This is a genomic window from Paenibacillus sp. RS8 (assembly GCF_041956825.1).
Taxonomy (GTDB): Bacteria; Bacillota; Bacilli; order Paenibacillales; family Paenibacillaceae; genus Paenibacillus_AQ.
In genome coordinates this window covers 1,319,521-1,377,191 of sequence record NZ_CP168131.1, presented here as the reverse complement: position 1 = coordinate 1,377,191, position 57,671 = coordinate 1,319,521, and the positions used below count along the sequence as shown (strand labels likewise).

Genomic DNA, 57,671 nt, shown 5'->3' with positions numbered 1-57,671 from the left:
CGCGCGGGCAAAATCATTAACCGTTCCTAAAGGGACTACACCTAACTTTGGGTGTTGTTTCTGATTCATAAGACCATTAATGGTCTCGTGAAGCGTGCCATCCCCGCCAATGGAGACGACTAGATCGTAACACTCCTCGCAGGCAGTGATACAATAACGAGTTGCATCTAGTTCTTTTGCCGTCTCCTTGATCGTAACCAAGTAGCCTTGATCAGCTAGAACTCTTTCTGCATATCTGACATATTCGCCAGCTTCTTCTTTACCAGATGAGGGGTTAATAATAATCATTGCTTGCCGCATAGGGATTATCCTCTCTTGTTCAATCTAATAGCCTATTAGATGATTACCCCAAAGTGTTATAGCGGAAATCATAACAACCAAAAAAGAGGTGAGCAAGAACGACCTAAGTCGTCTTACTCACCTCTTTTTTAAACGCTTGCCGTCCCTATAAGGACGGCGAAGGCGTTTATGCTTATTAATAGACCTTGTCACCATTAAAAATGGAATTCTTAACGATAACATAATCGACTTTACGAATGGCTTCCAATTTATTGCCTCCAGCATAAGAAATCGAGGACTGAAGATCTTGCTCCATCTCTCTCAACGTTTCTGCTAAAGCGCCTTTGTGTTCGACAACTATTTTTTTGCCCTCAACATTCTTCTTTTCACCTTTTTGGTATTCAGAAGCGGAGCCAAAGTACTCTTTATACAGCTTTCCATCGATTTCGATGGTATCACCAGGAGATTCTTCATGCCCTGCAAATAGGGAACCGATCATGACCATGGAAGCCCCAAATCTAATGGATTTGGCGATATCACCGTGTGTCCGAATGCCTCCGTCAGCGATAATAGGCTTACTTGCAGCCTTCGCACACAAGCGCAGTGCAGCCAATTGCCAGCCACCTGTTCCAAATCCAGTCTTAATCTTCGTGATACATACTTTACCTGGTCCAATTCCTACTTTAGTAGCGTCTGCCCCAGCATTCTCTAATTCTCTAACGCCTTCTGGTGTTCCCACGTTTCCAGCAATAACGAAACTAGTAGGCAGGTACTGTTTAATGTGCTTGATCATACGAATGACAGCCTCGGAATGACCATGAGCAATATCTATTGTAATGAATTCCGGAACCAACTGTTCGTTAGATAATTGTTCCACGAAATCATACTCTTCCTCTTTAACTCCGACACTTATGGATGCGATTAATCCGCGGGCGTGCATGTCTTTGATGAAAGATGTACGCTTCTCCGGTTCAAAACGATGCATAATGTAAAAGTAGCCATTTTCCGCTAAGAAGCTGGCGATCTTCTCATCTATGATGGTTTGCATATTTGCGGGTACCACAGGTAATTTAAAAGTATGACCGCCCAAGGTTACTGATGTATCACACTCCGAACGGCTATTTACGATACATTTTGCAGGAATTAACTGAATATCTTCATAATCGAATACTTTTTTCATTATATACACCTCTAAATGCGAACATTATAGTATTTTTGTTTGTTGATTGTTCGTCCACTTTGTAATGTACAGCATTCCGAACAAGAAGTCAAAATTCTAGTACATTATGGTGTAAATTGGACTTAATTATACGACAATTTGGTGTACAACTAATGATTCATATAAAAAAGCAGATTATTCATAACGAACCAAAGAAATTTAGATAACGTAAATTTAAGAACTGCTCTAAAATTTAGTCATGGAAGCTCTTACATTATAGAAAAGAAAAGGGAGGTCTCACCGTGAAAAAGTTTAATATCTTACTTCTCACCGCCGTCACTTTACTCTCGATGACACTTGCAGGTTGTGGTGGTGAGAATAACGCTCCAGCAGCCAATCAAGGGGAAAAGAAAGATAAGGTGAAAATTAGAATTGCGTACTGGAACAAAGAGGATAGTGTTAAGACCCTTCTTGATCTGGTAAAAGAAAAGCTACCGAATATTGAGCTTGAATATCAATTTATTGATAACAAGCAGTATCAAAATATTATTGAAACACAGCTAACGGCTGGAGCAGGCCCAGACATTATTTCTACTAATCCTTATACGGCATCAAGATATGCAAAGCTAGGCTACATTAAGGATATCTCTGAACTAGCTGATCGTTATAATGACGGTGGCAAGAATGTCTACTCTGTAGACGGTAAATTATATGCGCTTCCGGGAATCAGTTGGTTCGAAGGCATGTTCTATAATAAAGAGATTTTTGAAAAGCTGAATCTGAAGGTTCCTACAACCTTTGAGGAAGAACTAGCGCTCCATGAGACATTGAAACAGAATGGAATCAAACCTCAGGCGATGGGTGCTAAATCTTGGGAGCCTATGATGAAATCTTCTATGGGCCTAGTAATGAACAACTTCTTGTTTAAGGCTGAGAATAAAGACTTCGATGTACAGTACGGTGAAGGTAAGAAAAAGCTTGATGGGAACTGGAATACAGCCCTTGAGCAATGGACGGAATTAATCAAACGGGGCTATTTAACGGAGGATATGCTCGGCGTGGATTATGACCAAGCCTTGGATGAATTCGCAACTGGAAAAGCTGCTATGTGGCAGTCTGGGCCGTGGGCTGTAGAAGCCATTCAAACGAAAAATCCGAATTTGAAATTTGATATGTTTCCTTTCTATGGATCTGAGCCAGGTGCGGGCTGGTTGATTGGTGGTCCGGGTGTAGGATTTGCTGCAAATAGTAAGTCAGAGCACCAAGAAGAAATCATGCAGGTACTAGATTTAATTTCAACGCCTGAAGGACAACAAGCTTTCTGGAGTGACAACAAGGGTGGCAGCAGCTATTTGAAAGATGTTGAATTCGAAATGCCTGAACAATTCGCCAGTGTAAGCGAAACGTTGAAAGCAGGAAATGTATATGCACCGTGGAACAACTGGGGCGATGCATCTAATGTAATTGAAGATTACGGTAAGAATTTTCAATATGTATTGAGTGGAAAAATGACAATTGCGGAAGCACTGCAAGCCATTGATAAGAAGACCAATGAACTCATTCAAGGTAAAGCACAATAATGAGCTATGATACTTGCGGCAGCCTGATCGCTGCCCGCAAGTGTTTTACAAGAGAGGTTGAATAGTATGAATACGAAAATGAGGTTGCTAAAGAGGGAACTTGATTATCAAATATTGATCCTGCCGGTGCTGATCTTTTACTTACTATTTTGTGTATATCCCTTTTTCTCGACATTTTACTATAGTTTTACCGACTATTCCAATATGAAATTAGATAATTTGAAATTTGTAGGATTCGATAATTTTAAGGGTATTTTTGATAGTGATCTGTTAACGATATCGATCAAGAACTCCATTATCTACGCCATTCTAATGACCGTATTCCAGACTAGTCTCGGCTTAATTCTGGCTGTATTTCTAGATCGTAAACTAAAGACCAAAAATATTTTGCGTTCGATGTTCTTCTTGCCTGCGGTATTTAGCCCGTTAATTATTGGTTATTTATGGAGCTATATTATGTCTACTTCAGATTTCGGTCTGATCAACCGGGCGGTTACTGCGCTGGGATTTGCGAAAATCAATTTCTTAGGCAATCCTGACTTAGCCTTGTATTCGGTGGTCGGAACGCAATTGTGGCAGTGGACCGGGTGGGCGATGGTTATCTTCCTTGCCAATCTGCAATCCATTCCTAAGGATTTATATGAGGCGGCAGAAATCGACGGAGCCAATAGCTGGGGTAAGTTCTGGAGAGTGACTTTGCCGCTTATGCAGCCTTCCGTTAACGTTGTGTCGGTCACTGCCATGATCGGTGGGTTAAAAGTATTCGATATTATCTTTGCTCTAACCGAAGGTGGACCGGGAAATTCGACACAAACAATTATGACAGCTTATATCAAGACGGTATTTACAGAAGGATTTTATGCGAAAGGTGCAGCCTTTGGGGTTGTATTCTTCATTGCCGTGATGATCATTACCATGGTGATGATGAGCTTCTTGAGAAAATGGGGTGAACAAACACGATGAATACGAAATGGCTGCGAAAATGGGGAAATCCCTTATTTGAAGTTTGTATGATTATTGCTGCTTAATTACTTTTATACCAATTTACTATTTGATTGTGACTACATTTAAAACACCAGATCAGGCAACGCTGTTTCCTTTGTCATTACCCTCTACTTTTAACTTCGGCAATTATGCAGAGGCATGGAACACGATGCAATATCCGCGTGTATTTATGAATACGTTGATTGTTACGGTGCTATCTGTGTTAGGCATTGTCTTGTTCTCATCCATGGCGGCGTATGCTCTGGCGAGAAGAAATCATGCGTTTAATCGCTTTTTGTTCTATTTTTTCTTGGCGGGAATGATGGTTCCTTTCCAAATGGGACTTGTGAATCTGTATAAATTGATCAATGCGCTTGGTTTAATGGATCATCTAGCTGCCGTAACGGTTGTAAATATCGGTACGGGCAGCATCATTGCCATATTCTTATTTCATAGCTTCTTCCTTAGCTCGGTTCCGATTGAACTGGAAGAGGCAGCTTTTATAGACGGTTGTTCGGTTTTTAAAACCTTTTGGCTTATCGCATTTCCATTATTGAAGCCGGTTATAGCAACTGTGGTGATTTTAAGTACGTTGAACGTATGGAACGACTTTATGAACCCACTTCTATTCCTACAATCAAGGGAGAATAACGTCATCCTGTTGGAAGTCTTCCGTAATGTCGGACAATTCTCCGTGGACTGGACCAGCCTGTTTCCAATGTTATTGATGGGTGTTGCACCTCTAATGATTTTCTATCTCGTGATGCAAAAATATATTATTAAGGGCGTTGCGGCTGGAGCGCTAAAAGGATAATAGGGGGATTCGTTCTATGATGCTTCAAAGTGTAGATGTAATGAATGTATTAGCTATGATTGAAAGAGTCATCGGGCCAGAAAAGTCCTCCCAAATCCGCCTGGAATCTATAGCGCCACAGAATGATCAGGATGTATTTGAGTTAGCAAGCGACAGTGGTATGGTTGTGATCAAGGGCTCCTCCGGAACAGCTTTGGCATCGGGCTTCCACTGGTATTTAAAACATACTTGTAAGGCACATTTATCGTGGTGCGGAAATCAACTTGAGTTGCCTGAACAATTACCTGGACTATTCGAACCTGTTCGTCTCGCGACTCCTTATAAATATCGGTATTATTTGAACTATTGTACCTTCTCCTACTCCATGCCTTTCTGGGATTGGGAACGTTGGCAACAAGAAATTGATCAGATGGCGATGAACGGTATCAACTTGGCACTTAGCATTATTGGGCAAGAAGAAGTGTGGAGAAGAACGCTGCTTCGGATAGGTTATGAGGAACAAGAGGTTTCTGAATTTGTATGTGGACCGGCTTTCTTTGCGTGGCAATGGATGCAGAATATGACGTCTTGGGGAGGTCCGCTACCCGAATGGTGGTTTGAAGATCGAGCTAAATTAGCGAATGCCATTCATCAGAGGATGTTAAGCTTAGGCATTTCGCCTGTGCTGCCAGGTTATAGTGGTATGGTTCCCCGGGATTTCGGTGATAAATTCCCTAGTTCAAGACCGGTCAATCAAGGCAAATGGTGTAATTTTGATAGACCTTCACTCTTACTGGCAGATGATCCGATGTATGCTACAGTAGCTACTGCTTTCTATGAGGAACAGCAAAAGCTATTCGGAACAGATATTCATTTCTATAGTGTAGATCCCTTCCATGAAGGCGGAAATACCGAGGGAATTGATTTAGCAGCTTATGCAGTTGGTGTTCAGACTGAGATGCTGCGTCATGATCCACAGGCTGTGTGGGTGTTTCAAGCTTGGGAAGGTAATCCGAAAAAAGAAATTTTACAGAACGTGATCCCGGAGCAAGCACTGGTGCTTGATTTGTGGTGTGAGTCCCATCCGACTTGGGAGACGAGTGAAGCCTTTCAAGGGATCCCTTGGGTGTGGTGTATGATTCAGAATTATGGTGGTAAAAACGGGATGTTCGGCAACTTAGATAGAATTGCACATGACCCTATCACCACTTTGCACAATCCACAAGCGGGTCGTATGTGTGGGATCGGAATGGCTATGGAGGGGATTGAGACCAATCCTGTAATGTACGATCTATTGGTGGACACCGTTTGGCGCTCAGAAGCGAATGATGTTGGGGAATGGCTAGAAGGTTATATCGAACGTCGGTACGGTAAAGTTGTTCCAGCAGCACAAGAGGCTTGGAACCTCCTACAAAAGAGTGTATACAACTGTAACACAGTGCAGCAGGGTGGGATGGAGTCCTTCATATGTGCACGTCCGTCCTTGGAGCTTACCAAAGTATCTAACTGGGGTCCGACAAATGTATATTATGAGCTTGAAGATGTGCGTCAAGCCTGCAAATCTCTGTTTGAGTGTTTTGAGGAATACAGCGATGCTGAGACCTATCGATATGACCTTACGGATGTGACTCGGCAAGCCTTGGCCGATTTGTCTCGAGTCTATTATAAACGCTTCACAGATGCTTATCAGACAGGGGATCAGGTCACATTCGAAAAAGAATCAGAGCAATTTCTACAGCTGATTCGTATGCAGGAGCGTTTGCTGCGTACCTATAAACAATTTTTGCTTGGACCGTGGCTTGAAGATGCTAAACGTATGGGAAGAACGGTAGAAGAGAAAGAGCTGTTCGAATTTAATGCGAGAACACTAATCACATTGTGGGGCCCAGAGGAATCATCACAACTACTGCACGAATACTCTCATAGAGAATGGTCTGGTTTAATCGAGAGCTTCTACTTACCTCGTTGGGAGATGTTTATCTCTTCGCTTAGTAAGGCGATGTCTGGTCAGACACCGCCAGAACCTATTGATTGGTATGCTTGGGAGTATAAATGGACGCAGGGTCATGAGCTATTTGCGACAGAGCCACAAGGATCGTTGTATGAAGTGGTGAGCAGCATCATAAATACGATTTCTGAGTTTGGTATAGCAGATTACAATGAATGAGCTTCAAGGAAAACAGTTTTCTAGCCAGAAAGTGGCTAAGGGGACTGTTTTTCCCGCATTCCTTAAGGCTGTAGAGATTTGGCTTCAGAAAACCATTGAATTCAAGAATGAAGTTGATAAAATTAAGCCATGGAGGGAGTCCTATCATGTACAGAATGCTAATAGCAGATGACAATAAGTACGAGAGAGATGGCATGAAATACTTGATCTCTAAATATAAACTTCCTTTAGAAATCAGCGAGGCCAGAAATGGCAAGGAAGCGCTGCAGATTATTGAACAACAGGAGTTCGATCTTTTACTAACAGATATTAAAATGCCCTTTATGGATGGGCTGCAGTTAGTGAAGGCGGCTCGGGAAATATATCCAAATCTGAAAATCATCCTTCTCAGCGGTCATAGCGAGTTCGAATATGCTAGAGCGGCTATTCCCTTGAAAGTGCTGCATTACTTGTTAAAGCCCGTTGAAGCAGAAGCATTACGCAGCGTTCTGTCTGAGGTCGTAGAACAATGTGAGCTAGAGGAATCCCAGAAACGTAACGTAAATTTGAAACCGTATACAGGGGCGGGTGCACCGTCCAAGTCAGAGGCGGATGGAAGCCGTTCAGCAGACAGCGAATATGGTAAGCGAGCTGTGGATGAATTGATCCGTATCATCGAGAGCAAATATAACCAGGATCTAAGCTTGGAATATTTAGCGGCGAGTGTCCATCTGTCGGGCAGCTATCTTAGTCATATTTTTAAGAAAAGAACGGGCACAAGTGTAGTGAAATATATCAATCAGTACCGCATGGAAAAAGCAAAAGAATTTCTAGACCAAAGCAACTATAAAATTAACGATGTATATAAAATGGTGGGTTATTCCGATTTTTCATATTTCGGTGTTTCCTTTAAACAGCATTTCGGACTTACGCCGACGCAATATCGGGAAAAGGTCCGTTCGTTGTGAGAACGATACTGACGTTTTTTCGAGACAGAAAGCTCAAACATAAGCTGCTGGCCTCCTATCTTGTCGTGATCATTATCCCCATCTTAGTATTAGGAGTCTATTCTTACCGGATGGCTGAATCTTATTTGAAGCAGCAGTTGATGTTAGGTATGAAGAATACGGTAGAACAAATTTCGCTTAACTTGGAACAGACCTTTGAGAAACAGAACAATTTTATTGATTTCATGGTATTCAATCCGATTATCAAGAAAATTATGGGCTATGAATTAGGCGATATTATAAGTTATACGAAGGAACTCAATGAAAATATTGAGCCGACACTTTGGTACTATACGAATATTAATATGGAGTTAAAGGAAGTTAACTTCTATTCAGAATATACGGGCAAGCAGATCGGAAACTTTATCTACTCCAGTGATCAGGTTCGAAATTTAGATTGGTATCAATCCGCGAAGATGAGCAATCAGACGGAGTGGAACTATGATGATGACGTTTTATTTGTAACCCATAATATTATGAAAAGTAATAATACAACCTTTGCTGGTGTGCTGTACGTGAGGCTCGATAAGGATCGAATATTCGAAAAATTGGATGAGCTGAATACGAAGAGTGATTATGGCATCATTATTACAGATCGCAATCAACAAGTTGTCTATTCGAGTGCAAGTAGCGGGGTTGAAGAAGAGAATGTCGCAGATCATATTGTAGGTGCCGATTCAGGGCAATTCAATATTAGACATAAGGAATATTCCTTGGTCAAAAGTGATATTGAACGCCCCGGATGGACGCTTTATTATTATACACCTGTAAAAAGCATGATTGTGGATACCAGCAGTATCCTAACCGCAATGGTGTCCATCATAGTGGTATGTATTTTAATCTTATTGCTGATTATATGGATTTTTACAAAAACGCTAGTGCAACCCATCTATAAGCTGAAAAAGAAAATAAGAGTCGTGGAAGAAGGCGACTTCGATATCCTGATCCATTCTAATTCTAAAGATGAGATTGGTGAGCTTACCAACAGCTTTGCCAGCATGGTTCGGAGGATAAAGGAATTGATCGGGCAGGTCTATCAATCCGGTATTATGGAAAAAGAAGCGGAATTGAAGGCACTCCAGGCACAGATTAGTCCTCATTTTCTATACAATACGCTTTCGATTATTAATTGGAGGGCGGTTCAAGTGGAGGCCGAGGACATCAGCGTGGTGGTCAATGCGCTTTCGAAATTTTATAGAACCAGTCTGAACAATGGAAAACAATTGACAAGTATCCGGGATGAAATTCTTAATATTCAAGCCTATATCGACATTCAGTTAGCCATGCATGATGATCAGCTCTTCGATGTCACTTATCATATTGAGGAAGAGTTGTATTCCTATCAGACAATTAACTTTATATTGCAGCCGATTGTTGAGAATGCGATTAAACATGGTATCGATGAAAAAGAAGATGGAAAAGGCATGCTTACCATTGAAGCGTATACGTATAATGACAATATCCGGTTTGTGGTAAGTGACAATGGAAAAGGGATGGATCAGGAGCAAATCCAGCAGTTGTTATACTCTAACGGAACAGGCTACGGCCTGAAGAATGTTCATGAACGAATTAAGCTGTACTATGGAGAAGCTTACGGCATTTCTATCGAAAGTGAACTGAATGTAGGGACAAGGATATGTATAGATATTAATAAAAGGTCATCCCTATAAGGGATGGCCTTTCTTGCTTACATCTGAAAAAGCTTGTAAGCAATATATGCTGCAACGGCCCAAATGATAATCGCAGAAATCTTATTAATGATCCGCATGATTTTTCCACTCGAGTCTATTTGTCCTACAATCTTCCCTGCTACAGCAAGCCCAAAGAACCAAACCCAAGAAACCAGAATGGTCGCAGCAGCAAACATAACTTTATATATGCCCGTGTAATTCAGAGAGCTGTTGCCGATAACCCCAATGGTGTCCAGGATCGCGTGTGGATTTAATAAAGAGACGGACATTGCAAACAAGATCTGTTTTTTTGAAGATAGAGGTGCTGTGTCTGTGGATGAAGAGGTAGGTGTGCTTCTCCAGATGGACCATCCCATATACAAAAGGAATACAAGTCCCACAGCAAATAAAGCGGTCTGTAGAACAGGGATGGCAAACACAAGAACAGAAACGCCTAGTACGGCTAATAAAATAAGAAGGGTGTCACATAAAGCGGCTGTAAGAATAACTGGAATCGCCCTCTTAAATTTTGGCTGTGAGGCGCCTTGGTTAAATACAAAAACATTTTGTGCGCCAAGCGGAAGAATTAATCCAAAGGCTAAGGCGATTCCGTGAAGTAGTGCGGCTAACATAGATGATTCCTCCGATGATGAGTAATGCGTTATAAAATTTGAATTAGCCCTTCAAGGGTCATCATTTGATGATCTCCTACATTTTCGGCTAAATAATATGTACTATCATACAATGCGGGCTTTCATTTAAAAAGATGTTTCATCTGCACAAATTACACCTTTAGCAGAAATGTCATACCACCTCATGACCTTTTGTAACTAGTAAGACTTTAGGAGGTTACACTATAATAAAGGTCTAGTCAGCACAGTATATAGGGGGCAATTCAGTGTTTAATCTGGTTAAGCAGTGGTTCTGGTACGATTGGCTCGTCCTCCTGTTTCGGATTTGTTTTTCTACTTCTTTTATAGTTACGATGTGTTACCTCTCAGAGGATTTTACGATTCCTTTCTGGATCGTGTTTGTTTGGGGTGTGATCTCTTTTTCAGTGCCTTGGTTTTGTTTGCAGCTGCATTATAAGTATTATCTGATGGCGGAGATCCTCCTTTCAGGTGGTCTATGCTTATATTTGGCTGCTCTGTTTCCTGATTCGTATGTAACTTTTCTGCCAATTGCTTTTATGATTGCCAGCAATAGTGCACAGAAGTCCTATCGTTGGTCAGCTCCGATCACGGTGATCTTGATTCCAATAATGTTATCTAGATTGTCACAACAAATGGATGCTATATCGATGATTGTGAACTTTGGCTTGGTGTATACGATTGGCTTCGCTTTTCACTTGCTGGTGGTGAATCATAAGCAGAACGGGATTATTAAGAACCAGAATGCTGTCCTGGAGCAGTATATCTCACAAGTCGAGCGTATGACCCTTCTGGAGGAAAGAGATCGATTATCCAAAGATTTGCATGACACTGTCGGACATTCTTATACTTCCATTCTTATGGGGCTAGAGACTTTACGTACGGAGGTGAATACCTCTGAAGGAGAGCAAAAGATAGATTCCTTATTAAAGCTAACTCGTAATGGCTTAGATGATGTTCGGCGATATTTGCACCATGTGGGCTCCTCTCAGGATTCGTTGACGCTTATGCAGTCCCTGCAGAAATTAGTGGATGATTTCCAGACTCTCTCGAAGGTTCAGATTCGTCTAAGAACGTTTGGAGAGGCATATGCAGTATCCAAGCAAGCCCAGATGACTTTATACAGATGTCTGCAAGAGTCGATAACCAATGCTGTACGTCATGGTCGAGCCAGTGAAATTGTCATTAGTCTACATTACGAAGAGAAATTGATTCGGCTGGATGTGCAGGATAATGGATTAGGCGCAACAGATTTAACAGCAGGATTCGGTCTGAACGCGATGAAGGAACGAGTTTCTAACTTGCAAGGGCAAGTGTATTTTTACTCTAAGCCAGGGGAAGGGACCTTAGTAACCTGTAGTTTGCCGAGACTCGAAGAGATCCGGGAGGAAATGGTTCGTTTATTGCTGGTAGATGATCAGCCTTATATCCGGGATAGTCTGCGAATTATTCTAGAGCAGGAGCCGGATTTTGAGATCATAGGGTTAGCAGAGAATGGTGAGCAGGCAGTAAGCTTCTGCGAGCAGGATCAACCTCATGTGGTGTTGATGGACCTAAATATGCCAAGTATGGACGGTGCGGAAGCAACCAAGCGCATTAAGCAAAAGTGGCCAGGGGTACGAGTGTTGATCCTGACTACTTTTCAAGAAACAGATATGGCAGTCGAAGCCTTGCAAAACGGGGCAGATGGCTACTTATTAAAGTCTACTGAGCCGCAGGAGCTATTTGAAGGTATACGTCTCGTACATCGGGGTGTGAAGATGATAACTCCTGCTATTACGAATGTATTAATTGATCATTATGAGATGCATCCTGCTTCTGAAGCGCAGACTGAACAGAGTAATGAATATGGGCTGACCCCACGTGAGCTTGAGATTTTAGAATGCCTCTCGAAAGGGATGCGTTATAAATCGATTGCGGCCAAATTATATTTGTCTGATGGGACGGTGAGAAATTACGCTTCTACCATCTATGCTAAGCTGGGTGTACGGAACCGCGAAGAAGCTGTAGAGAAAGCCTTTGGCACTACGGAATAACCATAACTGAATCATCTGAAATTAACGAGTGAGCACCTTGTTGTCTATTTTCCTTTCGGGAGTAGGCGATAGGGTGTTTTTTTATATTTCTCGCTTAAACGCTTACTGTCCTTATAAGCACGCCGAAGGCGTTATGTTTGAATGAAATGACTGTCATATGACATTATGGCACTGGTCGATTTTACATTAGTAGCATTAGTGTAGGAACTGTGTAGAGGAACCAATTTTTAATGCAGAGAGGGAGAGAAGACCATGAATCAAATGATCCGTAAACATGTAAGGAATTTCTGTTACTTATTAATTACTTTTGCCACCGGGCTGTTTTACCTTTGTTTTTATATGGTGGGCATTGCTTTTGGGGTCGCGATGTCCTTCACCATAGTAGGAATTCCAATCCTTTATTATGTTTTACGTTCTACGGAGACTTTTTTACAGCATGAGCGAATTCGAACCAAAGTCTATACGGATATTTCCATACGGACGATTCCGGCCCGATCTCAAGAAGAAGGCAGCATGTGGGAGCGGGTTAAAGGGGAGTTGCTGGATGAACATAACTGGAGAGCGATTATAGGACTGATGCTGCAGGGTATTATCGGAATGCTGAGTCTAATATGTGCAGCTCTTTTTTACTTGACTCCTATTATTCTCTTGTTATCACCTGTCTTGTATTCATTCGGCTTCTCTTCTATATCGTTTTTCGGTATAACAAATAGTACGCTGAGCAGCTCACTTTTTTTCATGCTGTTAGGTACATTATTTCTATGGATAGGTGCTTATCTCGGGAACAGTCTGGTAAAGATGATCGGCAGGTATACGCGGCGTTTAGTGAAGGATTTTGCTAGAAGATAAATTTAAACAAGAGAGAAGGAAGAATGATGGCAGCTTCAGTTTCATTAGTAAAATTATTCTCGCAATCCCTTTGGATGATGTGGGAGAACCTATTTGCCGTTATCACCAAGTTCCGCAGTCAATCCGTATGGAGATACGGGATATGTAAATTGGTCGTGTTGAAGTATCACGGAGAAAGTGTGGTCTGCCAAGATGGGCATCGGATACTTCCGGGTGATTGGGTGGGTGAGCTTCATCTGGATAATCGTCAGGTTGTGCAGCTAACGCGTACACTCGGCGCTGATCGGGCTGGAATCCGTACTGCACGCATGCTTCGCGAGGCCATGAAGGAGATTAGTCGTGAACTGGATAGCAATCCAGAGCTAAGCAAAGTACAGGCGCTAACGGGGATTACGCTACTTCACCGAGGGATCATCCATGGAATAGGATTTGATCAGCATCCCATCAAGTCCAAATGGCAGCGGCGATGGTATGGAATTTATCTTAGATTCTTGCTACGCATGCTGCATCCAGAAGGGAGGCAACGCGTAGAGGACAGTACGGAGAAGTTGTCTCCCATGATGCTTGTGCTTAGTAAGCAGTCTTTGAAAGCGCGGTTTGCTCCTCGAAGGAAAGAGGCGGTTTCCTGATGTGGACGCTCATTATTTTAGCTATAGATTTCATTATTCTTTATATGATGGTTCCATTTGTGATTACTCGAATATTAGGCTGGGGTGTTGCATCTAAGGGGGATGCTGCGAAGGGAATTTCTTTTACTTTTGATGACGGACCAGATCCATGCTATACCCCTGAATTATTGGACTTATTACATGAGCATGACGTTAAAGCGACCTTCTTCGTATTAGGCAAAAAGGCTGAGCAATACCCGGATTTAATCAAGCGAATGCACCGGGAAGGACACCAGATCGGCATTCATAATTATACGCATGTGCCCAACTGGATTTACTCCCCATGGACGAATAGACGGAAGCAAGTGGATCGAACAGCTGACATTGTCGAGCGGATTACAGGAGAGCGTCCTATCTTGTATCGCCCACCCTGGGGACTCCTTAATTTAGGTGATCTTGCTTTACTTAGACGTTCTTATCAGATTGTGTTGTGGTCTGTTATGGTGGGGGACTGGAAAGCATCCGTTAGCGCGAAGCAATTAAAGCATGATTTATTGAAAAAGATTAAACCGGGCTCCATCATCACTCTTCACGATAGTGGGGATACGCTAGGGGCAGATAGAGAAGCGCCGCTGAACATGATCACAGGGCTGGAACAGGTCTTAAGTGATGTTCAGCTACAGGGTTTGAACTGTCTGCGTGTGGATGAACTTCTCGATAAAGAGGCTGGGAGTATTGGAAAAGCCCAATCCCGAGCAAATGTCGCGATCAGGTCGACACGTAGCTATTGACGATTTTTTATATAGGAAGAGCTATGGTACCATTTAGGGTAAAGCCGGTAGTTCTTACGAGCCTATATTAAATTGTCGAGCAAAGGATGGGTAGCATGTTAAATACTTCTTACTGGTTAACCAATATAAGACTAGAACAGGGTTATGTAATAGAAGATGAACAAGTGGTTGGTACAAATACGAAGGCTTGTCATATCCGGATTGATGGGGATAAGATTTCAGAAGTTATTGGAGCAGACATCGAGATTCAGAGTCATCTCCCTAAATACGACGGAAAAGGGTTATTGATGCTGCCTTCTTTTGAGGAGGCGCATATCCATTTAGATAAAACATATTTTGCTGGACCATGGAAGGCGGTAAAGCCTGCTGCCGGTGTCTTCGAACGGATTGAGGAAGAGAAGGTATTATTGCCTAAGCTGCTGCCGATGGCGAGACAACAAGCGGAGAGCATCTTGACGCTTATACAGGGGTTCGGTGCCACACATGTGCGTAGTCATTGTAATATTGAGCCCATCAGCGCTCTGAAGCGTTTAGAGGCAACCATGCAAGCCTTAGAGACCTTTTCCGGCAAAATTTCATCAGAAATTGTAGCGTTTCCGCAGCATGGTCTGCTTCGTTCTAACTCTGTTGAGCTGGTAAAGCAATCTTTATCAGAGGGGGCAAACTATGTAGGAGGCGTCGACCCATCCTCTGTAGATGGAGATATCGAAAAGTCACTTCAGACCATGGTCGAGTTAGCGGTAATGAATAATGCAGGCATTGATATTCACTTGCATGATGGAAAAGAAGCAGGAAAGCAGACGTTGTCGCGTTTGGCTGATCTGACAGAAGAAGCTGGCTTGCAAGGCAAAGTGACCGTTAGCCACGCATTCTGGTTCGCGGGTGCTCCGCAGCAGGAGGCAGAAGAAATGGCCAAACGGATGGCGTCTCTCGGCATGACGGTTGCCTCCACAGTGCCTATTGGAAGAATGATGATGCCACTACCTATGCTGCACAGCCAAGGTGTAAAAGTGAAACTGGCAACAGACAGCCTTACAGATCACTGGTCTCCTTTTGGTAATGGCGATCAATTGGAGAAGGTGGGACGATACGCAGAGTTATATGGGTGTAGTGATGAACGGTCATTATCGCAATCTCTTAGATTTATAACAGGAGGAATAACACCTCTTAGTCAAAAAGGGGAACAGGTGTGGCCTAAGGTAGGAGATACTGCAAGCTTTGTGCTGCTCCATGCCAGCTGTTCAGCTGAAGCTGTAGCGCGAAGATCGGAGCGTCAAGCGGTATGGTACGAGGGCCGTCTCGTAAGTGGGTCATTATAGAGTCATGAGAGGTGGATGACATGCTCATCTCTAACCATTTACAACAGTATAAAGCCGCGCTGCTCTCACTTCCGAAGGAGACCGGGCTAACGAAAGCGGATCTGCAAGTAGATAAGCTTCTTATGAAGCGTAGCGGCAAGCTTGAAATGTACTATGCACCGCACAATGAGTACCTGAATCCTGCTGCAAAGGTGATCATTATTGGGCTAACACCCGGTTTTACACAGATGAGCGCAGCCATACAAGAAGCGATCAGAGGGTTGGAAGCCGGGCTATCAGATGAAGAGGTCTGTAAAGGGGCGAAGGAAGCGGCGAGATTCGCTGGGACTATGAGGAATACGTTAATTCATATGCTAGATGCACTTGGGCTTCAACAGTATTTGGGCCTTGCTTCCTGTGACGAGTTGTTTCAGAAGCAGCAAACGAACCTGCATACCACCTCTTTATTGCGTTTTCCCATGTTCATAGAGAAGAAAAATTATAGCGGAGCACATCCCAAGCTACTTTCTGATCCGTTCCTTAGAGAATGTGCGCTATTGTCACTAGAGCAGGAGCTGGGCATCCTGAGCCAAGCTTTAATTATTCCTCTAGGCAAAACTGTGGAAGGTATGCTTCGGCTTTTGGTATCTGAGGGTAAGCTCGATGATCAGCGCTGTTTATGGGGATTTCCTCATCCTTCGGGAGCGAACGGGCATAGATTTAAGCAGTTTGCCAGCCATCAAGAGGCAATGACAAAGGCTCTACGAGATCATTTATGGAACGCCTGAACGGCTTCCAGTTGCAACATTTTTCCTGAACCTCACGTTAAGAATGATAGAGTAGAACAACTTCATTCATCTCAGGAGGTATAATTTTACTATGAAAACATTCAAAGTAATCGGAGCGGTCCTCGCTGGAACGCTCATAGTATCGAACGTCATCTCAGCGGCACCTGTTCAGCCGGCACCGGTCAAACCAGCAACTAATTCCTCTGTACCGCAAGATTCTTATGGTGGTCTAAAATATGTGCTAGTCATTGATGGTAACGGCTACTCCCCAGTCGATGTTCCGCTATACGTAGGTTCAAGCAAGGAAGTTATGATCCCAATCCGTACAGCCGCTGAAGCGCTTGGATACAAGCTAACATGGACGCAGAGCCTTCAATCGCTAGGTCTTGAGAAAGATAGCCAGTCGATGTCCTTTCAAATTGGAAAAGATGCTTATCGTAATGGCACAACACTTCTTACGTTGGGTGCTGTTCCAGAGCTAAAGAATGGTAAAACCTACGTTCCACTCTCTTTCTTCGAAAAAGTGATGAAGCTTGAAGTTATCGCCGGCCCAACTGGAACGATTTCGATTAATTCCAAGGAGCAAGGCAGTGGAGAGACCTCTTCAGACACGATCAAGCAAGGATCAATCACTAGTATCTATAAGGGCGAAAAAAATGTTGAAATCGGCCTCAACGGGTATGGTCATGGCATTCGCCTAGGTATTTCTGATGAAACAGAAATCGTATCTGCTGATAATAAGAAGCTAACCTTCGCTGACCTGCAGCTGGGCATGTCCATCGAGGTCGAGCATAGCATGGTGATGGCTATGAGTATGCCGCCATTGACAAGCGCGATCAAGATTGTTGTGAAAGAACAAGCTCCCGATCAGCAGACGTTGGGAACGGCTGGCGTGATCGAAGAGATTACTCCTTCAGATAATGGTGCGACTCGCATTGTGATCAAGGGCGATAAGCTCAGTGATACTTCGTTCGAGACAATTGTTCTGAATACTACAGAGACTACGACTATTCTCGGTACGAAAGACAATCAGAAGATTGCCGTAAGTGAGCTGAAAAAAGGCGACAAAGTGTATGCGTTCTACGGTCCGATGTTAACCAAGAGTATGCCGCCTATCGGTCAAGCGACTAAAATCGTCGTAGAAAACTAATCTACATGAAATCGAAGAAATAACGGATCACATGGAAAAAGACCGGTGAGGTGTAGGTCAAGCTATCGACACGGCTTAAATAGCTTTCTTTTAAAGCTACGAATTTATCGCCATCACCGATGAGCAAATCTCGCTTCAGCACGGAAACCGTTAAGCTGCCTAAGAAGCCGCTCAAACTGATCAGCATGCCTGACAGGAAACCGAAGATCGGGTTGAGCGGCGTCAGGTAGGGATAGATCAGATAGGAGACTCCGGTTGTTACGACAAACGCACAAGCAAAGCCTTCCCAGGTCAAATAAGGATTGGCGGTTGGGACCACTTTGCGCTTACCCAGATAGAGGGATGCCAGATAGTGGACCACATCATTCAGTTGCGTCAGCACTACTAGGAATAATACAAGCCCCGCTCCATACTCCGGTGTAGCAAATTGAAAATAGGCTAAGTGACTAAGCCCAAATACCATCAGCATTAGTCCCCACTGGGTTGAACTAACACTACGCAGGAAGCCAACAGTCCCTTTATTAATAAGCCTAGGTAGCGGTAGGAGTAAGAATACATAGACCGGGATAAACACAATAAACATCCCGTACCACTCGATATAAATCCAGTAGAACTGAAGAGGAATGGATAAGTACGCCCACAGAAATAGTCTGCGGTCGGATTTTCGTGATTTTATCATGGAGAAATATTCTTTGAGCGCAAAGAAGGTTAGCACCATAAGTGACAGTAGTGAGACTACTGGATTAAAAAGAGTAGCCAAACAAAAGATGAAGAGCATTCCCCACCAGGTTTTGATGCGAAAGCCGATACCTGTATAGTCTTTACTTGGTTGTAATCTGCCTATAACTACATACATCAAGTGAATGGCCGATAAGGCCGCAAAAATCAGGATTATCGTTAATAGAGAGCGGTCGATAGCTAATCACCAACTTGTCGTAGAGTAGATTCCATTAATGGGTTCATATGTTATTATGAAGGAAACGTCCGATCTTGATAAGGGGAAAATTGTAAATGGCAGATGATCCATCGGTCTTTATCTTACTTACGAATACCGGAACGCTCTTTACGAAGCTTATTCAAGGCTACACGAGAGCTCCTTATAATCATGCCTCAATCTCCTTTAATCGGGAGCTTTCCGAGTTATATAGCTTTGGCAGAAAGCATCCGAGCAATCCTTTGAATGGTGGATTCGTGAAGGAGGATATTAAGACAGGCACGTTCAGTAAGTATCCGAATACAACATGTGTTCTCTACGAACTTCAAGTAACAGCCCGCGAAGTGGAGAAGATGGAGCGGGTGCTCAAAGTTTTTATCCGCAGCCGGCAAAAGTATCTCTATAACATTCTCGGTGTAATTGGTATTGCACTGAAGGAACCTGTCGAATTCAGCAACTCCTACTTCTGCTCACAATTTGTTGCGGAAATTCTGGAGAGGTCCGGAATTAAGCTATGGAATAAGCTGCCTGCGCTCGTAACGCCTGATGATTTTCGGCAAAGCGATCGTCTGAAGCTGATTTATCAAGGCAAATTAAGTCAGTACGAACCTAAAAGCTAAGGGAGAGTATTTGGATGAATAACAAAGAACGGTTCTCAAATCGGGTAGATTCGTATGTGAAATATCGGCCGAGCTATCCTAAAGAAGCCATTGATTATTTATACAATACGATTGGGCTAAAACCGAATTGCAATATTGCAGATATCGGCGCAGGAACGGGAATATTCTCAGCATTGCTTCTGGAGCGCGGGAGTCGTGTGACAGCCGTTGAACCAAATCCGGAAATGCGTACAGCTGCGGAGGAGAAGTTCGCAAAGGATAACCATTTCCGCGCATTGCCAGGGTCTGCCGAGAAGACAGAATTGCCAGACCAGTCTGTAGATTTTATCGTGTGTGCCCAGGCGTTTCACTGGTTTGATAGGGATGCAGCGCAATTGGAATTCAAGCGGATTCTTAAATCGGGTGGAAAGGCAGTTCTGATATGGAATTCTCGGCGTACTTACGGTACCCCATTTCTGGAGGAATATGAGCAGCTGGTGCAAGCTTTCGGCACGGACTACACTCAAGTGAATCATAAGAACATTACCCCTGAAATCCTTAGTTCCTTTTTTAAGACAGGGCAGATGCAAGTTGCACACTTTAGCAATCAGCAGGTGTTTGATTTCGAGGGATTAAGCGGGCGGGCAAGATCGTCTTCTTACATTCCGGCCCCCGGAGATCCACGTTACGAGAACATGATGACGGAGCTGCGGAGCCTGTTTGAACGAAATAAACAGGATGATAAAGTGTTTTTTGAATATGAGACCGAGATCTATTGGGGCGAAGTATAAAAAATATAAGCATAGTAAAAAGACTCAAATCCCAATAATAACAGGGTTTGAGTCTTTTTACTTTTAGTTATGAAAGATGAACGTAAAAGGTGGTGGATTCGCCGACCGTGCTTTTGGCATAAATTTTTCCTTTATGCTGTTCAACGATGGATTTGGCAATCGCCAGACCTAGGCCATAACCCCCTTGTTTACGCGCTCGGGAAGCATTCGTGCGGTAGAATCGGTCAAAGATTCTTGCTAAGTGCTCCGGAGCAATACCCTCACCCGTATTGGTGACCGATAACACCATATCATTATGTTGTTTTTTAAGAGATAAGGTGACTGAGCCTTTAGGGTTCGAATATTTTACAGCGTTGTCCAAAAGGATCATAATCACTTGTTTGATCTGTTCACTATTTCCTAGTACGGTCAGGTTAGGCTCAATGTCATATTCAAGCGAGATATGCTTCTCAAAGATTACGGCTTCCATCGTTAAAATGATATTTTCAACCGCATCGCTCAAATTGAACTTCGAATACATCATTGTCGATTTGGTATCATCCATCTCAGTCAGGTACAGTAGATCATTGGTCAGATTGGTCATTCTCTCGGTTTCTGATTTAATATAGTGCAGCCACTTTGACTGATTGTGAATGGTGTCGTCACTGTTGGACAGGAGAACATCTGTATTGGTATTAATTATGGTCAATGGTGTCTTCAGCTCATGGGAAGCGTCAGCAATAAACTGCTTCTGTTTATCAAAAGCCTCCTTCACCGGTGCAATGGAACGATTAGCAAAAAATCGGCTTGCGAAGTATAAGATAATCAGCATTACCGAGCCAACTACAGAGAAGGTATAGATAAGATTGGTGAGGATTTTTTGCTCTGCAGTGATATCCAGGAATACAAGCATCGCCCCATCATTCGTATGCTGGATGTTAAAGATCCATTTACTGCTATCCAAGGTGAACCTTCCGGTATCTTTATTGGTACTTAGCGCTTCTTGCAAAGCTGTATTATAAAATTCATCATCCATAGTAAATTTGGAATCTTTCCCTATAAGGTTCGACGCTGTATCTATCTTTAGCATAAATGAGACGGATCGTTCTGGAGGCGGGGTTCCGTTATCCATACGTTTATTATCAGCATGAGGTAACTGGGAACCTCCCTTTGTTGAGCCTAACCGGCCTGTGTCACTACCGGGAGACTTGTAGTTTTCCATGATTCTGTGAAGATCCATCTGAATATTGCTCTGTACATCTTGGTACGTAATGACATAAATCGAGATGAAGGCTACAAGCATAATTACGGATATGGTTACTAGGTTAACAATAAGAAATCGATTTCTGAGCTTCGTGAACATTAGGTCGTCACCTCTAATACATACCCTACGTTTCTGATCGTATTAATACGTGCAGTCGAATTTAAGAAGGTCAGTTTTTTTCTCAAAAAAGAAATATACACCTCCACATTGTTGTGCTCAGCGTCGGAATCGAAGCCCCATAACTTCTCAATAATTTGTTCTTTGGAGGTTACGGCTTGTTTCCTCAAGATCAGAAGCTCCAACAATTCACTTTCCTTTAGGTTCAGCTTGATCTCTTTGCCACCCACGGTTAGCTTCAGAGTCGATGTATTCAGTTCAATATCCCCGAACTTTAAAGCATCATCTGGTATAACCTCGTTCTTACGTCTTAGTACAGCTCTTATTCTTGCCAGTAAGATCTCTGAAGAAAAAGGTTTGGCGATATAATCATCAGCCCCGTAATCTAGCCCATTGACCATATCTGTGATCTCACCCTTTGCGGTAAGCAGGATAACGGGAGTGGACACCCCTTTTTTGCGCAGCGTCTTGAGGACGCTAACCCCATCCATCTCAGGCAGCATAATGTCGAGCAGCAGCAAATCATAAATTCCACTCAGTGCGTAATCTAGACCCGATCTGCCGTCATGGACAGCGTCCACCGAATAATTATGCTTCTTTAATATTTGAGTTAAGGCTTCAGCGAGATGAAGCTCGTCTTCTACAATTAATATTCTCATGGTTCTGCCATCCCCTACATATCAACGAGTATTTGTTATTGAGGCCATTATATCAGTATTACCTTTATTGAACCTTAATGAAGAGAGACAACAGCGGCCGGAAGTCCAACATTCACCGGAGTTACGAGTTACACCTTTTAGGGTCGTCAGCGGTATTCTCAAACTGTTAAGGCAATGTAAAAGATAATCAATCATTTGTAAAAGCATTTAAGATTCATTAAAGGTTTGGGTTCTAAGATACATTCATAAGCACACGAAACATTGATAAACAGAAAGGACTGAGCCCCTATGGCGATTGAGGTATTTAACCGTTATGAGAACAAATATTTACTCGACAACGAAGCCTACTATAAATTTTATAACCAATTGCTTGAATACATGGAATTAGACGATTTCAACAAGCAGAATGAGTTTTATTCCATCACTAACTTATATTATGATACTGCGCACAACACGCTGATTCGTAACAGTCTTGCCAAGCCCAAATACAAAGAGAAGCTTCGTCTAAGAGCTTATGGAGTTCCGAATCAAGATACGAAGGTGTATCTGGAAATCAAGAAGAAGGTATTCGGGTTGGTTAATAAAAGAAGAACATCGCTCAAATTGAATGAAGCTTATGATTTTGTTGCTACCGGCATAGAGCCGGAGTTTAAGGATTACATGAACAAACAGGTAATTGAAGAGATTAAATACTTTTTAACCCGGTATGATTTGCAGCCGATGGTATATCTGTCTTATGACCGAAAAGCGTTGTTTTGTAAAAATAATCGCGATTTAAGAATCACGTTCGACACGAACATCCGAAGCCGGAGGTACGATCTGAAGATGGAGCATGGCGTTTATGGTGAACCTTTGCTAGAGCCAGGTCAGTGGCTGATGGAAGTGAAAGCTGAGAATACGATTCCGGTCTGGCTGGCAAAAATGCTCTCGGAGCATCAAATGTACCGTACAAGCTTCTCCAAGTACGGGAACGAATATAAAAAAATGCTAAAGAACAGTAAAGCAGAACGGGGGAGTGCTCTTTATGCTTGATTCATTATTTACCGTTGCAACGAGTACAGAATTAACGTTTACCAACGCTATTCTAACTATTTTCATAGCTATTGCACTTGGAGGAATCATTAGTTACACCTACATGAAGACCAACCCTGGCGGATACTCGCAGAGCTTCACGCTCACGATGGTACTGCTACCTGTAATTGTGGCCATCATCATACTGCTGATTGGTAGTAATGTCGCTAGAGCCTTCAGTCTTGCTGGAGCATTCTCCATCATTCGGTTCAGAAGTGCACCGGGTGATCCGAAGGATATCACTTTCGTCTTGTTCACTATGGCATCGGGACTTGCCTGCGGGGTGGGTTCGTTTGGATACGCGATCTTGTTCACTCTTATCCTGTGCGTACTTATGTTTATACTGAATCGGACGAACTTTGGGGTAAGAACAACTTCGCAAAAAACACTGAAAGTGACTATTCCGGAGAGTCTGGGATACGAAGAAGCCTTTGCTGAAGTTTTCAACAAATTTAATGTTGGGTATGAGCTTAAGAAGATTAGAACGACTGAGCTGGGTAGTTTATATGAATTAGTCTACGCCGTTACGCTAAGTGAAGCAGTGAATCAGAAGGAATTCTTGGATGCGATTCGTACTCGTAACGGTAATCTAGATCTCTCGTTGACCATGACTCCAACTATTAATGACTATTAAGATAATCGAAAGGATGGATGACAAATGGATAAGTATATAACCGGAAGTAAAGTAGGAATCTTGCTGCTGTGTGCATTACTTATGTCGGCTTGCAGCACTAATTCTACGACAGCACAGTCTGAAGCCCTGGCGGATACGACAGCAGCCTCAGGAACAACGGTAACTCAGGACGGAGCTGCTACTGGAGTACAACTGGCTAGCGCCAAGCTTACAGACTTAGTAACATTCGATGAAGATGATTCTAATACAAGTTGGACTGCCGACCAATCGACGGATATTGCCTTGGCTGGAACGAGTGCTGTTATCGATGGTACGGGAGCTGAATCCAAGGATGGGTCAGTGACGATTACTGCAGCGGGGACCTATGTGCTTTCGGGTAAGCTCAATGATGGGCAGATCGTAATTAATAATCAGGATGATGGAATTGTACATCTGGTGTTAAATGGTGTGAACATCTCGGACAGCGACAACGCTGCAATCTACATTAAAGAAGCTGGGAAAGTGATCATTACCTTGGAGGACGGAACTGAGAACTCCGTGTCTGATGGAGTGACTTATGTCTATGCTGATGAAGCTACAGATGAGCCAAGTGCTGCTATCTTCAGTAAAGCAGACTTAACGATCAATGGCACTGGCAAGTTGTCTGTCTCGGCAAATTATAATGATGGAATTACAAGTAAAGATGATCTGAAAATCATGAATGGTACGCTGGAAATTAAAGCCGCTGACGATGGAATGGTGGGGAAAGATCTTGTCGCTGTTCAAGACGGTAAGCTCAGTATTACGGCTGAAGGTGACGGAATCAAATCGACCAATGATACCGAAGCGGACAAAGGCTTCATTGCTATAGCAGCAGGAACGTTCGATATTAAAGCGGGCAATGACGGTATTCAGGCTGAGACTGCTCTCGTAATTGATGACGGAACGTACACCGTGGTTACAGGAGGTGGCAATGTTAACGGTGAGGTGAAAACAGGTGATCAAGGGGCAGGCATGGGCATGAGAGGTGATCGAGGTCAGGGAACAGGCGGCAAAACACCGGGAACATCAGAAACATCCACGCCAGAAACAAAGCCAGAAATGCCAGCGCAAGAAGCATCAACAACGAAAATGACAACGACAACGACAACGACAACGACAGAATCCGAAACAGCAAGCACTAAAGGGTTGAAGGCTGGAGGAGATATCAGCATCAACAACGGAATGTTTACCATCGATTCTGCTGATGATGCCGTACACAGCAATAGCAATATTGCCATAACAGATGGAGAACTCCATATTCAAACGGGAGATGATGGAATCCATGCCGATGCCTTGGTAGCGATATCGGGTGGAAAGATTGATATTACGAAAAGCTATGAAGGGATCGAAGGAGCCAACATCGCGATATCTGGAGGCGAAGCTAATGTAGTCTCTTCTGATGATGGCGTGAATGTAGCCGGGGGTAACGACGAGGCAACTGCTGGCGGCGGCCCTCAGGAGCAGGATCAATTCAGCGAGGCTGCAGCAAATGTACTCACGATTAGTGGAGGAATGTTAACCGTCGATGCTGCAGGTGACGGATTAGATTCGAACGGCTCCATCGTGATGTCGGGTGGTACAGTCATTGTGAATGGTCCGACCAATGGCGGTAACGGTTCACTTGATTTTGATGGCAGCTTTGAACAGAGTGGAGGCACGCTAATCGCCGCGGGAAGCTCGGGTATGGCTCAGGCACCATCCGACACCTCCAGCCAACATGCAATCAGCATGACGTTCCCTCAAACCCAGAAGGCAGGAACATTAGTTCATTTAGAGGATAGCGAAGGAAACACAATCCTAACCTTTGCTCCATCGAAGGATTATCAATCTGTGGTGATTAGTTCGCCAGAGCTGAAGGACGGCGGTTCTTACACCCTCTACTCGGGTGGTACCTCGACTGGCAGTGAAGTGAATGGACTGTATACAGATGGTGACTATACAGGAGGAACCCAAATAGTAGCGTTTGAAATCACTAGTAATATAACTTGGCTGAATGAATCCGGAGTAACCACCGCGAACACCAATCAAGGTCCTGGTGGCGGAGGAAGAAGAAACCCATAAGAAATACGGTAATAGAAACCCACTCCATTATGCTTATGGAGTGGGTTTTATTTGAAGTAAATTTAGTCTCTATTCACTGGGTTGGAACTCAATTCAATGGGTTTATTAGAAGTGTTGATAATCAAATGGTGTGAATTAAAAGACAGAATTTGAATCAGCTGCTCTGCCATGTGGTTAGCGGTATATTTGAATCCTCCCTTTACCCATTCCATGATTAATCCAAATAGAGCATAGGCCGTATAACTGGAAAACAATTCGATATTTATATTGGTGTTTGTGTTATTAACTGAGACTAGGTCCTGCTTAGTAAGCTCTTTTAAGATATCACAAATCTTATTTTGAAACCCAGGCAGAACATTCGAATTTACAATGATGGTATAGAAATTAGAATAGGAGGCTACATGTTCAAAAATTTTGATGCTGGAGGTAGTAAGCTCACTAACGATAAATTTATCGGTATGAAGATAGGGATCCTTATAGGCTTTAATTAAATCCTCTAGTACATCATCGATCAGCTCATTCAGAAGCTCTTCTTTGGTTTGATAATGCTTATAGAAGGTTCCACGGTTTAAATCGGCAAGGGTAACAATATCAGTTATCGTAATGGTGCGAAAATTCTTTTTTTCCATGAGAAATATCAATGCGTTCTTTAACTCTTTCCTCGATTTGCTAGTTCTCCGATTATTTTTAAGCAACAGAAGACCTCCTAACTGTCTATTTTCTATTCCTATTTCAACACAATCCTGAGTTATATATATTTATGAACATTTGGTGTCTCGTTTGTATATTGATAGTTAAATTGCAGATGATTAAACTTAAGTAGAATAAATTTTAAGTGGTTTAGAGATTTTAAAAATATAAGGATAACGCTTATCGTCCAAAGGACGCCAAAGGCGGTTCTGCTTATATTGCTATTTACATTATAGATAAACGTAAAGGAGACTTCCAACATGAAACTTCAAGACAGAGTTGCAGTGGTTACAGGAGCCGCATCAGGTATGGGGAAATCAATCGCAGAGTTGTACGCTAAAGAAGGTGCAAAAGTGATTGTAGCCGATCTTAACCTCGAAGGCGCAGAACAAGTCGCAGCAGGAATCGTTAGTAATGGTGGAGTAGCTAAGGCGTTGAAAGTGAATGTTGCGCTAGTTGAAGACATCGATAACATGATTGATACCGCAGTAAATGAATATGGAACGCTAGATATTCTAGTGAATAATGCGGGTATTATGGATGGATTCGAGCCCGTTGGTGATATTACAGATGAACGATGGGATCTTATCTTTGATATAAATACTAAAAGTGTAATGCGGTCCACACGTAAAGCGTTGCCTATTTTTCTGGAAAAAGGAAAAGGTGTTATTGTAAATACTGCTTCTACAGGTGGCGTAAGTGGTGCCCATGCGGGCGCAATTTACACAGCATCTAAACATGCTGTAGTAGGCTTGACGAAAAACACAGCTTTTATGTATGCCAATAAAGGCATTCGTTGTAATGCCATCGCACCGGGAGCTACTGCCACTAACATCAGTGCCTCAATGAAAAATATTAATGAATTCGGCATGAGCCGCACTCAATTAACACAGGCTGTAATTCCTCGGGTAGGTACACCTGAAGAAATCGCACAAGTTGCGTTATTCTTGGCTTCGGATGACTCCAGTTTTGTAAACGGAGCGATCATTGCTGCCGACGCGGGTTGGACTTCAGCATTCTAAACATTGGTTATCATACCTGTCAGTCCGATTCATTTTAAAATCGTTAGGAACAGAGCAGCGAATCTCTTGGCATTAGAGAATCGCTGCTCTTTGTTTTGGGTCGGTGATTGTCTGCTTCTGCTTTAACAGCTTTTTATGCTCTTGATATTTCCTGGGTGACCCCTCAAAATAAAGAGAATGCTAACTATAAAGGGAGTTATATGAAATGAACGATATTAGGGTGCGGAATCATGTGAAAGTGATTGGAGAAGGAGAACGCACAATCCTTTTTGCCCATGGATTTGGGTGTGACCAGAGTATGTGGCAGTTTATTACGCCTTCTTTTGAGAAAAAATATCGAATCGTTCTATTTGATTATGTAGGCTCAGGTAACTCAGATTTAAGTGCATATGCAACAGATAAATATCATACACTCCACGGCTATGTACAGGATGTATTGGATGTCATCCAAACGCTGGAACTTAAAGATATTATTTTTATAGGCCATTCTATTAGCTCTATGATCGGGATGCTTGCTTCGATTGAGCGGCCGGATTATTTTGATAAAATGATCATGATTGGTCCTTCTCCATGTTATTTAAATGATGGAGATTACTTCGGAGGCTTCGAGAAGAGTGATATCACTGAGCTTCTGGAGATGATGGAGATGAATTTCGCAGGCTGGGCAAGCTTTATGGCACCTCTTGCTATGAACAACCCTGACCCGATGTTAACGAAAGAGCTGGAACGCAGCTTTATCTCGGCAGATCCTGTTATTGCTAGAGAATTTGCAGAGGTTACATTCTTTTCGGATCATAGAGAAGATCTACCTAAGGCTACAGTCCCTACACTTATTCTGCAATGCTCGGATGACAGTATCGTACCTATAGCGGCCGGAGAATATCTACATAAGCATCTGAATAATAGTACCTTCCGGTTAATGGAGGCTAAGGGGCATTACCCACATATTAGTCATCCTGAGGAGACCATCACTTTAATTAATGAATATCTTACGTAAGCTGGACGAGATTATGCTGTGTTGAAAGGATATTTAGATCATGGATGACCGATTAAGATATGCGCCTTGTGGCTATGTTTCTATCACCCATGAAGGAATAATCACCAATGTGAATCAGACTTTCTTGGACCGTATGGGGTATAAACAGGTTGATTTGGTGCATAAGCATTTTGAATCTATCATGTCTACGGCAAACAAGCTTATTTTTTATTCATACTTCTATCCTTTTATTAATCTAAATGGACAGGTGGAAGAGTTATTTATAAATTTGAAGGACAATGAAGGGAAAGCGATTCCATATTTATTAAATGGCAGACGGTTCGAGTCTGAAGGTGTAGAGATCATTGATTGTATTCTGGTACAGATGGGCAAACGCATTGATTACGAGCTGGAGCTTCGGTCTGCCAAGAAGCAGATAGAAGTAGCTTATTGGGAAAAGGATCAAGCACTTGCAGAGCTCAAGCGAATTCATTTGGAAATTGAACAGAAGCAAGCCGAGCTGCTGGAAATGAATGCCGTTTTATTAGAATTATCTAATACAGATAAGCTGACTGGACTGAAGAATAGAAGGTTTCTTCAAGAGAAGCTGGACGAGCAGATCGTAGGGTATGGACGGGATCAAGCGGTATTTTCACTGTGTATTATAGATATTGATCATTTTAAAAAAGTGAACGATACCTATGGGCATCAGACAGGTGACTATGTACTGGAGAAATTGGCGAGTATCTTGAAATTGCAATCTCGTGAAGAGGATATTGCGGCTAGATATGGCGGTGAGGAATTTGTACTTCTTTTACCAAATACAGATATCTCGGAATCAAAGATCATAGCCGAGAATTTACGGCAATCTATCGCATATTCAACTTGGGAAATGGGCCAGATTACGGTGAGCATGGGTATAGCTACGTTTATTCCATCCGATTCAGAAACCACCCTACTGCAAAAAGCTGATCAAGCGCTCTATGCCTCTAAAGAGCAGGGGAGAAACTGCGTCACGCATAGCATAGATTTGAATGAAAAGCTTCTTTAACAGGAGGCTTTTTTTTAATACAATAATAGTTATGCTGTGTAATATTGAAGTTATGAAAGGGGGTATGAACCATGCCCAATATCTTAATCGTAGAAGACGACATCGCATTGAATAACGGTATTGTCCTCTCTTTAAGGCAGGAGTCTCTTAGCTTTCTACAAGCCTTCACAATTAAACAAGCCGATCAATTTCTTGTCAGCCATGAAATTGATTTGATTATTTTGGATATTAATCTTCCTGATGGTAATGGTGCTGAATGGTGCGGAGAAATTCGCAAGACTTCCGCTGTTCCCATCTTAATGTTAACTGCTAATGATATGGAGATTGACGTAGTGACGGGGTTTGAGCTAGGTGCGGATGATTATATGACCAAGCCTTTTAGCCTCATGATTCTACGGGCGCGAGTAGCGGCTCTTTTGCGCAGAGCGGCTTCGGACAAGGGCGCCACATCTGTCCTGCGGATTGATGATTTCAGCTTTAACTTTGATGAGATGGAATTCACGAATAAAGGACAGCAAGTCGTTCTAAGTAAGACGGAGCAGAAGCTGTTGCGTCTGCTTGTCTTAAATAAGGGGATTACAGTTTCACGCGCTACATTAATTGATAAGATCTGGACGGATGGTACAGAATACGTGGATGAGAACGCATTGTCCGTTACGATTAGCCGCCTGCGCAATAAGTTGGAGGAAGTACCAGCAGCGCCTCGGTATATTCAAACGGTGTATGGAATTGGATATACGTGGGCGGTGAAATAACATGCCAAATGTTTATATGTATGTGATCGTGGCGGTAGTCGTTGCTGCTATTGCTAGTAGCTTGACCGCATTCATTTATAATCGCAATAACAAAGCTATGTTTAATCAAATAAATTCGATGTTGGATAAGGCCATTAATAATACGTTTGCGGAATCCAGCTATGATGAAACAATGCTGTCTCAAATGGAGACGAAGCTGAATCGATTTCTAATTGCGTCCACCACAGGTGAGCGGGATATTAGTAGGGAGAAAGATCGCATTAAGATGCTAATCTCGGATATATCGCATCAGACGAAGACACCCATTGCTAATATTCTACTGTATGTCCAGCTATTACAAGAGCAAGAGCAAACAGGCAGTCCTACAGCAGATCTGAGTAGCCAGATCGCACAGCAATCGGAGAAATTGAATTTCCTGATCCAAGCGTTGATTAAGACGTCACGAATGGAGGCAGGAATTATCTATGTCAATCCGCAGCCCAATCGAATCAAGGATTTAATCCAATGTACAGTTGCCCAGGTAGAAGAGCAAGCACAACTCAAGCATATAAGTCTCAATATAGAATGTGAAGAGGAGTTAACTGCCATATTTGATCCCAAGTGGACCGAGGAGGCCCTCTTTAATATTGTAGATAATAGCATCAAATACACACCTGAACAGGGTATGATTACGATCTCTACCACAGCATATGAGTTATTCATACGTATGGATATTACAGATACGGGTATCGGTATGGAGGAACATGAGATTAATCTGATTTTTAAACGCTTCTATCGCTCGCCTCAGGTGAGTCAGGTAGAAGGTGTAGGTATAGGACTTTACTTGACAAGAGAGATTATAACGATGCAAAAGGGCTATATTAAAGTGAGCTCTGCTGTTCAAAAAGGTTCCACCTTTTCAATCTTCCTACCGAGAGAGCCTTCTCCCTCCAAATCTTTCAATACTGATAGATTTCCGAAAGAAGCATGAAAGAAGTGGCTGTTATAGTCTATATCGTAGGATGCTAAAGGCATTTACGGTATAGATTTTTTCTTATGGAGGATGATTTCGGATGAAAATATTAGAGACCTGTGATCTGATGAAACATTATGGAAATGAACTGAATAAAGTACGCGCTTTAGATGGTATTAATTTAGCTATAGAGAATGGAGAGTTCGTTGCCATTGTAGGAACCTCGGGCAGTGGTAAATCTACATTGCTACATATGCTAGGAGGTCTGGATCGTCCTACTAGCGGTGAGGTATTGGTCGAAGGGAAGAACATCTTTGATCTAAAAGATGATGAATTGACGATTTTTCGTCGCCGCAAGATCGGGTTTATTTTTCAAAACTATAACTTAGTACCGATATTGAATGTATTTGAGAATATCGTTTTGCCCATTGAACTAGATGGGAATAAGGTAGATCAAGATTTTGTTGGACAAATTGTGACAACGCTAGGACTAGAGAGCAAGCTGTATAGCCTGCCTAATAACCTTTCCGGTGGACAGCAGCAACGGGTAGCCATTGCGAGAGCCCTTGCCACTAAACCAGCAATCATTCTGGCTGATGAACCTACAGGTAATTTGGACAGCAAGACAAGTATGGATGTGCTGGGATTACTTAAGGTAACAAGTAAGCAATTCAATCAAACGATCGTCATGATTACTCATAACGAAGAGATCGCTCAATTGGCGGACCGTGTGATTCGCATCGAGGACGGCAAAATTGTAGGTGGTGAGTAACATGATGAAGGTTTCCAATCGGAAGATTGTATCTCGGCTTGCCTTTGCCAGCTTTAAAGCTAACAAGACTAGAAATCTGATGGCGATTATTGCGATTGCATTAACTACTGTTTTATTTACCACGCTGTTTACGATCGGTATAGGGATGGGAGAGAGCTTTCAGAACCAAACGATGCGACAAAGTGGGGGTAGTGCTCATGGGGCACTTAAGTACATTACAGAAGAGCAGTTCAACGCGATCAAAGATCATCCGCTGATTAAAGAAATTGGTTATAACAAATTCATTACGTATGCTGATAATCCAGAGTTCTTGAAGCGTCCCGTGGAGATGCGGTATGAGGATGAAGCGGATACTAAGCTACGATTCACTGCACCAACGACAGGGCGTATACCACAGCAAGAAGATGAGATTATTACAGACAGCATGACCTTGGATCAGCTCGGAATTCCTCATCTGGTAGGTGAGAAAGTAACGCTGTCCTATACGATTAAAGAAAAGATTTACCATAAGGATTTCGTGTTAAGCGGTTTTTGGGAAAGTGACACAGCTTCCCAAAATGTGGGAACTGCGGTAGTGTCCAAAGCATTTGTAGATACGGTTTTGGCTGATATACCGCTCACCTATAAAACGGATTATGATATGACAGGTACAATCAGTGCAGATATTCTGTTCAGCAATAGCCGGAATATCCAGCAGAAGCTTGAACAAGTAGTTACAGAAAGCGGCTATACCTATCGTTCAGACGATAGTGTAGGTCCCGCGAGCTCCACCGATATTGAGGGTAATCCGAACTGGGCATATCTATCATCAAGTTTTAATTTCGATCCATCAACCCTCGTATCTGCCGCTGCAGCAGCGATACTGATTATTATCACAGGATATTTGATCATTTTTAATATCTTTCAAATCTCCGTCATTAAGGATATTAAATTTTATGGATTGCTGAAAACGATTGGAACAACGTCTAAACAGATTAAAAGCATGCTTACTAAGCAAGCACTACTGCTTTCTGTAATCGGTATTCCCTTTGGATTAGTAATTGGATTCGTCATAGGTAAAGCTTGTTTACCAATGATTGTAGGAGTCAGTGAAATTGGGGCCACAGTAGCCGAAGTGTCTCTGAATCCAATTATATTTATTGGAGCGGCATTATTTGCGCTAATCACTATATTTATTAGTACTCGTAAGCCTGGCAAGATAGCAGGTAGTGTTTCCCCTGTGGAGGCGGTACGTTACAGTGAGGTTACCGATCATATCCATAAAACCAGTAAGAAGGGTACCGATGGTGGTAAACTGCATAAAATGGCACGCTCTAATCTCAGCCGCAACAAAAAGCGTACGCTGTTAGTAGTATTGTCACTCTCGCTTAGTCTAGTAGTGCTTAATACTGTATTTACGCTCTCCAAGGGAATGGATATGGATAAGTATCTTTCGAAATTCGCAGATACGGACTTCCTGATCGGTCATGCCAATTATTTTAATCTGAATATGTTTCGTTCTGAAGAAGATGAGTTATCTGAAAGCTTTATTCATGCCGTAAAGTCTCAGCCAGGATTCGAAGAGGGCGGTAAATTATATTACAATTTGAGTGATAGTAAGATTCACTATACTGGCGATAATCGAATCGCTTATACCGGTCATAGTCTTCTTCTTCCTGAAGGCGATGATCAACAGCTTGATTTATATGGGTTAGAGGATTTGCCTTTCTCAAGGCTTGACATTGTGGAAGGAGAACTGGATTTAGACAAGCTTGCGACGGGAAAATATATCATTGAAGGATTACCTGCTGATGATCATGATAATGTTCAATGGGATGTCGACCGCTACAAAATTGGGGAGAAGGTACAGATCACTGTAGATGGTCAAATGCATGAATATGAAGTTCTAGCGAAAGCAAAAACAGACTATTATACGAATACCAATCGCAGGGGAAGCAGTTTTACGATGTACCTGCCTGCAGATGAATTTACTAAGATTGTTGAACGGCCTATAGTTATGACTTATGCATTTAACGTTGAGAAAAACTATGAGCAAGCTATGGATACCTTTCTGAAGAGTTATACGCAAGATACTGAGCCTCTTATGAATTATGACTCTAAGCTGACCTTACTAGATAGCTTTAAAGGACTACAAAGCATGCTTATCAATGTCGGTGGAATGTTATGCCTGATCATTGGTTTGGTAGGTATTTTGAATTTCATTAATTCCATGCTGACTAGCCTACTATCCCGTCGACAAGAGTTTGCGATTATGCAAAGTATAGGTATGACGGATAAACAATTACGTAAGATGGTAGTTTTTGAAGGACTATATTATGCAGCTGCGACGATCATTGTCTCGCTTGTTCTCGGTATACTCTTTTCCTATGGAGTTATTGGAGGTGTGGTCGGGAACTTGTGGTTCTTCAGTTATAAGTTCACCATTATCCCTTTACTGATGGCATATCCTGCGCTACTTGTCCTGTCTGTTATTATTCCGTATGTTGCCTTTCGGAGTATAAGTAAGCAAAGTATTGTGGAACGATTAAGAGATACAGTTTAAGCTTGAACAAAAGGGAACAGATTGGGCGAAAGGTCCAAGTCTGTTCCCTTGTTTTGTTTATCAGTGTGACTATTTATAAACGATACATCCTCTTTGCTCTAATTGCTCTACAATGTCTGTTCCCCTCAAGCTGTGATTCCATCTGAGATCCAGCTTCTCTAATCGATCCAGCTGTAGCAGGGAATCTGGAATTTCCTGCAGATGATTATCTCTTAGGTCAAGCTCTATGAGGCTGCTTAGTTGACCTATTTCCTCAGGCAGCTGATTCAGTTTATTTTTTCTAAGGTTCAGTCTTCTTAGCTTACTTAGTTTACCAATGGATAAAGGCAGTGCAGCGATTCGATTATCACTTAAATCAAGAATCCGAAGCTCTTCTATAGCACCCAAATGCTCGGGTAAAACGGTCAGTTGATTGCCATACAGATGGAGCTCTCTTAACCCTTTTATTCGTGTGATCGAATCAGGTAGACGTTCTAGCTGATTATAATAAAGCCGCAATTCAATTAGACTGCTCATTTCGCCTATATGGGTAGGTAATTGCTTAAGATGATTATCTGTTACGTTCAGATACTTGAGCTTCTGGAGATTACAAAGCTGCTCCGGCAGCTGTTCGAACTGATTATTGCTTAGATATAGAAAAGAATCCAACCCCTGCAGTCCGCCAATGCTATCCGGCAGTACTTTTAGTCGATTATGGCCTAAATCCAGCATTCGCAAGTGAACTAAACGACTGATGTTGTCGGATAACCGTTCGATTTCATTACCCGCATAATTTAGTACTTCTAATTCATCATGAAGGAAGAGCTGATCGGGAATCTCTTTAATGTGGTTGTTGTACATGCTCAGTTCTAGTAGAGGATTGCTCTCAAACACGACTTCTGGCGTTTCGGTAAGCCCTTTTCCGTCAAAATTATATCTCATGGAAGGTTCTCCTTTGTTATTGGTTCTGGTTTTGGTATCGTTACGATAGAATAACAGGATGATGATTTATTATCTGTATGTTGGCATACAAAACTATGGAATGTTTTAGAAAGGAATAATGAAATGGAAGCTTCTTTTTGGACGGGGACTCGCTTCTTTCAGGGGTTAACCCCGAAGGAGATTGAGGCGGTCTCAAGACTGTTCACATATAAGGCCTATTCCAAAGGTACCCTGGTGTTTGCAGAATCAGATCCAGGGGATCATGCCTACATTATCTATTCGGGAATTATTAGGGTGTACGCCACTACGAAGGGGAAAGAGCATACCGTAGATCTTTTTGGAAAAGGCGATTTCTTTGGTGATCTGGAAGTGATCCATCCCTCCAATGTAAGGGTGCTATCTGCCGTAGCTATGAACGATACAGTATTATTTGAGATTAAACGCGAGCCATTTGAGCAGATGCTTGCCAGCTACCCGTTGATTAAGGAGCAATTGATGCTGCTGCAAATGGACCGTTTATTTTTATCGAATCGGTTATTACATGAAATGAAATTTCATGATGCGAGAGCGCGTGCGGTCTTTACACTAAGAAGACTATACCAAAGATTCGGAATAGAGGAGCAAGGCAAGCAGATGATTGATCTCCGATTAACCCATCAGCAGTTCGCGGATATGATCGGAACGTTAAGGGAGACGGCTACCCTTGTGCTTAAAGATCTGCAGGAGCAAAAGATTATTGATATTCAACATCAGCAGATCACCGTGTTAGACCCGAAGTATTTACTAGAGTATACGGATTTCGATTGAGACGAGCAGTTCCGGGATCTTTTTCAGAGAATTGATTATTAAAGGGGTTATGAATGTGGCATGTAATCATTGTGTAGTAAGAGAGCTGAATTTTGAAATCAAGGCTCATGGTGAGCATAATCTAAGGATTTTACCTGAGGTTATTCATCACTTGAGTAGAAGTAATACGATACATAAGGTAGAAAAAAATGTGATTACGATTAAGGAGGCTGGGGTGCGGGATTTTCTAGATTTCTGTAATGACCATATGGAGTCGGAGCAGTTTGAATTCCGTATAGATGACCAAACATGGAGACCTCTATCCGAATTACCCACTGTACTTAATATGGAGTGGATTGATGAGGTTATAACTAAGGGCTTAGTTACTTGTCACTTCCAACCGATTGTGAACGTACGGGAAGAGATTTTTGCATACGAGCTCCTATCCAGATTTAAAAAAGAAGATGGGTCCCTTATCTATCCTAATGAGATTTTTGCGGCGGCACGGAATCGTGGGCGTTTATATGCTTTAGACCGGTTATGTAGAATGACTGCTGTAAAATATGCTGCACCCTTAAATAAAAAAACCTTTATTAATTTTATCCCAACGTCGATCTACACGCCAGAATTCTGCTTAAGATCAACCGTTGAACTGGCCAATCAATTAGGCGTCGATCCGTCTCTTTTTGTCTTTGAAGTTGTTGAGACGGAGAAAGTGGATGATCTCGCTCATTTGAAAGCTATTTTGACATATTACAAGGATCGGGGATTTGAATACGCTTTAGATGATGTTGGCGAGGGCTTCAGCACAATCGAGATGTTATTGGAGCTTAAACCCCATTACATGAAGCTGGATATGAAATATGTGCAGGGTGTGTCCAGCGATCTGAACAAACAGAAAATAGCTAAACAATTTTTACAAAAAGCTTTAGAAATCCAATCCGTTCCTTTAGCAGAAGGTGTGGAGTTTAGAGAGGACTTTGAATGGCTTAAGCAGAGTGGTTATCAGTTGTTTCAGGGATATTTATTTGGAAAGCCTGATCCTATTCCCAAACAGTGATCCTAAGGAGCATATCTCCGTCTAGAGGATGAGATGGATTTCAGGTCAGAGTCTGAGTACAGGTAAACCCCGGGGTTGTATAATTAAGGTAATTGAGAAGGGGGACGGGATGGATATGAAATGGCATAAGTACATCACGCGCTGGGCGGATTCTAGAGGGTTAGGTGGACGGGAAATTGATTATCAATGGCCGTCTCCATCATTTCCGGTGGTAAGTATCCGCAGCAATTTAGGTCGATACTCAGGTCAGGGGTATGGTCACGGAAGCAAGCCACAAGTGAAGACGGCTGTTGGTTTAATTGCTATTGGAGATGTAGCTATAGGCTTGATATCCATAGGTGCAATAAGCGTCGGTGTACTATCCGTAGGTGCTATATCACTGGGGATGTGGTTAGCGCTCGGAGCGATAGCACTTAGTTGGCTTGGCTTTGCCGCGGGAGCAATTGCGATTGCAGGAGTGGCTGTGGGAGCGATCGCGATAGCCGAAAAAGCATTGGGAGCGATAGCCATAGGCGATACGGCGTTTGGGGCGATAGCCATAGGGCGAATCGCTGGAGGTGCGGTAGCTATTGGACAATGGGCATATGGTGTAATCGCTGTTGGAGAGCATGGTTTCGGGTTAATTCCGATCACGGGTGATGTGTGGAATTGGTTCCGGCGTTTGTTTGGGCTAAGAGATTAAGCCGCTAAGCAGTTCTAAAGTATCATTCATAGTCTGGGATAGTTAATAAAAAATATCTATCAGAACAGAAAAACTAATTGCAATTACCTATTCGGATTTCATACCAATTAATCATGCGATCAGATGTAGCGTTATGTTACTCTTTGTAATGTATTCGAAACTTCATAGGCAAACCTATGGAAATGTAGGGACGCAAAGCTATAGGGACTAAGGTTATTATAACTATTGTCAGCCAGCTGCCAAAGAGTGTATTACGCTTTTTGTTAAAATATAAGTGAGTATAAGTTATACACCTATACTTAATGTCTTATATTTCTCGCTTAAACGCGTATCGTCCTTAGAAGGGCGTCGGGGCGTTTATGCTTGTTAAAGTTTAATAAAAATTAAGTCTTAATTTTTATGGACTTTATACGCAATCAAGCTACTCTTTTGGGGTAGTTTTTTTTGTGCCCATTTTTGGGTACTGAAGAGATTCATATTACATCTGGGGGTAGAAAAGATGAAAAAAATGATTGCAATCGCTACATCGGCAGCCATGATAGCCAGTTTTTCGAGCGAGGCAGGTTATGCTTTAGCAAGTGATGTAAGCAAGGTAAGTGTAGTGAACAGCGTAGTACAAAGCAAAGCTGAGCTATTAAGCAGTGCGTCAGTTATTCCGTTTGATCTGTATGGAAAGGCTATCCTTAGCGCTTATAACGATGTTTTTAAAATGAATCCTGCAAATATTAAATCCATCACGAATAATGGTGGCAACTACTCAGGTTCACCAATAGCTAAGGCTATTGATGGCGATATGAGTACGCATTGGGAAACGGGCAAACCGAATAGCTCAACGTTTACGAACGAGGTTGTCTTTGTTTTTAATGAGTCCACGGAATTAAATAGAATCGTATATGCTGCAAGACAATCCGGTGCAAAGGGTAAGGGGTTTGCTCAGGAATTTGATATTTATGGCTCAACTACGGATGCAGGCGATTTTACACTAATATCCTCTGGAGAATATAAAGGCGGAGCAGGAGATGTTGTGGAGATTGAGTTTGCACCTACAGCTTTCAAGAGACTTAAATTTGTCTACAAAAAAGCTAACCAGGATTGGGCGAGTGCGGCTGAATTTTCTTTTTACAAAGAAGATGCCATATCGGCAAAGATGAAAAACTTATTTACAGATGATACCTTGAGTCAAGTTAGTGCAGCATTTAATACGGTAGAGAAGTTAACCGCTTTAGAACAAGAAGTGCAGTTACATCCACTGTACACGCAGTTTCAAGCAGATATAGAGAATGCAAAGGTGCTTCTGGAAAACCATCAAGTAGAGGAAACGGCAGCTAAGGTTTCGAAGTTAAAGGGGTATGGCACAGCATATGAAAATGCCTATAGCGAAGCTTACAGAATGCCAAACTCAAACGTATCAAAAGTAACGGTGAATGGTGGAAGCTACCCAGGTACGAAACCGGAATACATGCTCGATGATCTGCCGAATACACATTGGGAAACGAACAAAAATAATGACGACAGCTTCACGAATGAAGTCGTGTTTGAATTAGCACAGGCCAAAGTATTAGACAGAGTGGCTTTCCTGGCTAGAGATAATCGCAAAGGGTTCCCAGAAGCTTTTGAAATCTATGCATCAGAGACGAGTAAGGGAGAGACCTTTCAGCTCGTATCTAGCGGAACCGCGACTAGTACGAACGACTTTCTGGAGTTTAAATTCGAGCCTACGAAGTTTAAAAGATTGAAATTCAAGTTCACAAAAGCCAATATTAACAGACCTTTTGCGGCTGAATTTAGATTTTATACAGAGGATAAAGTAAGCGAAGCTGTGAATGGTATTTTCACAGATGGAACGATGAGTGCGGTTGTTCCTGCTTATAATAGCGCCAATGCAATCAATGAATTAGAAGAGGCGGCAAAAGTACATCCGCTCTATCCAATCCTTAAAGACTCATTGGATTTGGCTAAGAAGCTAGTAAATGGTGAAGTTCAAACCGAAGGCACCATTATTGAGGCTGAACAGCGTGGGGATATGAAAAAGCATGCACAGCAAAACCTGAGAATTGGTTTCGGTACGAACAACCAACCTACGGGACTCGTTGCAATGCCTGGAGATACGATCAATATTTATGTAGATGCAGCTTCTACTGATAAATTACCTGCAATAGTATTTTCGCAACAAGAGGCGGCTTGGAATGTTTGGGCTAGAAGCGTGCAATTACGTCCTGGTAAAAACACTATAACCGTTCCTGAGTTTGCGACGAATAGTTATTATGCACATGATGTGACTAAGGGCGGTACAGTGTATATCGTCAATCCATATACAGCTGAAGAACAAGGGAAAGCACCTTTGATCCGGTTTGAGGGGCTTACGAAGATCCCTATGATGACAAAGACCACAGATCCAGAACAATTCAAAGCCTTCCTAACCACCTACAAACAAAAATTAGATGAAGATAAGGCAGCACATCCGAATGTTCAAGATCGCAAGCTTATTGATGTGGTAGAAATGGTCAGCGATCATGTTATTTTTACAGGAACGGCTACAGAAGCCTATAACAAGTTTATTACACAAGAAAACAATCCACTGAATACCGTAACCGGCTATGATACTTGGATGAAGACGATCTTTGACTTCTACGGCTTGGATGGCAGCAGCGAGATTCATGATGCCAAGCTAATTCGTGAAAATATTCGATTGATGCAGCCTTATGGTGCAATGTATGCCGCGGGAGATCATACTGGGATACAAATTGGGACCGTAGCGACGATGTTAGGTGATTTTAACAAAGTCTATCCAGGTTGGGGATTGAATCATGAAATTGGGCATCGCTTGGCTATGGGTGAACGGGAATATGGTGAAGTAACTAATAATATGGTGTCTATGTTGATGTCAGTCTATGCGGATTCTATTGATACTCGTATTCCTTTTGAGAGTGATATTTATAAATATGTCCTCGAAGAAAATAAAGTGGTTATGAATCAGCAGGGCTTATTTGCACAGCTCGGTGCCTACTGGCAGTTGGAATTGGCGCACCCTGGTTACTGGACCGAACTGACCAAGCTGTACCGCGAGCGAAAGGTATCCCTTCCTAACGGTGACAATTCCAAGCAACAGTATTTAGTAGAGTTCTCCTCCGAAGTGTTGGGGCTGGATTTAAGCAGCTATTTTGCCAGACATGGCTTCACTGTGAATCCAGAAACGAAAGAGAAGCTGGCTAAATATCCAGCACCGAAAAAGCTATGGTATTTAAATAACTCGGTGGTTCATTATGAGGGCACAGGAATAGCAGATAAGAATGTTGCCATAAAGGTTAATATCACACCTAACGCTACAGCTAAATCGAACACATTAAGCTTTAGTATGAATAAGGATCTGAAGAAAGATTTCTTAGGGTATGAAGTGTATCGAAATGATGTGTTGGTTGGTTTTACCGGGACTGACCAGTTCGTGGACACGAACGTAGATAGCAGCGTCAATTATACGTACAAGATTGTTGGTTATGATAAGAAGCTGATCGCATTGAAACCAGTGCAGGTTAAAGCCTTCAAGCCAGCCCTGTCTGTTGAAGATCAAATTACATTAAAGCTTAATCAAGCCTTTGACCCGATGAAGGATGTAAAAGCGGCTAACTATCAAGGCAACGATATTACTGCTGATGTTACCCTGAAATCAAATACCGTTGATGTAACACAAAAAGGTGACTACGAAGTTGTATATGAAGTGAAGAACGAAGGGGTTACAGAAACTAAAACTACACAGGTTACGGTAACGAGTGACTATGCTTATATCTCAGACCTTAATGCCAAATCAGTCGTTGTTGGTTGGGGTGAATTAAAGAAAGATAAAGCCGTTTCTGGTGGAATCATCACCCTTGTTCGACAAGGGCTAGCTGCGACTTATGCCAAAGGAATTGGTGTTCATGCCAACTCTGAAGTTGTTTATGATATTGAGGGCAAAGGATATGACTTCTTTGAAAGCTATATCGGAATCGATCAAGCGATGAAAGGAAAGCCATCTTCTGCAACCTTTGAAGTGTATGTAGATGGTGAGAAGAAATTCGCGAGCGATGTTTTCCGGGCAGGAACGGAGCATGGATTCGTGAAAATACCAGTGACAGGCGCGCGCGAAGTGAAGCTGGTTACCACAGATGCTACAGACGGTAATGCTTCAGATCATACGGTATGGGCGGATGCAAAGTTTACGAATACTTCAAGCAAACCGATTATCACAGTGCCGGAAGAGACAACTTTCGTGAAGTTGAACAGTGAATTTGATGCTTTGACCGATGTGACTGCCTTTGATACGGAAGATGGTAACTTGATTGGAGCGGTTGAAGTAAAACCGAACGGGTTTACTTCAAGCAAAACAGGCACCTACAACGTCGAACTGTCAGTTACAGATCGGGATGGGAATACAGCTGTAAAGACTAGAACAATAGTTGTTTACAGCGCTAGTAAATACTTGAGTGATATAGCTTGGCAGTCGGCAAGAACGGATTATAATGTAGTTCGTAAGGATAAGGCAAGTACTAACAACCCGATTAAGCTACTTGTAAATGGTGTAACCAAAGAGTTTGCGAAGGGCTTAGGAACGCATGCTAACTCTGAAATCGTGTATAATCTGGAGGGTGCTAATTTCGAATATTTTGAAACGTATGTAGGGGTTGATCGAAATATCCCAGAGCAAAGCAACTCTAGTGTGATCTTCAAAATCTTCGCTGATGGGGTAGAAGTGTATAATAGCGGACTGATGAAATTTGGCTCGGAAGCTAAATTAGCCCGAATCCCTGTAAAGGGTGTAAATGAATTGAAATTGGTGTTAGATAATGCAGGTAACGGAAATGCTTCAGATCACGGCGATTTCGCGGATGCGAAGTTTATGATTCTGAATAGTACGCCTGAGCTTACCATAGCTAAATCTGTATCCACTAAAGTAGGACAGGAAATAGCAGTAAGTGCAGATTATTCGGCAACGGATTCAGAAGATGGTGACTTGACGGCTCAAGTAAAGGTTACGGGTGAAGATCAAGTTAAATGGGGCAGAGCTGGAAAGTATCCGATCACTTACACAGTAACCGATAGTGATGGAAATACGACTACCAAGACTAGAACAATAGCCGTAGTAGACATGACGGACTTTACGTATCTGACGGATTATGATTGGAATTCTACTCAGAACAGCTATACTGCACCTTTGAAGGATAAATCAATTAGTGCCAATGCACTGAGATTAACAGGCGAGGGCAATCAAATAGTGTCCTACGAAAGAGGGATTGGAGCGCACTCTAACTCGACGATTGTATACGATCTAAGCGATAAGAACGCGGACTACTTCACTTCCTATGTGGGTGTAGATCGACAAATGTACGGTTCTGTCGGTTCGGTGAGCTTTGAAGTATTTGTGGATGGAGAGAAGAGATTCGATAGTGGTGTCATGGGCTCCAGAGATCCACAGAAATTCATCGAGTTGGATATTAACGGAGCCAAGGAGCTGAAATTAGTCGTTACGGACGGCGGAAATGGAAACGGATCTGACCATGCCACATGGGGGGGAACCAAACTACATTTCGCGAATGGAGATCACCTGTTCACTGGAGATCTGGAACAAGCGATTGCAGCGGCTAAAGCAATCTCTCTAGATGGCTTCACGGCTGAGAGTATAGCGGTATTTACGGCCAGCCTCACGGGTGCAGAAGCGGCTTTGGCTAATTCTGCTGTCACACAAAGTGAAGTAGATGCAGCAGTAGCGGCGTTACAACTAGCAATAGAAGGTCTGACCGAAATAGACCTTACGCAAGTCATTACTATTGCAGATCCTTATCTAAGTACTTCGATCAAGACCACATTAGGCGTATCTGGAGACCTAACGCTAGGTGACATGTATAACCTTACGACGTTAACCAGCGAAACCAGAAGAGCCAGATCTTTGGAAGGTCTACAGTATGCTAAGAATCTTGAGACGCTAGATATCACTGGAAATGAAATCACTGATTTCTCCCCGCTACAAGGACTAACTAAACTTACGAGCTTATTGGCCGATCCTCAAATGGTAGAGGTAGGACAATTAAAGGGACCTGTAGTTGAATTTATCAATCCGGTGAAAGGGATCGATGGCAGCAAAGTGATCCCTAGTTCGGCTGGTGTCAGAAACACTGGAACATTTAAAGAAATCATGTTTGATGTGAATGAATGGGCAGCTAATCCGGATGTGTTCACTATAGACCTATCGAACGAGGAGAAGGGAACTTACATGTTGGGGTTAACTTACCAAGTTGCAGGTAATCTTGTGCAATTGATTTCTTTTATTGATAACAAATAAATCCCATAGGCAAAAGAAAACAGGCGAATTGTGGTGTGTTCAACCATGATTCGCCTGTTTTTTATTGAGATATAAAAATGTATAAGTTTCACGCTATAGCTTCTGCTCTGCTGTGTGGAAAAAGTGGGGTGGGCAAGATTTGGAAACCCCTTTTAAATCCTTATATTATAAAATTATCCATTTTGTAATATGACAGAAGTGATGACAACGCTCACTATAACCGAACATGTCTTTTAATTATAATGAATCCGATGGTCCAACTCTTCCAGCCCATTCAATCAAATATACTAGAGGTGATGCAGATGTTAGGAATCGGATTGACCATCGTTGTTATAATCGGGGCTTATTTAATGGCTGCGTATACTCGATTGTTAAGCATGCGTAATCGTGTGAGAGAATCTTTTGCTACCATCGAAGGTTATTTACAAAATCGGGTTGAGGCATTAACAGAAGTTGCGAAGATGGTTATTTCTTATGCTAAACATGAACACGAAACATTGGCGCTTGTACATAGAATGCGTGCTAGTTTAAGTGATGATCATCTTCCGGTTGAGAAGCTGATTAGATATGTGGAAATGGAAAAGTATATTCATTCGATCAATGTTCAGGCAGACTATTATCCAGAGCTTAAGGAAAGCGATCCGTTTATCAAATTGCAACAAAGGATCTATATCTTAGAGGAAAACCTATCTGCCAGCAGACGTATCTATAACGAAAATGTGACAAGCTATAACACGATGATAAGTACCCTTCCTACGCTTTTACTTGCAGGGGCTATTGGATTTAAGCCGGAAATCTTGCTCAAGATGGAAGGGGCCAAACGAGCAGACGTTAATTGGACGGTATCCTAAGTAGATTTGATACGGAGAATTAAGAATGTCATGAGGTTTAGAGGGAGGCGTATCTATGGAAATCGTTATTGTAGATGATCATCCTTTAGTTAGAAGAGGGCTGGCATCTGTCATTTCAATGCAGCCAGATGTGCAATTTGCTGGTGAAGCTACAAATGGTCAAGAAGCATTTGATGTGATTGAAGCGACAAATCCGGATATTGTTCTCATTGATCTTAAGCTTGTTGATGAATCGGGATTGGATGTCATCAAGACAGCACGTGCCCGTGGCATTGTCAGTAAGTTCATTCTGTTGACTTCCTCTGCGAGCAGAGAGAATTTTTTGAGGGCTGAAGAAGTGCTGGTAGATGGATATGTCCTAAAAGAGGCATTGCCGGAGGAATTACTCTTTGCTATCCAGTTGGTGCATAAAGGGCGAAAGTATTACGATCCTGGCTTAATGGAAGAAAAGATGCGTATTAGCGGCAGCAGTCCGACGGATGAATTGACACCGAAAGAGAAGGAAGTACTGATTGAACTTGGACAAGGTGCTTGCAACAGAACGATTGCTACACATCTTTTTATCAGTGAATTTACAGTGAAGAAGCATGTCAGCCAGATTTTAGCGAAGCTACAGGTTAATGACCGGACACAGGCAGCACTGTACGCAAACGCAATAGGGCTGACGAAATACGAAATGTCTTATGAGTAGAAATATAACCATAGTCTTAATACGAGGAGGTGTCCCAGCAGCCAGATCATAGCTCTTGGGATACCTCCTAAAGTTCTAGGAGGTTATATCAAACAACTAATGGTAGAACTAAATATAACATAGAGTAGTACGGCGAGATCAGATGATATAATGAGTATAAATACTTTGCGATATTGTGTATTCTGTCTACCTAATTGTAACTAGGGAGTGCTGTTCATGTTTGAGTTTTCAGGATACCAAACGTTAGATCTGATAGAGACTATCTCAGATATCAGGCTGTACAGACTCCAACGTCAAGAAGATGGCCATAGGGTTATCGCCAAGACAACTACAGGTGAGTATCCAGGATCTGCTATGGTCGATGCTTTTCGTTATGAGTATGACATGCTTAAGCGACTTAGCGGTCGTGGAGCAATCGAGGCGTATAGTCTGGAGATCACGCCGGATCGACCAGTCCTTCTCTTACAAGATATAGAGGGGCGTATGCTGGATCAGATACTACGTACACCTGAATCACTGGAGCTTCCAGTGCTGCTTCGGATCGCTATCGGTGTTGCTGATTGCCTTATGCAAATTCATCGTGAGAAAATAACACTAAATGAACTAACCCCCGCTCATCTAATCGTCAATCCTGTTACTTTTGAAGTGAAATTTATCGATATACGAATGTGCTCCACGGAAAGTGACACCAGTCCATTATCACCCTTAAGCGGGCGACCGGATGCCTTGCTTCCTTATATATCGCCAGAACAAACGGGTCGAACTGGGTTGAACCCGGACTATCGATCTGACTTTTATTCGCTTGGAGTCCTTATGTATGAGTGTCTCTCAGGCAGCCGCCCCTTTGAGCTTCATGATGTTGTTGATATTGTATATCGTCATCTTGCAGATACACCTGAGCCTTTACATCGCAGGGTTTCCACTATCCCTCTAACTGTCTCTGACATTGTTGGTAAATGCATGGAGAAAATGCCTGATGCGAGATATGCCAGTGCTTTTGGAATCAAGTCAGATCTTGAGGAATGTCTATCCCACCTACAACAATTCGGGTACCTCGAGCCCTTCCTGTTAGGAAGCTGGGATATTCCGGAACGCTGGATGGTACCAGAACGATTCTACGGGAGACATTTTGAGAAACTAAGCTTACGAGAAGCACTGAAACGAGCATCACAAGGTGCTGTAAAGACGGTCTGGCTTAGTGGTGAGAGTGGTATCGGTAAAACAACCTTTTTAAAAGAAACGCTTAGAAATTCGATTTCTTCGGATGGTTTTTTCGCCAGAGGCAAATTCGAATCACTACATACCTCACTCCCTTATGGCATCTGGCATCAAGTGATAGAAGAATTGGTCAGTCAACTGCTGATGGAAACGAAGCTGCAGGTGGAGGTTTGGAAGCTGCGTATTTTACAAGCTGTAGATGGTTACGGGCAACTGCTGATCGAACTTGTCCCTAAGCTTGAGCTTTTGATTGGCCCGCAACCTTCCGTGCCTCCGTTGCCGCCGCTGGAAGCTCAGCATCGATTTCAATTAATCATGAGCCGATTTATTCAACTCTTTCCTCATGAGGATCATCCTTTGATCTTGATATTGGACAATATGCAATGGGCCGATGAAACATCGCTGCAATATCTCACTTCACTTATAGAGGACACGGCCACGAGTCATCTGCTAATCGTTCTTTCTTATCGTGATCGGGAAATTACGAGGCTGCACCCACTCAGTAGTCTGGAAAAGCACTTGATAGACCGCAACGTAGTGATGAGTAAAATTTCTCTACAGGCGCTTGAACTCACCGATATAAAACAACTGCTATTGGATGTTATGCGTTACGAGGCTGCTGACTTGGAGGAGCTAGCGCGGGTACTTCTGCATAAGACAGATGGGAATCCATTATTTATTAAGCAATTCCTTCAGGATTTGATTGATGATCAGCGAGTGGTATTTGACGAGGATATTCGAAGCTGGAAATGGGACCTCCAGCGTATTACTGAATTGAATGTTCCCGATAATGCAGCAGCATATCTTTCAAGTAAATTACAGCAATTTCCCGATCAGACGGTACATGCACTTAGTAGAGCCGCTTTACTGGGCAGCCTGTTCGATGTGGGAATGCTTGCCGAAATTATGGAGATTCCGATAGAGATATTGACTGAAGCATTGGCAGTTGCGGTAAATGGACGCTTGCTACAACCTGTTAACGGAGAGGCACATACGCATTTTAAATTCCAACACAACCGTATTCATCGGGCGGCTTATGCGCTTGTTCCCGAAGAGGAGCGCCCAGAGCTGCATTGGAGGATTGGGATGTTATTGCTAGACCGCAGCTCTCTTAATGAAGGAACAGTCCTATTTGAAGCTGTCCATCATTTGAATCAGGCGATTGTGTGGATAGATCGCCCGGAGCAGAGGCTTCAACTGGTAGAACTGAACTTAAGGGCAGGGATAAGTGCAAAGCAAACCACCGCACATGAGACAGCCTTACAATATATGCTTCAGGCGACAGCGATGTTAGAGGAGCAGAGCTGGGAGGAGCATTATGGACTAACCTTCCGGGTATTTCGGGAGAGGGCCGAGCTTGAATACTTATGTTCACATTTTGATAAGGCGAATGAATTATTTCATCTGTTAATCCATAAAGCTGCGACAAATACAGATAAGGCTTACATCTACGCGATGAAGGTTCAATTGGAAGCAAGTAATGATAACCATGAAGAAGTTATCTCCTTAGGTCGACATACATTATCGTTATTGAAAGTGAGCCATCAATTTGATCCTAGCTATGTTCAATTGACGCTTCAATGGTTAAGATTGCGTCGCAGACTACAGAAGGTCTCACTCGAATCGCTGAACCTCTTACCGCCGATGACGGACGAGGCTCGTAGAGTCGCAATGTCCACTTTAGAACATACGAGCAATGCCTGTTTCTATGTCAACCGGGATGGGTGGCTCGCTTCTTCCTTCACCATGATTGAATTGACACTCGATTATGGGATGACTCCGCAGGCTTCCATTGGATTCATAGGCTATGCAATGTTTCAATACTATTACTTCCGGAATGATGAAGAAACATTTAAATGGGCCATGTTGGCGTGCAGCTTATCAGAACCCTATCCGAAAGTGCATATGACAACCTTAGCTGCGTTCGCTATGTGCTACGATAGCTGGCGGCATTATGATCCAGCTATGCTCCGTACGTTTACCGAGAAAGCAGGAAAAGTGGGACTGGAATCAGGTGACTTATGGAAGGGTAACCAAAGTGTGTTAATCAACTGTGCCTCCCTCTTACAATTTGGACATCCGTTAGACGATATCTATGATCGATTAATTGCGCATTCCGGAGATTTGCTGCGCCATAACAACAGTCTTCATTGTAAGCAGGCTATCATAGCTGTAGCTACTCTAGTTCGATTGACAGGTTATCGCTCTGTAGATGATCCATTTAACATTGCAGAGATTAGCGAACCTGATTTTGCACAGTCGGTTCATGGAGATACCTTTAATTTTATACAAGAAATGGTCTGGATATATCAATATTTAACAGGTTATATATTTGGGGATTACCGCGAAGCTAGTGAGGCATTAGCGAAATCAGCTGCCATTATAAAATCACGTGAAGATGGTTTAGACAGTCCCATGCAGATCATGTATGAATGTTTAGTCTGGGCTCAGTTGTATGAGGAATATAACGCTGAAGAGCAACGTATATATCGGGCAAAAATGCGCAGTTGCCTGAAGAAAATGAAAAAGCTTGCTAAGCGTTGCCCGGTAAATTATGAGCATAAATATCTGTTGATGAAGGCTGAGCTGATTCGCCTATCGCGAGATCCACGACAAGCTGAAGCCTTGTATGAGCAATCTATTGAGGTTGCTCGTATCAACGGCCATATTCACGATTTAGCTATGGCGGCGGAGTGCTACGGCAAGTATGGACTTCGTCATGGCAAATTGCATCTAGCAAGAATCTATATGACTGAAGCCTACGAGGCTTATCTGCAATGGGGCGCAAAGGCTAAAGCGGCTGACCTTGAGCAGCAGCACAGCAATCTGCTGCATATTAAACGTGAGCCCGGACTCGACCGGGTCGATTCCCTTTCTGTGGTGATGTCTGCACAAGCTTTGTCGGGTGAGATGGAAATGAGCCGATTATTGGGCACGCTGATGCGGATTATGCTCCACAATGCTGGAGCCGAATATGGGGCGGTTATTTTTGATCATGAAGGAAGATGGATGGTTGAGGCCCACGGGACATCGGAAGCCCTGCATATCGAATCCGTTCCTCTCGGGGAAGAGTCAGATCTTGTTCCGGCAGCGATTATAGCCTACGCGGCAAGAACACAGGAGCAGGTTGTATTACATGATGCGCTCAGTGAGGGAATATTTGCACGTAACGCTTACGTTAGGAAGAATAGACTGAAATCAGTTCTTTGTCTTCCTATCATGAATCAGAATAAATTAGTGTGCTTGCTCTATTTGGAGAATAACCTATCACCAGGTGTATTTACACCGAGTAGGCTTGACGTGCTCAAGCTGCTTGGCTCTCAATGTGCCATCTCTATTGCCAATGCCAAGCTATATTCGGGGATTCAATATCTTAAGAAAAATTTAGAGGATCAAGTGACAGAAAGAACCCGTGACCTGGAGCGTTCGATGCGTGAGACGTCCGCAGCTTTGGCTGAAGCCACAGTCTATGAGGAACGAAATCGTATCGCTCAGGAGATTCATGACATTGTTGGGCATACACTCACATCAACGATTCTTCAAATTGAGGCTGGAAAGCGTCTGCTCCAGAAGAAAGATATAGATAGCGGCGTTCAGCGACTGGTTGAGGCACAGGATCTTGTCCGTCATAGCTTGAATGAAATCCGCGGATCTGTCCATATGCTGAAGGAGGACAAGTATTCCGATCTAACGGTCATGTTGAAGCAACTGATCCGTGATACAGAGCGTAATGCAGGCGTTGTCATTCATGCCATTATTTATGATCTGCCGGACGCCATGTCAACAGCCTATAAAAAGGCCATTTATCATGCTTTGCAGGAGGGCCTAACGAATGGAATCAGACATGGTAAGAGTACAGAGTTCCATTTTAGTCTGGAATCTGTCGGAGCGAATTTACAGTTTAGGCTCAAAGATCGTGGGTCAGGAGATAGTCAAATAGTGATGGGTTTTGGACTAAGGACGATGAAAGAACGGGTTGAGCAACTGGGAGGCAGCTTATCCATCGATTCAGAAATGAATGAGGGCTGTCTACTGGAGATTGATCTGCCCATGCGAAGGGTTGGGAATAGAAAATGAATAAGATAAAGATTGTAATTGCCGATGATCAATTGTTGACGCGTGAAGGACTCCGCACCATTCTGGATCTGGAGGATGATATGGAGGTAGTCGGTGCTGCCAAGAACGGGGAAGAGGCCTGTGAGATGGTGGAAGTATTCCAGCCCGACCTGGTACTGCTTGATGTTCAAATGCCAATTATGAACGGGATCAGTGCATTAAAACGAATCAAGCAGATTCGTCCGGATATATTCATTCTGATTTTGACCACTTTTATAGAGACCGATTATATTGTTGAGGGCATGGCATTCGGAGCAAGCGGCTATATGCTGAAGGATATGGATGCAGACAAAATGATTGCCTCGATCCGTGATACGATATCAGGGCAATTTATTCTGCCAGCCCCGGTAGCAGCCAAATTGGCGACGAGGATGAATAGATTGACGGAAGAGTATGAACACTGGCAAAGCTCCAATAGGGGTGGTATGAGTCTGACAGAACGAGAAGAGGAGCTGGCGCAGCTCATTATCCGGGGACTCAATAACCGCGAAATTGCCGATACACTGCATATCGCGGAGGGAACAGCGCGTAATTATATTAGCAATCTTTATAGCAAATTAGAGGTGGTTGACCGGGCCCAGGCGATTGTGCGGCTTCAAGCTATGATGTATCCGTTGTAGATGCTAACGAATTACTGTAGGGGCCAAATAATCAAATAGCGGGAAATTTCTCAGTACTCCAAATGTAACAGTCAGGATCAACATCGCAGCCATAATTACATGGCTAAGAGGCTGGATACGCTTTTTCTCAGTGAACAAGTACAGCATATACAGAGGTGCTAGAACAAATAGCAACGGGTTAAATCTGAACGCTTGAACGAAGTCGAATCTCAACAAGGATAGAATAACTCTTGTGATTCCACATCCAGGACAATAAAATCCAGTCCACTCATGAAATAAACAAGGTATACCCATATTGGTTAAGGGCATCCATACGGTGAAATAGAGTAAGCCTAGGAGACTTAGGGACACACTCCAAAATAGTTTAGGGTGTGTCCTCTTATAATTGGTTAAATTAGACCAATTTATTAACATCTGATTGCACCAAAGCGTATGTGACAATACCAAAACTAAAGATTGTAAGGATCACATAAAGAGCTGAATTATCGGATACGAGTTGGCCGCGTTGTCTTTGAGCTTCTGCAACATGTTTACCGATCTGATAGGCCCAAACAAGGCTCCATATCCCGCAAGTAATCAATGTCAGAAGGAAATGCTTTCCTCCTGTAAATGTGTAGTCTCCGCTTAGCTTCCCTACGTCATTGGTTAGAACAATAAACCAAAATATTCCGTATATTCCACATGTAATTAATGACAATATAATGGAAAATGCGACACTTCTTTGACTAATCATTGTTCACTCTCCTATGTATTTACATGAAAATTTGACATTATTATCATAGTCAATTGTGAAAGTATATACAAGATAATATTTAGTAGTCTATTGTATGCGGGAATTAGGAAGTGTAGAGCAAAATTACTGTTTCGAAATAGTGGAATCCTTACTGGATATGAAATATACTTTTATAGGTTAGCCGTAAGAGAGCTAGAATTTGAACTACGATTGGAGAAAATGAAACGATGTCTAATTTACCAAACTGCCCGAAATGTAATTCTGAGTACACTTATGAAGATGGAAGTCTACTAGTTTGCCCGGAATGTGCACATGAGTGGACATTAGAATCAGAGTCTGAGAATAGTGAAGATCAAAAGGTTATCAAAGATGCCAACGGCAATGTATTAAACGACGGTGACTCAGTAACTGTAATCAAAGACCTTAAGGTAAAAGGAAGCTCATCCGTTCTGAAGATTGGTACCAAAGTTAAAAACATCCGTTTAGTGGACGGAGATCATGATATTGATTGCAAAATTGACGGATTTGGAGCTATGAAATTAAAATCTGAATTTGTTAAAAAGATATAAAAAGAAAGAATCAGCTTACCTTCGATAGAAGTAGGCTGATTCTTTTTTTGTGACAGTATTTGAACACGCGTCATCTTATGATCTCAACAATTTGGTTTCGTCCTGCATTTTTGGCTTGATATAAGGCTTTGTCCACAGATTCGAATAAATCATTTAGTTGATTGGTCGGGCTTTCTGTATACTGCTCCGCAAAATTATTAATAGACAATAGCCCCATGCTTACAGTAATGGATACAGAATGAGCTACCTCATCCACATGTACTTTATTGGCCTCTATCATGAACTTAATATGCTCTGCCCAGCGGTTTGCTTGTGTATGGTTCGTATTTGGTAAATAGACGATAAACTCTTCACCGCCATACCGTGCCAGAATATCCGTCTCCCTCAGCGATTGCTTAATGACCTCTACCGTACTGCAAATTACAACATCGCCGACTAAATGGCCGTAATTGTCATTCACCGTTTTGAAAAAGTCGATATCCAGTAGAATGATGGCAAAGGGCTGCTTCAATATCATGTTTTCTATGATCTCATGCTCTAAGTGCTGCGTTAAGTAATGACGGTTATAACAACCTGTTAAGCTGTCGGTTATGGCCATCAGCTTAAGTTTTTGGTTGGTCTGAGAAAGCTTATTTTGGATTTGAATTAATGCCAGATTACGCTCTTGCAGGATCTCGTTCTGATGATTAGTCTCAGCAATGAGGCGATGCAGCTCGCTTCTATCCTGAAAAGTGAGAATCCGTCCAACCATGATCTCGCCTACGACAATTGGTGCCGCTGTAATATTGATGTATGCTTGGAGCGAGGTGTAGAATACTTCAACTTCGGTTCTCTCCATGGGCTGTTTAAGATATGTATGTTGAAACAATCGGAAAGCGCTGGCAGTCTGCTCCATAGGTGTTAGCGCCGATAAGTCGAAGCGATCACCGATCTGTAGGTTGATTTTTGGCAAAAGCGATCGATTGATCTCTACCACAGTCTCGTTATCATCCAGTACAAGAATACCTAGTGTGAGTGTGTCAATGATATCCTGATGGGCGATGGTTACGAGATCAAATATTTTATCGCGATGAATGGCGATGACGAAAAAGATAGCAGAGATTAGTATCCCCAGAGAGGTCATCCCGGGAATCACCGGCTGAGATTTAAACAGCACCACATTAAGAAAGACATCCAGTAATACAAATACAGTCAACACTAGTACACCCTTGAGTACATGAGTAACCTGTTTTTTGATCCGCTGGGTGGCGTTTGATATAAGCGCTGAATAGATGATATACAGAGAAAAAATAATGGTGGTGATTAAGAAGAGAATAAACAGCCAAAAAAGCGGTCCATAGGATCTTTCAACATATCCACCATGCATAGGCAGTACAAAGCTTTGCTTCGGATTGACGATCACGCCTATTAAGATGAATGCTGCCACAATGTATAGGATCAGAGTTTTCTTTTTTCGAAGGAGGTATGATTTACCAGTGAGGAATATCGTAAAAAGAAGCCATCCAATCGTTAACAGGATCGAGTCAATAAAAGCGAGCTTCACATAAAATAATTGAACATCGGGATCCGCTGTAGTTTTGAGAGCAAATTGACAGAAAGGCCATAGCATCATAGTAAAATGAAAAATCAAGTACACCTTATGTAAGTTAGTGATTGTTACGGAAATAAATATGTAGATGAATAGAGCGAACAGAACGAAGAATAATGATAGGTCAATCCATGTCATGACATTCAATTAGGTAACACCTTCTTATATAAAAAAATAGGTTCATCTTTATTCATTTAAGCTCGAAACCTTCTCCCACTCGGTTAGCAGCTCTTTTACACTCTGTGCGGACTGTGGCTTACTGAACAAGTAACCTTGAATTTTATCGCAGCCTTGCTCTTGTAGATAATCGAGTTGTACGGTTTGCTCCACACCTTCTGCAATCACACACATATTCATGCGTTTACCAATCATAATAATTTGTTCAACGAGAACGGCTTGATGTGTCCCTGTTCGAATGGAATCAATAAAGGACTTGTCTATTTTCAAAGTAGAGATCGGCATGTGTGTAAGATAACTTAAGGAGGAATACCCGGTACCAAAGTCGTCCAATGCAATTTTGATATTGTGGGCTCTGAGTTCAGTCAGCTTACTGCTCACATATTCGTAGGATTCAACCAGAACACTCTCTGTAATCTCTAGCTCTAAGTATTCAGGCTCTAGCCCGGAAGCTTGCAAGGTGTCAAGAACTAGCTCATTGAAGTCGCTTTGCAGTAGCTGCAGCATTGAAATGTTAACAGACATCGTTAGATGTGATAATCCTTGTTCATGAAGGTTTTTCAAAAAGGTACAGGCTGTTCTGAGCACCCACGCTCCAAGAGGAATGATGAGATGGGAATCCTCTGCTATTTTGATAAACTTGTCTGGAGGTACCATGCCTAGTATAGGATTGTTCCAGCGCATAAGAGCCTCTAGTCCTGTCACCCTATTCTGAGTCAGATCAATCTGGGGTTGATAGAATACTTCCAGCTCATTGTTCTCTAAAGCACTGTATAACTGCTTCTCAATGTTCATTCGCTCAGTGAAGGTATCATTCAACGGTTGATCAAACACAATAATTTGGCCCTTGCCGGCGTCTTTAGCTTTATACATAGCGATGTCTGCGGATTTAAGGAGCTCCATAATATTACTGCCATGATCAGGGTGAGTACTGATTCCGATGCTTAGGCTAACATGCAACAGACTGTCGTCCATCTCAATCGCATCTTTAAAACCGGCAATAATGTGGGAGGCTACGCTAGTTATGCACTGACTGTTCTCAATAGAATATAAAAGAACGATAAATTCATCCCCGGCGAAACGATACACTTCACCACTGCTCCCAACCAGGGACACCAACCTCTCACTAACCTTAACAATTAGCCTATCGCCAAATTCATGGCCCATCGTATCATTAACATATTTGAAGTAATCAATGTCGATGAACATTAAGGCTGCAATGTTGTTCAGTTTCAAAATGCGAGGCCCATTCTCATAAAAAGCTAATTTATTAGGCAGGCCGGTTAATAGATCATGATACGCCAGGTAATGCATTCTTTCTTCATTCAGGGTTAGCTTCTCTTGATTCTCAATAAGCTGATCATATTGCTGTCTGAGTTCTTCTTCCGTAGCTGTGATTTCCTCATAGGCGGCTTCTAAATTTTCGTGGGCGCACACCCTATCCCTATAGGCAAGATCCAGTTTCTTCTCAATCCTTTTAATCCGTTTCAGAGTACCTAGAATTAATGCAAAGATAAGCAAAGCTGTTATGAGGACAAAGAACCAGCCTTTAATTATATTAATAAGTCTTATCCACTCCGGATCTCGCGTAAAAGCGGAAACGGCCTTATCTGTTATGGGGATCCATAAGCACCCTACAATAAAATATATTACGGCGATTTTTAAGGAGCCCCGAACAGGGTTGAAGGTTTGTTTCGTTATGGAATTTTTGTGTTTGTTTCTTTGAAGCATATGTCCCTCCTATATCAAGCATGAAAGCTACTTGTTTTAGATCATTTCAACATATTTCATCAAAATCCTCTATTTGTCAGTGATGTTCTGCAAATTTTAAGAATAGGTTTTTGGACAAGCTGGAGCTAGGCATTAATGCCTAGCTATACTTGACCGTAACTTGTGTTATAATCAAACAAACAACTCGAAGAGAAAATTATAGTTAAGGGGGATTTGTAAGTGGAAATAGGAATCAGTACGTTCGTAGAAACAACACCGGATGTTCAAACGGGTGAATTAATAAGTCATGCGGAGCGATTGCGCGAGGTAGTAGAGGAGATTGTTCTTGCGGATAAGGTGGGCTTAGATATATTTGGTGTGGGTGAGCATCATCGAAAAGATTATGCCGCATCTTCTCCAGCAGTTTTGCTGGCTGCGGCTGCCTCACAGACGACACGAATTCGGTTGACCAGTGCGGTAACCGTGCTGTCCTCTGCTGATCCAGTACGTGTATTTCAGGATTTCGCAACACTCGATGGAATCTCAAATGGACGAGCGGAAATCATGGCAGGCCGGGGTTCCTTTATCGAATCTTTCCCGCTCTTTGGATACGATTTAAATGACTACGATGAGTTATTCGATGAGAAGCTGGACCTGTTGTTAAAGTTAACGGCATCCGAAAAAGTAACCTGGAGTGGAAATCATCGTCCATCCATTAATAATCTGGGGATTTATCCGCGCCCCGTTCAGAATCCTCTGCCCGTATGGATTGGCAGTGGCGGCAATACAGAATCTGTGATTCGTGCTGGCCTGCTCGGGTTACCACTTGTGCTCGCGATTATCGGAGGCAGTCCGCTGCAGTTTGCTCCACTGGTGAAGCTCTATAAGAAAGCGGCAGCCCAAGCAGGACATGATGTATCGAAGCTCCCGGTTGCCTCACACTCACACGGCTTTATCG

47 protein-coding genes and 1 riboswitch (2 of these 48 only partly in view) are annotated in these 57,671 nt (G+C 42.5%); of the genes, 35 read left to right on the top strand and 12 right to left on the bottom strand.

Annotation, left to right across the window (positions count from 1 at the left end; translation table 11 throughout):
- Both ACDZ28_RS07395 and guaC read right to left on the bottom strand, forming a co-directional pair.
- Positions 1-300, bottom strand: the 5' portion of a protein-coding gene (locus tag ACDZ28_RS07395) for a diacylglycerol/lipid kinase family protein (protein WP_375104343.1). The gene continues 591 nt to the left of window position 1, outside the view; 300 of the gene's 891 nt are visible here — the first part of the coding sequence; its start codon is at positions 298-300; its stop codon lies beyond the left edge, outside the window.
- 175 nt (positions 301-475) lie between these two features.
- Positions 476-1,459 (bottom strand): GMP reductase, encoded by a 984-nt coding sequence (gene guaC / locus ACDZ28_RS07390; RefSeq protein WP_042131616.1) that lies wholly within the window; start codon positions 1,457-1,459, stop codon positions 476-478.
- Between the two features lie 281 nt (positions 1,460-1,740).
- Here guaC and ACDZ28_RS07385 point away from each other — a divergent pair, with 281 nt between their 5' ends.
- The 6 genes from ACDZ28_RS07385 (at position 1,741) to ACDZ28_RS07360 (ending at position 9,618) form a co-directional block, all read left to right on the top strand.
- Positions 1,741-3,018 (top strand): ABC transporter substrate-binding protein, encoded by a 1,278-nt coding sequence (locus ACDZ28_RS07385; RefSeq protein WP_375104342.1) that lies wholly within the window; start codon positions 1,741-1,743, stop codon positions 3,016-3,018.
- 204 nt (positions 3,019-3,222) lie between these two features.
- Complete coding sequence (locus ACDZ28_RS07380) at positions 3,223-3,981, top strand: carbohydrate ABC transporter permease (protein WP_231573986.1); 759 nt, start codon at positions 3,223-3,225, stop codon at positions 3,979-3,981.
- Positions 3,982-4,075: 94 nt separating this feature from the next.
- Positions 4,076-4,816, top strand: coding sequence for a carbohydrate ABC transporter permease (locus tag ACDZ28_RS07375; protein ID WP_375104341.1), 741 nt, complete (start codon positions 4,076-4,078; stop codon positions 4,814-4,816).
- Positions 4,817-4,832: 16 nt separating this feature from the next.
- On the top strand, positions 4,833-6,962 hold the full coding sequence (locus ACDZ28_RS07370; protein WP_375104340.1) for an alpha-N-acetylglucosaminidase: 2,130 nt from the start codon (positions 4,833-4,835) through the stop codon (positions 6,960-6,962).
- A gap of 146 nt (positions 6,963-7,108) precedes the next feature.
- Positions 7,109-7,909, top strand: a complete 801-nt coding sequence (locus tag ACDZ28_RS07365; RefSeq protein ID WP_341115680.1) for a response regulator — start codon at positions 7,109-7,111, stop codon at positions 7,907-7,909.
- A complete protein-coding gene (locus ACDZ28_RS07360; RefSeq protein WP_042131608.1) occupies positions 7,906-9,618 on the top strand; it encodes a sensor histidine kinase in 1,713 nt (570 codons plus the stop codon). Before ACDZ28_RS07365 ends, ACDZ28_RS07360 begins: the two co-directional genes overlap by 4 nt.
- Before the next feature lie 17 nt (positions 9,619-9,635).
- On the opposite strand, the gene ACDZ28_RS07355 is transcribed toward ACDZ28_RS07360, so the two are convergent.
- Complete coding sequence (locus ACDZ28_RS07355) at positions 9,636-10,250, bottom strand: LysE/ArgO family amino acid transporter (protein ID WP_375104339.1); 615 nt, start codon at positions 10,248-10,250, stop codon at positions 9,636-9,638.
- Positions 10,251-10,516: 266 nt separating this feature from the next.
- On the opposite strand from ACDZ28_RS07355, the gene ACDZ28_RS07350 reads away from it, so the two are divergent.
- The 7 genes from ACDZ28_RS07350 (at position 10,517) to ACDZ28_RS07320 (ending at position 17,788) form a co-directional block, all read left to right on the top strand.
- Positions 10,517-12,304: a response regulator gene (locus ACDZ28_RS07350; protein WP_375104338.1), complete on the top strand. Its 1,788-nt coding sequence runs from the start codon at positions 10,517-10,519 to the stop codon at positions 12,302-12,304.
- A gap of 252 nt (positions 12,305-12,556) precedes the next feature.
- Entirely contained in the window at positions 12,557-13,153 is a 597-nt protein-coding gene (locus ACDZ28_RS07345; protein ID WP_375104337.1) for a sensor domain-containing protein, read from the top strand.
- Positions 13,154-13,176: 23 nt separating this feature from the next.
- Positions 13,177-13,782, top strand: a complete 606-nt coding sequence (locus tag ACDZ28_RS07340; RefSeq protein WP_375104336.1) for a polysaccharide deacetylase — start codon at positions 13,177-13,179, stop codon at positions 13,780-13,782.
- The gene (locus tag ACDZ28_RS07335) at positions 13,782-14,552 is read left to right on the top strand and encodes a polysaccharide deacetylase family protein (protein WP_375104335.1); all 771 of its coding nucleotides are present in this window, start codon (positions 13,782-13,784) and stop codon (positions 14,550-14,552) included. The genes ACDZ28_RS07340 and ACDZ28_RS07335 overlap by 1 nt, the downstream gene beginning before the upstream one ends.
- A gap of 95 nt (positions 14,553-14,647) precedes the next feature.
- Complete coding sequence (locus ACDZ28_RS07330; protein WP_375104334.1) at positions 14,648-15,871, top strand: amidohydrolase; 1,224 nt, start codon at positions 14,648-14,650, stop codon at positions 15,869-15,871.
- 20 nt (positions 15,872-15,891) lie between these two features.
- Positions 15,892-16,638 (top strand): uracil-DNA glycosylase family protein, encoded by a 747-nt coding sequence (locus ACDZ28_RS07325; RefSeq protein WP_375104333.1) that lies wholly within the window; start codon positions 15,892-15,894, stop codon positions 16,636-16,638.
- A 91-nt stretch (positions 16,639-16,729) separates the two neighbouring features.
- Positions 16,730-17,788, top strand: a complete 1,059-nt coding sequence (locus ACDZ28_RS07320; RefSeq protein WP_375104332.1) for a copper amine oxidase N-terminal domain-containing protein — start codon at positions 16,730-16,732, stop codon at positions 17,786-17,788.
- A 1-nt stretch (position 17,789) separates the two neighbouring features.
- On the opposite strand, the gene ACDZ28_RS07315 is transcribed toward ACDZ28_RS07320, so the two are convergent.
- On the bottom strand, positions 17,790-18,704 hold the full coding sequence (locus tag ACDZ28_RS07315) for a phosphatidate cytidylyltransferase (protein WP_042131597.1): 915 nt from the start codon (positions 18,702-18,704) through the stop codon (positions 17,790-17,792).
- Between the two features lie 95 nt (positions 18,705-18,799).
- Between ACDZ28_RS07315 and ACDZ28_RS07310 the strand changes: the two genes are divergently transcribed.
- Together ACDZ28_RS07310 and ACDZ28_RS07305 are read left to right on the top strand one after the other, a co-directional pair.
- The gene (locus ACDZ28_RS07310; RefSeq protein ID WP_042131596.1) at positions 18,800-19,342 is read left to right on the top strand and encodes a hypothetical protein; all 543 of its coding nucleotides are present in this window, start codon (positions 18,800-18,802) and stop codon (positions 19,340-19,342) included.
- 14 nt (positions 19,343-19,356) lie between these two features.
- Positions 19,357-20,112 carry a class I SAM-dependent methyltransferase gene (locus ACDZ28_RS07305; protein ID WP_042131595.1) on the top strand — a complete coding sequence of 252 codons (756 nt, stop codon included), beginning with the start codon at positions 19,357-19,359 and terminating at the stop codon, positions 20,110-20,112.
- Positions 20,113-20,179: 67 nt separating this feature from the next.
- Here the strand turns inward: ACDZ28_RS07305 and ACDZ28_RS07300 are convergent, their stop codons facing one another.
- Both ACDZ28_RS07300 and ACDZ28_RS07295 read right to left on the bottom strand, forming a co-directional pair.
- A complete protein-coding gene (locus tag ACDZ28_RS07300; protein WP_375104331.1) occupies positions 20,180-21,454 on the bottom strand; it encodes a sensor histidine kinase in 1,275 nt (424 codons plus the stop codon).
- Complete coding sequence (locus tag ACDZ28_RS07295; protein ID WP_375104330.1) at positions 21,454-22,131, bottom strand: response regulator transcription factor; 678 nt, start codon at positions 22,129-22,131, stop codon at positions 21,454-21,456. The genes ACDZ28_RS07300 and ACDZ28_RS07295 overlap by 1 nt, the downstream gene beginning before the upstream one ends.
- A 288-nt stretch (positions 22,132-22,419) precedes the next feature.
- Here ACDZ28_RS07295 and ACDZ28_RS07290 point away from each other — a divergent pair, with 288 nt between their 5' ends.
- From ACDZ28_RS07290 to ACDZ28_RS07280, 3 genes are read left to right on the top strand one after another with little or no spacing between them, the layout of a single operon-like run.
- Positions 22,420-23,163, top strand: a complete 744-nt coding sequence (locus tag ACDZ28_RS07290; RefSeq protein WP_375104329.1) for a polyphosphate polymerase domain-containing protein — start codon at positions 22,420-22,422, stop codon at positions 23,161-23,163.
- On the top strand, positions 23,156-23,836 hold the full coding sequence (locus ACDZ28_RS07285; protein WP_076120354.1) for a DUF4956 domain-containing protein: 681 nt from the start codon (positions 23,156-23,158) through the stop codon (positions 23,834-23,836). Before ACDZ28_RS07290 ends, ACDZ28_RS07285 begins: the two co-directional genes overlap by 8 nt.
- 24 nt (positions 23,837-23,860) lie before the next feature.
- Complete coding sequence (locus ACDZ28_RS07280; protein WP_375104328.1) at positions 23,861-25,918, top strand: carbohydrate-binding domain-containing protein; 2,058 nt, start codon at positions 23,861-23,863, stop codon at positions 25,916-25,918.
- 62 nt (positions 25,919-25,980) lie between these two features.
- Here the strand turns inward: ACDZ28_RS07280 and ACDZ28_RS07275 are convergent, their stop codons facing one another.
- Positions 25,981-26,547 carry a TetR/AcrR family transcriptional regulator gene (locus tag ACDZ28_RS07275; RefSeq protein WP_375104327.1) on the bottom strand — a complete coding sequence of 189 codons (567 nt, stop codon included), beginning with the start codon at positions 26,545-26,547 and terminating at the stop codon, positions 25,981-25,983.
- A 321-nt stretch (positions 26,548-26,868) separates the two neighbouring features.
- Here ACDZ28_RS07275 and ACDZ28_RS07270 point away from each other — a divergent pair, with 321 nt between their 5' ends.
- The 7 genes from ACDZ28_RS07270 to ACDZ28_RS07240 all read left to right on the top strand — a co-directional run bounded on the left by ACDZ28_RS07270 (position 26,869) and on the right by ACDZ28_RS07240 (position 34,678).
- Entirely contained in the window at positions 26,869-27,630 is a 762-nt protein-coding gene (locus tag ACDZ28_RS07270) for an SDR family oxidoreductase (protein WP_076120351.1), read from the top strand.
- A 205-nt stretch (positions 27,631-27,835) separates the two neighbouring features.
- Positions 27,836-28,627 (top strand): alpha/beta fold hydrolase, encoded by a 792-nt coding sequence (locus ACDZ28_RS07265; RefSeq protein ID WP_375104326.1) that lies wholly within the window; start codon positions 27,836-27,838, stop codon positions 28,625-28,627.
- Between the two features lie 40 nt (positions 28,628-28,667).
- Positions 28,668-29,657: a sensor domain-containing diguanylate cyclase gene (locus tag ACDZ28_RS07260; RefSeq protein WP_375104325.1), complete on the top strand. Its 990-nt coding sequence runs from the start codon at positions 28,668-28,670 to the stop codon at positions 29,655-29,657.
- 71 nt (positions 29,658-29,728) lie between these two features.
- Positions 29,729-30,412 carry a response regulator transcription factor gene (locus tag ACDZ28_RS07255; RefSeq protein ID WP_375104324.1) on the top strand — a complete coding sequence of 228 codons (684 nt, stop codon included), beginning with the start codon at positions 29,729-29,731 and terminating at the stop codon, positions 30,410-30,412.
- Between the two features lies 1 nt (position 30,413).
- Positions 30,414-31,382, top strand: coding sequence for a HAMP domain-containing sensor histidine kinase (locus ACDZ28_RS07250; protein ID WP_339267884.1), 969 nt, complete (start codon positions 30,414-30,416; stop codon positions 31,380-31,382).
- Positions 31,383-31,464: 82 nt separating this feature from the next.
- Positions 31,465-32,136: an ABC transporter ATP-binding protein gene (locus tag ACDZ28_RS07245; protein WP_339267882.1), complete on the top strand. Its 672-nt coding sequence runs from the start codon at positions 31,465-31,467 to the stop codon at positions 32,134-32,136.
- Between the two features lies 1 nt (position 32,137).
- Positions 32,138-34,678, top strand: a complete 2,541-nt coding sequence (locus ACDZ28_RS07240; protein ID WP_375104323.1) for an ABC transporter permease — start codon at positions 32,138-32,140, stop codon at positions 34,676-34,678.
- Positions 34,679-34,747: 69 nt separating this feature from the next.
- Here ACDZ28_RS07240 and ACDZ28_RS07235 read toward each other — a convergent pair whose 3' ends face one another.
- A complete protein-coding gene (locus ACDZ28_RS07235) occupies positions 34,748-35,599 on the bottom strand; it encodes a leucine-rich repeat domain-containing protein (RefSeq protein ID WP_375104322.1) in 852 nt (283 codons plus the stop codon).
- Positions 35,600-35,722: 123 nt separating this feature from the next.
- Here ACDZ28_RS07235 and ACDZ28_RS07230 point away from each other — a divergent pair, with 123 nt between their 5' ends.
- From ACDZ28_RS07230 to ACDZ28_RS07195, 8 genes are all read left to right on the top strand, one after another.
- Complete coding sequence (locus ACDZ28_RS07230) at positions 35,723-36,406, top strand: Crp/Fnr family transcriptional regulator (protein WP_375104321.1); 684 nt, start codon at positions 35,723-35,725, stop codon at positions 36,404-36,406.
- 49 nt (positions 36,407-36,455) lie between these two features.
- A complete protein-coding gene (locus ACDZ28_RS07225) occupies positions 36,456-37,445 on the top strand; it encodes an EAL domain-containing protein (RefSeq protein WP_375104320.1) in 990 nt (329 codons plus the stop codon).
- A gap of 115 nt (positions 37,446-37,560) precedes the next feature.
- The gene (locus ACDZ28_RS07220; protein WP_375104319.1) at positions 37,561-38,127 is read left to right on the top strand and encodes a hypothetical protein; all 567 of its coding nucleotides are present in this window, start codon (positions 37,561-37,563) and stop codon (positions 38,125-38,127) included.
- A gap of 157 nt (positions 38,128-38,284) precedes the next feature.
- Positions 38,285-38,371, top strand: a riboswitch (cyclic di-GMP riboswitch).
- Positions 38,372-38,626: 255 nt separating this feature from the next.
- The gene (locus tag ACDZ28_RS07215) at positions 38,627-44,440 is read left to right on the top strand and encodes an NPCBM/NEW2 domain-containing protein (protein WP_375104318.1); all 5,814 of its coding nucleotides are present in this window, start codon (positions 38,627-38,629) and stop codon (positions 44,438-44,440) included.
- Positions 44,441-44,682: 242 nt separating this feature from the next.
- Positions 44,683-45,291: a LemA family protein gene (locus ACDZ28_RS07210; protein ID WP_081389944.1), complete on the top strand. Its 609-nt coding sequence runs from the start codon at positions 44,683-44,685 to the stop codon at positions 45,289-45,291.
- A gap of 55 nt (positions 45,292-45,346) precedes the next feature.
- A complete protein-coding gene (locus tag ACDZ28_RS07205) occupies positions 45,347-45,982 on the top strand; it encodes a response regulator (RefSeq protein WP_375104317.1) in 636 nt (211 codons plus the stop codon).
- Between the two features lie 216 nt (positions 45,983-46,198).
- Positions 46,199-51,277, top strand: coding sequence for an AAA family ATPase (locus ACDZ28_RS07200; protein ID WP_375104316.1), 5,079 nt, complete (start codon positions 46,199-46,201; stop codon positions 51,275-51,277).
- Positions 51,274-51,936 carry a response regulator gene (locus tag ACDZ28_RS07195; protein WP_375104315.1) on the top strand — a complete coding sequence of 221 codons (663 nt, stop codon included), beginning with the start codon at positions 51,274-51,276 and terminating at the stop codon, positions 51,934-51,936. Before ACDZ28_RS07200 ends, ACDZ28_RS07195 begins: the two co-directional genes overlap by 4 nt.
- A 3-nt stretch (positions 51,937-51,939) precedes the next feature.
- On the opposite strand, the gene ACDZ28_RS07190 is transcribed toward ACDZ28_RS07195, so the two are convergent.
- Together ACDZ28_RS07190 and ACDZ28_RS07185 are read right to left on the bottom strand one after the other, a co-directional pair.
- Entirely contained in the window at positions 51,940-52,230 is a 291-nt protein-coding gene (locus ACDZ28_RS07190) for a DUF2752 domain-containing protein (RefSeq protein ID WP_231574313.1), read from the bottom strand.
- Positions 52,231-52,330: 100 nt separating this feature from the next.
- A complete protein-coding gene (locus ACDZ28_RS07185; RefSeq protein ID WP_094875359.1) occupies positions 52,331-52,669 on the bottom strand; it encodes a DUF4234 domain-containing protein in 339 nt (112 codons plus the stop codon).
- 227 nt (positions 52,670-52,896) lie between these two features.
- Here ACDZ28_RS07185 and ACDZ28_RS07180 point away from each other — a divergent pair, with 227 nt between their 5' ends.
- A complete protein-coding gene (locus ACDZ28_RS07180; RefSeq protein WP_042131582.1) occupies positions 52,897-53,238 on the top strand; it encodes a zinc ribbon domain-containing protein YjdM in 342 nt (113 codons plus the stop codon).
- Positions 53,239-53,308: 70 nt separating this feature from the next.
- Here ACDZ28_RS07180 and ACDZ28_RS07175 read toward each other — a convergent pair whose 3' ends face one another.
- Together ACDZ28_RS07175 and ACDZ28_RS07170 are read right to left on the bottom strand one after the other, a co-directional pair.
- Positions 53,309-54,964, bottom strand: a complete 1,656-nt coding sequence (locus tag ACDZ28_RS07175; RefSeq protein WP_341115650.1) for a diguanylate cyclase — start codon at positions 54,962-54,964, stop codon at positions 53,309-53,311.
- Positions 54,965-55,012: 48 nt separating this feature from the next.
- On the bottom strand, positions 55,013-56,734 hold the full coding sequence (locus tag ACDZ28_RS07170) for an EAL domain-containing protein (protein ID WP_341115649.1): 1,722 nt from the start codon (positions 56,732-56,734) through the stop codon (positions 55,013-55,015).
- 219 nt (positions 56,735-56,953) lie between these two features.
- On the opposite strand from ACDZ28_RS07170, the gene ACDZ28_RS07165 reads away from it, so the two are divergent.
- Positions 56,954-57,671 carry the 5' portion of an LLM class flavin-dependent oxidoreductase gene (locus ACDZ28_RS07165; RefSeq protein ID WP_042131580.1) on the top strand. The gene runs 347 nt beyond the window's last position, so 718 of the gene's 1,065 nt are visible here — the first part of the coding sequence; it begins with the start codon at positions 56,954-56,956; its stop codon lies off the right edge, out of view.

Bases quoted from the DNA above. Each gene is read 5' to 3' on its own strand.
- ACDZ28_RS07285 (WP_076120354.1), top strand. From the start codon at position 23,156: ATGCTTGATTCATTATTTACCGTTGCAACGAGTACAGAATTAACGTTT.
- ACDZ28_RS07235 (WP_375104322.1), bottom strand. From the start codon at position 35,599: ATGAGATATAATTTTGACGGAAAAGGGCTTACCGAAACGCCAGAAGTC.
- ACDZ28_RS07250 (WP_339267884.1), top strand. From the start codon at position 30,414: ATGCCAAATGTTTATATGTATGTGATCGTGGCGGTAGTCGTTGCTGCT.
- ACDZ28_RS07180 (WP_042131582.1), top strand. From the start codon at position 52,897: ATGTCTAATTTACCAAACTGCCCGAAATGTAATTCTGAGTACACTTAT.
- ACDZ28_RS07345 (WP_375104337.1), top strand. From the start codon at position 12,557: ATGAATCAAATGATCCGTAAACATGTAAGGAATTTCTGTTACTTATTA.
- ACDZ28_RS07210 (WP_081389944.1), top strand. From the start codon at position 44,683: ATGAATCCGATGGTCCAACTCTTCCAGCCCATTCAATCAAATATACTA.
- ACDZ28_RS07200 (WP_375104316.1), top strand. From the start codon at position 46,199: ATGTTTGAGTTTTCAGGATACCAAACGTTAGATCTGATAGAGACTATC.
- ACDZ28_RS07195 (WP_375104315.1), top strand. From the start codon at position 51,274: ATGAATAAGATAAAGATTGTAATTGCCGATGATCAATTGTTGACGCGT.
- ACDZ28_RS07335 (WP_375104335.1), top strand. From the start codon at position 13,782: ATGTGGACGCTCATTATTTTAGCTATAGATTTCATTATTCTTTATATG.
- ACDZ28_RS07355 (WP_375104339.1), bottom strand. From the start codon at position 10,250: ATGTTAGCCGCACTACTTCACGGAATCGCCTTAGCCTTTGGATTAATT.
- ACDZ28_RS07325 (WP_375104333.1), top strand. From the start codon at position 15,892: ATGCTCATCTCTAACCATTTACAACAGTATAAAGCCGCGCTGCTCTCA.
- ACDZ28_RS07215 (WP_375104318.1), top strand. From the start codon at position 38,627: ATGAAAAAAATGATTGCAATCGCTACATCGGCAGCCATGATAGCCAGT.
- ACDZ28_RS07230 (WP_375104321.1), top strand. From the start codon at position 35,723: ATGGAAGCTTCTTTTTGGACGGGGACTCGCTTCTTTCAGGGGTTAACC.
- ACDZ28_RS07290 (WP_375104329.1), top strand. From the start codon at position 22,420: ATGGCGATTGAGGTATTTAACCGTTATGAGAACAAATATTTACTCGAC.
- ACDZ28_RS07365 (WP_341115680.1), top strand. From the start codon at position 7,109: ATGTACAGAATGCTAATAGCAGATGACAATAAGTACGAGAGAGATGGC.
- ACDZ28_RS07330 (WP_375104334.1), top strand. From the start codon at position 14,648: ATGTTAAATACTTCTTACTGGTTAACCAATATAAGACTAGAACAGGGT.
- ACDZ28_RS07245 (WP_339267882.1), top strand. From the start codon at position 31,465: ATGAAAATATTAGAGACCTGTGATCTGATGAAACATTATGGAAATGAA.
- ACDZ28_RS07240 (WP_375104323.1), top strand. From the start codon at position 32,138: ATGATGAAGGTTTCCAATCGGAAGATTGTATCTCGGCTTGCCTTTGCC.
- ACDZ28_RS07190 (WP_231574313.1), bottom strand. From the start codon at position 52,230: ATGGGTATACCTTGTTTATTTCATGAGTGGACTGGATTTTATTGTCCT.
- ACDZ28_RS07265 (WP_375104326.1), top strand. From the start codon at position 27,836: ATGAACGATATTAGGGTGCGGAATCATGTGAAAGTGATTGGAGAAGGA.
- ACDZ28_RS07270 (WP_076120351.1), top strand. From the start codon at position 26,869: ATGAAACTTCAAGACAGAGTTGCAGTGGTTACAGGAGCCGCATCAGGT.
- ACDZ28_RS07260 (WP_375104325.1), top strand. From the start codon at position 28,668: ATGGATGACCGATTAAGATATGCGCCTTGTGGCTATGTTTCTATCACC.
- ACDZ28_RS07300 (WP_375104331.1), bottom strand. From the start codon at position 21,454: ATGTTCACGAAGCTCAGAAATCGATTTCTTATTGTTAACCTAGTAACC.
- ACDZ28_RS07185 (WP_094875359.1), bottom strand. From the start codon at position 52,669: ATGATTAGTCAAAGAAGTGTCGCATTTTCCATTATATTGTCATTAATT.
- ACDZ28_RS07175 (WP_341115650.1), bottom strand. From the start codon at position 54,964: ATGACATGGATTGACCTATCATTATTCTTCGTTCTGTTCGCTCTATTC.
- ACDZ28_RS07280 (WP_375104328.1), top strand. From the start codon at position 23,861: ATGGATAAGTATATAACCGGAAGTAAAGTAGGAATCTTGCTGCTGTGT.
- guaC (WP_042131616.1), bottom strand. From the start codon at position 1,459: ATGAAAAAAGTATTCGATTATGAAGATATTCAGTTAATTCCTGCAAAA.
- ACDZ28_RS07295 (WP_375104330.1), bottom strand. From the start codon at position 22,131: ATGAGAATATTAATTGTAGAAGACGAGCTTCATCTCGCTGAAGCCTTA.
- ACDZ28_RS07310 (WP_042131596.1), top strand. From the start codon at position 18,800: ATGGCAGATGATCCATCGGTCTTTATCTTACTTACGAATACCGGAACG.
- ACDZ28_RS07320 (WP_375104332.1), top strand. From the start codon at position 16,730: ATGAAAACATTCAAAGTAATCGGAGCGGTCCTCGCTGGAACGCTCATA.
- ACDZ28_RS07380 (WP_231573986.1), top strand. From the start codon at position 3,223: ATGAAATTAGATAATTTGAAATTTGTAGGATTCGATAATTTTAAGGGT.
- ACDZ28_RS07225 (WP_375104320.1), top strand. From the start codon at position 36,456: ATGAATGTGGCATGTAATCATTGTGTAGTAAGAGAGCTGAATTTTGAA.
- ACDZ28_RS07340 (WP_375104336.1), top strand. From the start codon at position 13,177: ATGATGGCAGCTTCAGTTTCATTAGTAAAATTATTCTCGCAATCCCTT.
- ACDZ28_RS07305 (WP_042131595.1), top strand. From the start codon at position 19,357: ATGAATAACAAAGAACGGTTCTCAAATCGGGTAGATTCGTATGTGAAA.
- ACDZ28_RS07170 (WP_341115649.1), bottom strand. From the start codon at position 56,734: ATGCTTCAAAGAAACAAACACAAAAATTCCATAACGAAACAAACCTTC.
- ACDZ28_RS07220 (WP_375104319.1), top strand. From the start codon at position 37,561: ATGAAATGGCATAAGTACATCACGCGCTGGGCGGATTCTAGAGGGTTA.
- ACDZ28_RS07275 (WP_375104327.1), bottom strand. From the start codon at position 26,547: ATGGAAAAAAAGAATTTTCGCACCATTACGATAACTGATATTGTTACC.
- ACDZ28_RS07205 (WP_375104317.1), top strand. From the start codon at position 45,347: ATGGAAATCGTTATTGTAGATGATCATCCTTTAGTTAGAAGAGGGCTG.
- ACDZ28_RS07370 (WP_375104340.1), top strand. From the start codon at position 4,833: ATGATGCTTCAAAGTGTAGATGTAATGAATGTATTAGCTATGATTGAA.
- ACDZ28_RS07255 (WP_375104324.1), top strand. From the start codon at position 29,729: ATGCCCAATATCTTAATCGTAGAAGACGACATCGCATTGAATAACGGT.